This window comes from Streptomyces sp. TP-A0874 (assembly GCF_001748085.1).
Taxonomy (GTDB): Bacteria; Actinomycetota; Actinomycetes; order Streptomycetales; family Streptomycetaceae; genus Streptomyces.
The window spans coordinates 1-47,034 of record NZ_BBZK01000016.1; the positions used below are offsets into that span (position 1 = coordinate 1).

The window sequence follows — 47,034 nt, forward strand, 5'->3', positions numbered from 1 at the left end:
GCGCGCGCTCCGCTCCGCGAAGACGACGCGCCGTCGCTACGCGACGGATACATCGCGATGCTCCGCATCGCTGACACTACGTCACTCCGTGACGTAGGCCGGCCACTTCGTGGCCGGTTGAGATCCCGCTCCGCGGTCTCTCGGCGAAGTTCGCTCCGCGAACTCCTGAGGCTGGCTGCAGCGGTGAGGATGTGTCAGGCTGCTTGAGTTTGCGGGAATCACGCGGATACGGGTCGTGCTCTGCGGCGAGGGACTCTCCCTCCGAACCTGAGTGTCTCCCCTGCTGAAGTCCCCACAGTAGCACTTCCGGGGTGCTTCCTTAGTGGAATTGTGAGCAGAAAAATTACGGGATCTCTGAGAGTCCGGGGCGCTCCTCTCCGGCGGGGGCAGCGCTGGTTTCACGGAGGATGCTCTGGATCAACTGGCTTCTGCCTTCGGAAAGTTGACCGTCCTTCTGGGCGGTGCGGATCTTGCAGAGCCAGGGTCCGATCATCACGTGCTCTCCGTCGACCTCGATCCCCTCCCGGGCGCCGGGGGGACGGCCGTGCCGTTCCACGAAGGCGCGCAGCAGTGTGGCGGTCTGTTCGAAGGAGCGGCGTCTTCTGCTCTTGGGGGTGCTGGATACGGCGGAGGCGGTGGTCTTGTTCGTCGTGAGGGTGATGTGGGTGGGGGTGATGCTCAGGCGGGTCAGCAGGTGGCGTTGGTCGTCGTTGAGGGTGTTCCAGGTGGTGAGTTGGCGGTGCAGCCAGATGCCGATTTTGACGTGGCCGATGACGGTGTCGCGGCGCAGGGTGGCGGGGTCGTGTCCGGTCTGAAGGTGGCGGGCCAGGAGGTGGTACTTGCGGTGCCAGTCGGGTCCGTGCGGCAGAAGCCAGTCGGGGTCGAGGGCCGTAAGACGCGCGTGGCGGGTTTCGAGGAGCCGGCCTTTGCGGGCGAGGCCGCGTTGGTCGACGAGGAACTGGCCGCCGGGATCCTGGGCGGGGATGGCGAGGTGCCCGTGCTCGGCATGGAAGGCCTCGACGAGGGTCATGTTGCCCTCGAAGGCAGCCTCGTTCTCGTCCCAGATCATGCCGAGGGACTCGAGTTCGGCAATCCAGTCCGCGGTCAGGGTGCCTCGGCGGTGGGCAGTGCGCTGGCCGGCGATGAAAGCTCCCAGGCGGTAGCCGTAGGCGTCGGTGTAGTCGACCGGAACCCTCAGGTGGCCGTGTTCGGTGTGGTAGCGGAGGGCGGCGGCCAGGCCCGCGCGGCGGGGTGCAGAGAGGACCGCGCCGGTGGAGGGCCAGGCCAGTAGGTCCATCGCTTGGGCGATCGCCTGGGGGTCGAGGGTGAAGTCGAAACGGAACCGGCGGGTGATCAGGCGGTGGGTGGCACTGTCCAGGCGGTGCGTGGTGATCTTGCGCGGGGCGCGGGCCGCGATGGTCTGGTCGTGGTGGCGCAGCGCTGCGGTGATCAGCCAGAGGGCCTCGTAGGGCGTGTCAAGGAGGTCGGTGGGGTCGGAGTCGGGTGGGGTGTAGGCGGGGATGACCAGGCTCGCGGTCTTCACCTCGACGGTGGGGGGTTTGCGCAGGGCGCGGCCCAGGGCCTGGACGATCCGGCGCACGCTCTCGGTGCGGGAGGCAAACACGATCGCGTCGACGGCCGGCAGGTCGATCCCCTCGGACAGGACCTGGGCGTTGGTGATCACAGCGCGGTCGGCGTTCGCGAACTGGTCGAGGAGTTTCGCGCGCTGATCAGGTGTGTGGTTGCCGTTGATAGACGAGACGGACAGGGTGCCGGCCCAGGAGGGGCGCTGCTCGGGTGGGAGGGTGCGCAGGGTGTGGCCGAACTGGCGGGCGAAGTCCGCGGCGTCCGCGACCTGCTGGAAGTAGACGATCACATGCTTGAGATCGTGCTCGGTCATCGCTTTGAGGACCGCCAGGTGCAGGGCGGTCGTCCGGCGCGTGGTCGGGGCGAATCCGGTGTGCGCGCCATCGGGGTCGGTCAGGACCGTGCGCAGGTCGGTGTCGGTGATGGTGGGGACCAGGAGTTGGTAGTCGGCCAGGACGCCGTCCTCGATCGCAGCCGCGTGGGTGTAGGTGTGCAGACGGGGGCCGAAAACCTTCGGATCGTCCATCGAGGCGATCAGGGACGGGGACTCCCACGCCGGTACGCTCGACGCGGTCCGCTTCGGGCGCGGGCGGGCATCCGGGGCCTCAGCCAGGCGCGGCGCCTCCCACTCATACGGCGTGGCAGTCAGATACAGGCGGCGCTCCGCGCGGATCCGGGAGGAGTCGTGGACCATCGTCCATTCCTTGTCCCAACTGCCCGCGGTGCGGTGCGCCTCATCCACGATCGCGAGATCGAAGACCGGAGCCGGGAAGACGGAGTGCTGGATCTCCTCGATCCGCCGGAGCGAGTCGAGGGTCACGAACACGGTCGCCGGCTCGTTCTTCTTGGCACGCTGGGCCAGCCAGTACGCCAGATACTCCCCCGACCCCGTACTGCTCGCGCCTGCCTCGGCCAACACGGGATGCCTGTCCGCGTTGAGCGACGACACCGCCATCAACGACTCGGTCCTGCCGTCTGTGCGGGCCGTTGCCGCCCACTGCGCGATCAGATCCCTGGAGGGCACTACCACCAGCAGGAACTGGATGCCGAGAGCCTCGGCCGTCCGCAGCGCGATCAATGTCTTGCCCGTTCCGCACGCGGAGACCATGTGCCCGCGGCTCCCGGGCTTCCTCAGACCGCGTACCCCACTGTCCACCGCCGCCTGCTGATCCGCGCGCAGCGTACGGCGGACAGACGCGAAGGTGCCGGCCTCGGGCGTGCAGGTGTCCGGGACGACAGAGCTGGGGTCGATGGCCATCAGGTGGGTCCTCGGGAGCATCTGCGGAAGGTTCGCAGGGGTGGGGCGGGCGGGTGTCACTGGTAGAGGAAGTCGGTCCACCACACCTGGAATCCGTCGACCAGAGCGACAGCATTGTCTGCCACCTGACGGCGCTGAGCGGTTTCATACGTGGCATACACAGCATCGAAGGCCAGCCCGGGATTGTGGTATTCCGCGGCGAGTCGGCAGAAGAGGGGTGAGGGGCGGAAGACGGTTGTCGCCGCCTCGTCTTCGTCCACCAGCTCCGCGGGAAGCCCGCCGTACATCTCAGAGGCGATATGGCAGGCCCAGTTGACCAGCTTGCGCGTCGCGGTCGCATCGGCCGCGACGCGGTCGAGGAGCAGCGGGCGGCAGTTGGGATCAGGGCATTCGTCCACCGTCGCATAGAACAGCTGGTCCAGCAGAGCGGTGTCGGCCTTCGTCGCGAGGTGCGAGTGCAACTCGGACGGCGGCACGAACGTGCGCTGCCGACGGCGGACCGTCGCCGCAGTGTGCACATGGCCAGTGCCGATCACGACTTTCTCCACGGCATCCTCCAACAGGCTCATTTCCCGGCATCACCGTTCATCGTCGCGCGCCCTGGATGCGCGGCGGCCGTAGAACAACGAACACGCCGCACAGCGGTAGATCTTCTAGTACGGAGGGAGCCGCCCGCTCCTCCGCCCTGCGGCACCTCACCGAGGCCACCGCGCCCCTTCTTCGACCGCACGTCCGGCTTCGTTGTATGACATGCGCAGGCGGATGCCTCAGGGCGATGCAGGACCGGGCTGAGGCTGGGCGGGCACTGGTTGGCTGGCCGCGGGCGTGGCGGTCTGTTCGGCGAGTTTGCGATAGCCCGTCGCGGTGAGAGCACGCCAGACACGGTAGAAGCCGAAGGCGGTCGCCAGGCCGAAGACGGTGGTGGCGCAGAGGATGAGCAGGCGGTGCTCGAAGGAGTAGCGCAGCATGGCTAGGACCGCGGTGAGGGTCAGGGCCAGGGTGTTAAGGGCCCATCCGCGGCAGATCCGCATGCGGGAGCGTGCGTAGTCCGCCCGTGCTGCCAAGACCGGGAAGTCGGCCAGGCGCGAGCGTGCTTGGGCGTACGCGGTGTTGGAGGGGAAGAAGCGGGTGCGCAGCCGACGGCGGTGCGGCGTGAGGGCAGTATCGGCCGCCCGGTCGATGAGGATGCCCAGGGCGTAGGCGGCGGCGAGCGCTACGCCTGCCACCGCGGACGAGCCCGCTAGGGGGGCGATTTTGGCCGTGGTAGCTGGGCCGATCAGAGCAACGAGGAGGAGCACGGCTGCGGTGAGCGCGCCGATGCCGACCACGAGGACCTCGATGAACATCGCGGTGGCGGCCGCGAGAGCCGGGGGCTCGGGCTGTGTTGGGCCCGTCATAGGGAGACTCCCCAGATCTGGGCCATGTCGGTGATCATACTGTCCGGTAGCTCGCTGTTCTTCCAGGCGATGTGCAGGTCGAAGCGGGAACGGATCTGGGATAGCCGTTCAAAGATGATCAGGCTTTCTGGTTGGCTGGCCAGCAGGTAGCGGCCGTGCTTGAGGAAGAGGGCGCTGGTGGGTCCGTACTCGGTGTAGGCACGTTCGAGACGCTCGCGGAAGCGTTCGGTGAACTGGGTGAGTTGCTCGCTGTAGGCGGTGGTGTCGTCGATGGTCTGGGAGAGGGTGTCGATGACTTCGTGGGACAGGTCGGTGCTGTAGGGGTGGTCAGTGAAGGTGCGGTAGATCTGTTCGGCCGTGTTGAGGAGGTGGTTGCTGTGTGCAAGGTCAGGGTGCTGTGCCATGGCTTCTACCCCCCGTTCGACCTCGAGGTCGAATAGTTCGACCAGGGCAATCAGACGGTACAGCGAGCGTCTGACATCGGGGGGTGGGGTGACGCCGGGCTTATACAGGAGCTTGTGGGACATGCGTGACCACAAGTCGACTGCCTCGGTGCGTAGTTGGATCTCACAGTCGTACGGGTTGCCGTCGGGGTCTTCTTCCCCGCCGACCATGACGGCTTGCACGTGCAGGCGGGGGTAACGCAGGCGGTCCTCGTCGCCGGGAGTGTCCCGGTCGTCCTCTACCCACCGGACGTCGAGGCAGTCTTTGATCATTTCTAGGGCGGGGTCGAGCAGACCTCTGTGGGGCACGATGACGCGTACGCCGGCCTTGTCGGTGATCTCCTTCCAGGGGTCGGTGTAGCCCTTGCGGTACATCTTCGTGTTGAAGCTGCTGACCTCCTTGGCGCGGGCGGTCACCTCGCAGGCGATCCCGCGGAGGGCGGTGTGATGCTCCAGGTGTGCCTTGGTCGCCTCGGCTGCCTTTTCGATGCGGGGTCGTTCGTGTTGATAGCGCTGGAAGGCCTCATCGGCGCTCAGGGGCACGGCTGACCCAGCCAAGCGTTGGGGAGGGTGCCGCGGAACATCACGCCCGGGCCGGTGGGAGCGCGTGTCCGTTGTGGGCAGGCGTGGCTTGTTTGGGGAGGGCGCGGATTGTCTCGAATCCAGGAAGTGTCTCGGCCTGGGTGGGCAGCTCAGGGCGCTGAGTGGGTGGTTTGGGAGGGCGGCCCGCTGCTGCTCCGCTGCTGGTCTTGGTGATGGTCGAGGTGACTGTCACTGTCGTCCGGCCGTCGCCGAGGTCCTCTACTTGGATAGTTCCGTCCTGCATGGCTTCTACCGGGGCGACGAGGAAGGCACCGTTGGACAGGTCCACCCGCATCTTCTGGAGCCTGTTACTGATGAGTTCGGTGTTCTTCTCGAAGGTGCCGATAGGGACGTCGTTTTCGGCGAGGAATGCGGCAAGGTCGGCCTGGTGCGCGTCGCGCAAGTGGGTGCGGATAAACTCCGTGGGGTCCAGTGTCGGGGTAGGGCTCTGGAGTTCCACCATAGTGGCCAGGACGTAGTTCATACGGGTGTCTGAGTCCGTGCAGCGGCTGTTGACCCAGTTCATCGCGGTGTCATGGAAGCGGCGGGTCAGTTCCCTGGGGTCGTTTTGATGCCGACAGCCCAGGAACTTCTCGAGGAAGAAGCGGGCAACGTCCTTGCCCGATGTCTGGGGGTCTGCAGCCCATCCCTGAAGCCCTGATTCAGCCAGCCCCTCTTCGGAGAAGAGGGCTACTTTGTACACCTTGGATTTCTGGGTGAGCAGGAGGTCATCGAGGTACTGCATGGCGAAGGTGCGCAGGCCGTCGGTGACGATCTCGTTGGTCTGCATGCCGGTCTCGTGCTCGAGTTTGACCATCAGCAGCGCCTGCTGGCTGTCCAGGCGTGCGGAGGCGACCAAGAGAAGCCCGGCCGGATTGTTTCCTCCTTGGCTATCGCGCAGTGCGTGTGCCAGCTCCCCGGAGACTTGGACGAGGTCCTGTTCAGCGCCAAGGAAGGCGCGGACCGCGTCGGGCAGGGGGGACTTGAGTTCCGGGTCCTCAATGACCTCGCGCCCCAGACGGGCGAAGACGTCACGCAGTTTGCCCTGGAGTTCGTAGCGCACGTCTTCGTCTAGGCGGCAGAACGTCTGGCTGAGCTGGAGTGGAAAGAGCTCCTCGCCTTGAGCGCGCCTGGGCACTACGTGGACGATGGCCTGGTCCACGACGAGGTCCCCGAAGTCGGTCCGCACTGCCCACCCCACGCATCCCGCCCGCACCCCCGTAGGCCGGACGCCGTCTCGCCAGACCCAGTCCGGAGCGGAGCCAGCCCCGTCCCGTGGCGTACGTCTGTGCGACATCACCTGGCCCGGGGCAGGGCAGGCCCGTTCTGGGCCTGTCCGTGTCACGTGCCACCAATCGTGCCGCTCATCGTAACGGAGCGTACGAAGGCCATGGCAGGGATACCGGGAGTGGTGGCTGAACTTCGCCGGTGCGATGAAGCGTGCCGACGGCTTGGTACTCGTACGCCGCCCTCCGACGTGTCCACTTGCGGCCGTGCATGATTTCCTTCGGTTCCAGGGGTGGCGTCGCACATGCGCTGGCGCCGGTTGTAGGGGGGTTGGAAGTGACGCATGCACCGCAGGACATCGTCGACCTGCCGCGCAGGATGAAGCATCTGGCGGTCGATCGTCGCGGCTATCCAGTGATCGCAACGGTGGACCGTGGCCCGCAGAAGGTGGACTTCGGATCCATCAGCGAGCGGCGGAAGCTGGCCTTGGCCGCGTTCGACTGGTGTGCGGTGTGCGGGCTGCCCTTTGGTGACGAACTGCGCTGGCAGATGGTCTTCCAGGAGGGACCGCTGCCTGCGACGGTCATCAGCGGCGAGGCACCGGTGCACGAGGTCTGCGCACTGTATGCGGCACAGGTATGCCCGTATCTGTTCTCGCCTCGCTCACGGCTGGGAGACGAGGCCCGCAAAGGCATGATGCGCGATGCCGTGGTGCGGTTCGCGGGATTCGAATCGACCCACGCGGTGTTCGCCCATGAGTCGGGACTGCAGCCCGGCGTCTACACGCTGCACTTCGAGCACCGTGGCCAGGCGGATGAGTTCTCCTACCGCAAGGCCGGCGAGATCCGAGAACGGTTCGCCGAGGCCTTGGCGCGTGAACAGGAGCTGCCCGTCAGCAACTGGGAGAACGTGCTCGTGCGGCTGTTCAACCGGATCGACGACGGGGGCGAGGGAGATGTGGTCACGGGCGCGGCACTCGCTGCGGGGGCGGCCTTCGCCAAGGACATCTTCAAACTGCAGGGGCTGAAGGCCTTCCGGGGCAAGAGCTACCCCACCGTTGCCGGACTGCTGTTGAAGGGGACCGAGCAGGAGATCCGCGAGTTCTCCGCTGCTTCGCAGGACGAGGCTTTCAGCGCGGTCGGCCCCTGGATACTCGAACGTGCCGGGAGCTTTCCCGTTCCGCTGCAACGCTGGCGCAGCCGCGGGCAGGGCATGGTCAGCCACAGCCGGCCTCAGGTGCCGGACGGCCCCGGACGCAGCGTCGCCAGGAACGCGCCCTGCCCGTGCGGGTCAGGGCGCAAGGCCCGCCGATGCCACCCCGCGGGAAGCCCCGCCAACTGACAGTGCCTTCAGGGGGAAGGACGGACACGGTGCCAGTGCGCCAGGTACTCCCCCGTGCGCCTACGCGCACCGCTCCCCATGTCGGCGGGCTGCGGATGTTTGCCAGGGTCGAAGAAGGGAGGGCCGTCAGCGGCTCGCAGCGGCCGTCCGCACGGACTGCCGCTGCCCACTTGCCGATCACCAGGCTCGGTGCCGCCGCCAGCAGGTGGTTGGCTCCGGGGGCTTCGGCTGGACACGGCGTGGTGTGATATCGCGGCGCAACTCGGAACAGAGGGCGGTGTAGCAGAAGCAGGGCTCCTGCTACACCTCGGTAGGCCGCCGACGGCAAAGTGCTGGTGGGTGGTGCTTTGCGTCTCGTGGAGCACGGTTGTTATTCCGGTTCGTGGGAGATCTGTCAGTGGTGTCCTTCAGACTGGGAAGCCCTGTACGCGTGGGGAGCGGACGAGGCGAGGGGCGGTATGGATCAATCGCGACAGTGGTGGCGGAGCGTTCTGTCCAGCGACTGGACTGTGTTCGCTCTGCCCGAGGATCTGGTGCGGGAACGCTATACGGCCCTGTTGGCTGCGTTGGAGGAATTGTCTACCCGCGGCCCGATGTGGACACCGGCTCAGATTCTCGATCAACTGCGCACCGTGGGTTACCACGATGGGCTGGCCGAGGAGCAGTTACTGTCGTCGCTTGAGCAACTGGCCAAGTGGGAGCTCGCCAAGCCGTTCAGGGACTATGCGGCACCGGTGCGCAACTATCGCGGGGTGATCTCGCGGCAGGAGGCCTGGGCGTTGACGCTGCGGGGCCGGGCGCTGGTAGCCGCCGTACGGGCAGCGGTGCTGGACTCCCGTCGTGCACTGCAGCTGCCGAGCCGGCTGCTGGACGGTGTCGAGCAGACGGTCCGCCGGATGCTGGAGCATTTCAAGAGTGATCCTGGGCTGCTGACGGGTGATCTCGATGATGTGCGGACCCGGATCGACGAACTCCAACGCGTGACGGCCGACTTCTACGGTGCACTGGCGCAGATGGTCCAGTCCGATGTCACTGACGACGACGTGTTCGGCAAGAACCGGGACCGGGTGCTCGAGGCGCTGCGGCAGTTCCCGCGGGAGTACGGGCGGGCGCTGCGGCGGGTGGGGGACGCGCTGGCTGCGTTGCGGGAGGTGGGCCACGGTCCGGTCGTGGAAACCGCGGCCGCGCACGCGGGGCTGGTGGATCCGGCCGAGCAGCAGCACTGGGTGGACGAGCGGATGCGTCGCTTGGCCGACTTGGAGGCGTGGTTCACGCCTGACGGGACGGTTTACCGGTTGATCGCTTCGGCGACTGGTGCTGTGCACACGCTCCTGATCGCGATCGACCGGCGGTATGCGGCCAGGAGGCGGGGGGCGGATCTGGGGGCTGACTTCCGCTCTGTGGCGCGTAGCTTGTACCGGCAGGGCGGCGAGGAGCAGGCGCGGCGTGTGTACGGGGCGGCGTTCGGGGACTGGCCGGCGTGGCACGCGCAGGTCGGGCCAGCCGAGGAGGACGTGGCGCATGCGACGGTGGCGGCAGCCGGGCTCACGGTGCACCGCATAGAGGTGACGCTGCGTGAGCATGAGCGGGTGGGAAGGCCTGGGGGCAGGCCCCGGAAACTGGCGGACACTACCGTGGACCGGGAGGACGCGCTGGCGCGGGCACGCGAGGAGGCGCAGCTGCGCCGCCGGTTTGCCCGGGTGCTGGTGACGCCTGGAGAGGTGGGGCTGGAGCATTTCGCGGGGTTGGCCGCGGATGCTTCGGTGATCTTGCTGCGGGCGGTGGAGGCGGCGCTGCAGGAGTTCGACCCTGCGCTGGGGTTCGGGTCTGCGGTGGCCGAAGGAGCCAACGTCGTGGTGCGGGTACGGCCGGGAGTGGCGGACCGGCAGGTCCGGGTGGAGTTGGCCGAAGGGGTGCTGACCGGCCCGGATCTGCGTATCCGTGTCGATGCGAGCGAGCGGGCCGACGAAGCGATCGCGCGGGGGGCGGCATGAGCGGCGAGGTGCTGGAGGCCGATCTGCGGGATGCGGCCCGGATGCTGTTGGATCGAGGACGGCTTCGGGCCGAGGCAGAGCCGGAGCTGTACCGGGCAGCTGTGAAGGGGCAGGCCGCGCTGGCGGGGCTGTTCCGGTCGGAGCTGGGCTGGACGTTCGAGGTGCTGGAGGTGGCGCAGCTGGTCCGGCTACACAAGCGGCGTGTGGATGTCCCTGGTGACCGGGGGCCTTCGGTGGTCCGCGGCGGGGGTCGTCCGGTGCTGCTGTCGCAGGAGGCGCTGGTGCTGGTGTGTCTGGTGTGTGAGCAGTTGTGGCGGCGTCCGCGGTTGAGCGTGCGGGAGTTGATGCAGGCGCTCGCGCAGGTATGCGCGGAGGAGGCCGCCTCGGGTGGGCTGCCGCGGTTGCAGTGGGTGGCCGGGGAGGGGACGTCGAAGCAGGAGGCCCGCTGGCACCGGCAGAATCTGGTGGACGCGTTGCAGGTGCTGGAAGCCGAGGGATCGGTGGAGGCGGACTCCGACCTGGAGCGCGTCGTGGTGGACGAGGACGCTGACCTTGTGGTGACGGCTTCTAGGGACCGGTTGGCGGCGCGGTTCTCGTCGCTGTCCCCCGCGCTGCTCGGCTTGGACGCGCTGCCCCCGCAGGAGCACGCGGCGGCGTTGTCGACCGCTTCGTTGCTCGACCCGGCAGCACCGGAGCCGGACCAGGTGGCGTCGGTGGAGGAACGGCGGCTACAGGCGCTGCGGCGGCTGGTGGACGACCCGGGCGTGGATCCCTTCGACGAGCAGACACCGGGGACGGCGTATCTGCACACGCTGGCCGGCAGGGAGCGGGGGCTGGCGCTACTGGCCGGCTTGGGGCTCGGGGTGACAGTGCGCCGGGACTGGTGGGAGGTCACCGATCCCAGTGGGCTCGGAACCGCGATGGACTTCCCCAACGGGCGGCGGATGGAGCGGCAAGCCGCGCTGGCGCTGCTGGCTCATCTGTCCGAGCGGGACCGGGCCGGTTCGGTGGTAGAGGTGGGCGACGTGGTGGGGCTGCTGGAGGAGGTACGGGCAGTGATGCCGAACTGGGCGGCCGGTTACAAGGCGCAGCTTCCCTCGCTGGCGCGGGCAGCGATCGGTGAGCTGGCGGCCGCGCGGCTGCTGGTGCCGGTGGTGGGTGAGACGGAGCAGTGGCAGGCGACGCCGGGAGTGCACCTGTGGCGGGTGCGGGTGGCGCACGCCGCCCGCGGCGCGGCCGGAGCCCGGTAGGGCGTTTGGAGACGGGTGAGGGGGACATGTGAGGATCGCCGGAAACGGGCCCGTCGGGGCCGGTGACGTCGGGCTGGGGGCGCCGGTCGCGGAGGGCCGGTGGCAGCCCACGCGGGCCGGGGTGGTGAACTCCTGGGCCTGGGCAGAGGAGGAGCTGCTGTTCGGCAACGGGTGGCTGACACTCGCGGGGCCGAACGGGTCGGGGAAGTCCTTGTCGGCGTCGATGCTGGTCACGGTGCTGCTGGACGCGGATGTGTCGCAGACCGCCTTGTCGGTGTCAGGGAAGGCGGCGGGGACGTTGCTGAGCCGACACACCGACCGGGACGAGCAGCAGGACCGCACTGGGGTGTGGTGGCTGGAGTACGGTCGGCGCGCCGATGGCGGGGCTGTGGAGTATGTGACGACCGGGTTGTGGCTGAGGGCAGTGGGCAAGGCGGTGCACCGGGTGTTCTTCCTGGCGCGGGGGCGGGTCGGGGAGCAGCTGCGGCTGCAGGTGGACCGGGAGCCGGTGCGGATCGGTGACCTTGCAGCGCAGTTGGCTGCCTGTCAGGGGCAGGCCTTCACCTCCAGCGCTTCGTCTGCGGCGTCGAACCGGGCTCGGTTGTCGGAGCATCTGCGGGTGGTCGGGGACGAGCACGACTACCGGCGGGTGGTGCGCGAGGAGTTGTTCGCGCCGCTGGACGAGGTGCAGTTCGACGCGCTGGTGGGGGTGCTGCGCAGCCTGCGCAGTGTGCGTACGGCGGAGGCGATCTCCGCGGCGGAGATGGGCCGGTTGCTGTCCAGCGCGTTGCCTGCGCTGGACGGTGAGCGGCTGACGGTGATCGCTCAGGCGATGGAGCGGATCTCTGAGCTCGAGGACCAGTTGGAGCGTGCCCGGGCGGAAGAGAAGCTGCTGCAGGGCGCGGAACGGGCGTATCGCCGGTATGTGGAGGCAGTGGCGGTGGTCGAGGCCGCCTCGCTGATCGCGGCGAACACCGGGTTCGACGCTCAGACCAGGCGGGAGCGCCAGGCGAGTGAGGAGGCGCAGCAGGCCGGGGTGCGGGAAGCCGAGGCCGTGGAGCTGCTGGCCGGGACGCGGGCCGAGATCGGGGAGTTGGAGGGGCGGAAGAACGCGGCGGAGGAGGAGCTGCGTGGGCACGCGGGCGCGGTCCTTCCGCAGCGTGAACAGCGAGCGGTCGAACTGGCCGTTGCCGCCCGCACGGCGGCCAAACGGTCGGATGAGGTCGGTGGCGAGGCTTCCCGGGCTGAGGCCGCCGCCCGGGAGTCGGCGGATGGCGTCCGGTCGGCGCAGGGCGCCGTGTCGGCGGTGTCCGGGCCCTTGCGGGTGGTGGGGGGCCGGCTGGGCGCGGATGCGGCCTTGGAGGGACTGCTCACCCTCGACGAGCGGCTGGTGACGGCCGAGGGCGCGGCAGTGGCCGCAGGCGTGGTCGACGAGGCGTGCGCGGCACCGCTGGCGTGGGTGGACACCCGGATCTCTCAGATGCGGAAGGTAGAAGCCGCGCTCGGAGACCATGCGACGGCGCAGGGAATGGAAGTCGCGGCGGCGGCCGATCTACGCGAGGCCGAAGCGGTCGAGGAAACGGACCGGGCCACGGCCGACCAGACGAGCAGGACGCGGGCGCGGGCCGAGGACACGCTGCTGGAAGAGATGCGCCAGTGGGCAGACACGGCAGTGGAGTTGCGCGGTCCCGCCCTCGAGTTGCTCGTGCGGGACAGTCGCGGCGACGGGGAGCGGTTGCCCGTCGGGAAGCTGACAGCAGGGCTCGCTCAGGTCGCGCGCGAGGCGCGGGCGAGGGTCGACGCGGCAGGGCACCACCGGCAGGCAGCTGCGGACCGTGCGGTGGCCGAGCAGGCGGCCGAGGCATGCGAGCAGGCACGCACGCTGTGGGAGCAGGAACGCGGCGCGGCCGAGCACGCCTCGCAGGCGTTGCACGGGGCACAGGAGGAGGCCCGGGAGCAGAACGCGGCCGGGAAGGAGGCCCGGGAGCAGCACCAGGAGACGCACCTGCGGCAGGTCGCACAGGCGGAGGCCGCCGTCGCGCAGGCTCAGGAGGCAGCGGACGGGGCCGGATCGGCGGCCGTGGCGGCCTGGGAACAGTGGCAGGGCCTGGTCGGCGTGTGGCGGCGTGACGCGGTACTGATTGACGTCGGCATGGTGCCGGAGCCGGCCGGGGACGGGGCCACGGTCGACGCCACGCGGACAGTCGCGCAGATCCAGGTGTCCCTGGAGCGGGCGCACGCAGCGGCCGCCGGGCGGCTCCAGCGCGTGGTGGACGCCGCCGATCAGGCGGCGGGATTCGCGCAGGAAACGGTCCGTGACCTGGAGCAGCAGCTGGAGCGGGCCCAGCAGGCGGCGCCGGTGCCACCTGCACCGCTGTGGCGCAGCCGGCAGCCCGTTGACGGCACCCCGTTGTGGGCGCTGGTGGACTTCGCCGGACACCTGACGGACGAGGCCAGAGATCGCCTCGAGGGTGCTCTGCTGGTCAGTGGCCTGCTGGACGCCCTGGTGCGTGCCGACGGGCAGGCGGTGGCAGGGGATGTGACCCTGCGACCTGGAGCTGCGGCGGCGTCGGGGGCGAGTCTGGCGGACGTACTCCGGCCCGACGCGCAGGGCCGGATCGCCCACGAGCGGGTCCACGAGCTGCTGCGGTCGATTCCCCTGGATCCGTCGGCGGGCGATCAGGTCACCATCGCGGTGGCGACCGCGGTCGCACCGGCCGGCTACCAGGCGCGGTTCATCGGGCGAAGTGCCCGCGAACGCGCCCGGCTCCGGCACGTAGCCGACCTGGAGCAGCAACTCGACCAAGCGCAGGGGGCATTGCACCGGGCACGCGAGGAGACTGCGCGTGCTCGCGCCCGGGTGAACGCCGCCGCGATGGAGCGGGACCGGTTCCCCTCCCCCGCCGGGTGGGAGCAGGCCAGCGAGAGGTGGCAGGGCCTTCTCCGGGCGCTGCAGGAGACCCGCAACCGGTCCGCTCAGGACATCCGCCTGGCCGAACGCGGGCTGGCGCAGGCACTGCGCGCCCTGGACGCGGCTGCCGCGCGGCGCCGCAGCGCGCTGGAGATGCTGGCCCAGGAGGCACGGCACACCGAACAGGTGGCGGCCGCGGCACTGGCCGCAGCCCGGACGGCTGAAGGTGTTGCACGGGAGACGGCCGGGACCGCAGCCGCCAGCCACGCCCGGTGGGAGCAGGCGAAGGAAGCCCAGACGCAGGCAGATGCCGAGCAGGCCGGTTTCCCGTCGCCGGATCAGGTCCTCTCGGCCCAGCAGCAGGAGGACGACGCGACCGAGCAGCTGCAGCACTCCATCAGGCGCACGGCCGACGCACGCGAGCGGCACCGCCGGGCCGGCGAGGCCGTGCGCCAAGCGCTGCGGGCGCTGAACCGGGCAGCCGACGCGGGCGGCGGCACCGTGCTGCCCACGGATCCGAAGGCGGCCGACGCCCACCGCGAGGACACCACCTTGATGTTCCGGCAGGTCGAGGCCTGGCGGGGCGCCGCAGCGCGGGTGATCGACCTCGCGGGACGGGCACGCCAGGACGCGGCAACCGCCGAACGCTGGCGGACCCTGGCGGACGACGCCGCCCGGGAGGCAGAGCAAACCGCCGTGGATGCGGGGCGCGAGAAGGCGGCTGTCGAGGAGATGCGGCGCCTGCACGGCGCCGAGTACGAGGAGCTGCGCGCCTCGCTGCAGGAGGTCACCGGTGCGCTCGACCGCGCCCGGGCGCGGGTGGAGGAGCTGCAGCGCGCCAAGGAAGAGGCTGCTGCTGACGCGGCGTCGGCCCGGGCACGGCTGGATGAGGTCGCACCGCTGCGCCAGGCGGCCGAGGAGCACCGCGATACCTGCCTTATCCAGTTGGGCCGGCTCGTCGACGAGGGCCTGGCCCTGGTCGACGAGGACATCTCCACCGGGCCGGAGGGCCGGCCCGCGAACCTGACCGCGGGACTGGCCTGGGCCAGGCACCTGCTGGCCGACCGCCCCACCGGGCCAGGCGCGGGAGTGGGGGCGGACCGGCTCGCCGCAGCGTCCCGAGCCCGGGACGCTGCGCTGAAGACCCTCGAGGGCGCCGCCCGCACCGCCAACAGCGCACTGGCCCGGTTCAACCGCCAGGTCATCCTCACCAACATATCGGGCACCGGTTGGCAGCGTGCCGAGGTCGCCGACCCGGCCGCCGCTCGCGGCCAGGACCTGCGCGCAGCGGTGGAGGCACTGCGCGCGGCAGTCGCCCAGCTGGAGCAAGACCTGCGCGCCGACATCAAGAAGGCCATCAAGACCAGCATGTTCGCCCAGCTGCAGCGCGACGTTCAGGTCCGCCAGGATCTCGCACAGCAACTGGTGCAGCAGATCGGCCAGACCCTGGCGGACGTGCGTACTGGGGTGGCCCGGGTGGGCGTGAAGGTCGAGTGGTCGGTACGCAAGGACGCGGACGCGAAGGCCATGGTGGAGCTGGTGAAAAGTCCCCCCTCGGACGAGATGTTCGAGCGGATGTATGACGTGCTGCGGCAGCGGATGGACGAGTCCGTCGGGGACACGTGGGCGGACCGGGTCGCGCACACCTTCGACTACCGGGCCTGGCACGAGTGGACGATCTCGGTGACACACTCCTCGTTCAGCGACGGGGACGGTGACCGCTTCAAGGAGGTCAAGCCGCGCGGCATGAACCCGCTGGAGACGCTGTCGACCGGGGAACGGCGCCTGGCCACGATGCTGCCCCTGCTGGCGGCCGCGTGGTCGATGTACAGCGGGGAGTACCGCGGGCCGCGGCTGCTGTCGATCGACGAACTGGACGCGGCGTTCGACGACGCGAACCTTCGGCAGATGCTGGGACTGCTGCGCCGGTGGGAGTTCGACGTGCTGGCGACCGCGCCCTCGATGACCCCGGTGATCAAGAAAGAGGCCGGGCAGGTCGTCATCCACCAGGTCATCACCAGCGGGAAGCACCGTGTGACGGTGCCGTGGCTGTGGCAGGGCCACGGGGAGGCGCAGCCGCTGACGCTGGACCTCGGCCTGGGCTTCGACGGCGGGATGGCCAACTGATGGGCACGACATGGGAATGGGTCGCGGGCGATGAGGCGCTGGCCCCACTGTGGGCCGCCGTGCACGACCGGCTGTGCGCCGGGACGGATCCTGCAGCAATGGCAAGTGTGCGGGTGACCGGGCTGCCGCCGGCAGGGGTAGCGGCGTTGCGGGCGTGGCTGGACGACGCGGGCCGGCTGCGGCGCGGCATGTCTGCGGTGGTCGTGGACGCCCGCGGGGCGCGAGTGCCGGTGCGAGCGCTGTGCCAGGTGCTGCGGCTGGAACCGCAGGACTTGGTGGCGCTGGTGGAGCAGGCTGTGGGACGGCCGGTGGTCAACCGTGCGCGGAAGCGCGTGAGCGAGGCGGCGCTGCGCCAGGATGTGTGGCAGTACGCGGCCGCACAGCTGCCGGCGTGTCCGGGGCTGGTCTCACGGATGCGCGCCGCCGGGATCGGCGTCGACGAAGGCACAGAGGTGCGCAAGCTGGTCGACGCCCTCGCCGCCGTGGCAAAACGGCTGCCGATCGACCCGCCGGTCTCACTGCCCAAGCTCGCCCACGACACTGCTGGCGACCCCCACTTCTTCGACCTCGACACCCTCGCCGGCAGCCGGCTTGTCACGCTGGTCGCCGAACTGACCGGACAGGTGGAGCCGACACGGCCGGACCGGATCCGCGCTCTGCTCGAGCAGAGCGGAGTCGTCCCTGACCGGCTCACCGCCACCGTGCTGCTCCACCGTGTGCAGGCAGTCGGCGACGGACCGGTCGACCGGCGCCTACGCGACGCCGTCGCCCCGGTCGCGCTGCACCTGTTCGACCTGACCCGCACTCCCCCGCGTCTGAACCAGACCCAGATACTCACCGTCGTGGAGAACCCCTCCGTCCTCGAAGCCGCTCTCGCCTGCGGCCACACTGCGCCGATGGCCTGCACCAGCGGACAGTTGCGTGCCGTCGACCACGCCCTGCTGCAACTCGCCGTCGACCAGGGCGTGGCGCTGCGGTACGCAGGCGACCTGGACGGGCCAGGGCTCGGCATCGCGCACACCGTCGCCCGTCTGTACGGCGCCAGACTCGTCGCCATGGACCTGGCCACACTCCACGACGCGGGAACTCACCCATCCAGAGTGCTGCTGGGCCCGCTCACCGACGAAGACATCGACCTGCAGCTCGCTCGCGAACTGCGCGACATGGGACGGGTGGTGTTCCAGGAACATGACGCCGTTCTGGACCGTCTCCTCCCGCCCTCCTCCACCTAGGTGGCCAGTCCGGATCGAGATCGTTGTCCGGCGCACGGGTGTGCACGTGCTTCGGCACATGAGACCGTGCAGCGAATCTAAGACTCTACAGCAGTTCAGGCGGCGAAGCCGATGTTGGTGACGTACTCGTACTGGCCCCACTGCGAGCCGAGGTCGACGATCTTCTCGATCCAGGCGTCGTCCAGGGCACGGTCGTCGCCGGTGGACCAGGCGTCGATGATGGCCTCCCAGTGGCGGATGTTGAGGGTGCGGAATTCCACGACCCGCTGGTAGGAAGGTCGCACGCCGGACTGGTTGAGCGGGTGGATCTCGACGCGGGTACCGCGGCCTGTGCGGTTGAGGCGGGCCAGGAGGTAGCGGGCGACGTTGTGGCGGCGGACCGTGCGGTAGGCGGCTTCGACCCGGGCGAGGTTCTGCCTGGTGGGGTTGCGGGTGCCGGCCAGCCATGCCTTCAGGGTGCGGCCGGTGACGGTCAGGCCCGCGTCGTAGGCAGCGGTGCGGGCGTGAGGGGTGCGGGTGAGGTAGTGCAGACGGGCCATAAGGCCGCGCCGGGTGGTGACAGGAGAAGTGATGAAGTCGGCGAGGGCGTCGAGCTGGCGGGCGACGGCCTCGTGGCCCTTGATGCCTTGGGCGCCGTACTTGCCGAAATCGATGGTGCGCTCGGGCACGTGAACTCCTCCCCTGTCAGTTCTCGTCGGTGTGTCCGGCGGCGGCCGGGTCGGTGGGTACGGTGCCGACGGCGTACACGTCCTTGACCTTCACCTCGGAAACCCCGCGGCCTTCCGGGAAGACACGGCGCCAGTTGCCGACGACGTGGAGTTCGTCGGTGCCCATCACGCGGACGACCGTCAGGCCGGCGTCGTGTGCCTTGAGGGCTTTGGCCCAGAGGTTGGCGAAGGCCTGCGAGCGGATCAGGTGCATCCAGTCGGGGCGGTACAGCTCACGGTTGTAGTTCGATTCCCCCATCGTGGAGACGAACTTCGAGTACATCGCCTTCACGTACTCCAGCGTGACCTCGTCCCCGCCGGCGATCGCGGTGTCGCGGGCGTCCTTGAGCGTGATGCGGAACTTCTCCAACAGGCTCTCCGTCGCCCCCGAGGTGAACGACTCGTGGATCTCGGGGGGTTCGCACAGGGCGTACTTCGGGCCGGACAGGCGCAGCAACAGGCGCAGGGTGGGTTCGGTGACCCACAGGGGGCCGGGTTCGTCGCGGTTGCCGATCGGGTTGGGCAGGTGGGCGCCGTGCTCCCATGCGGGCGGGGTGATCAGGTGGACGCCGGCGCGGCGGCGGTCGTGCATGTTGCCGACTGTGTGCTCCAGCTGGCCGAGCGGCAGGTGCGTCTTGAGCGCGCTGAGATAGGCGCCGTTGATGTCCAGGGCCGTCACCTCGTGCCGGTCTGCGGGCAGTTCGGGGCGGGTCCACTTGGGGCGGGCCTCCCAGATCTGGTCGGCGCCGCGCGCGGACTGCTTGCGCAGGATGTCCGGGATCCAGGGGTGGGCGACGATGGCGTAGCGGCCGCCCCTGCGGCAGTCGTCCAGCAGGGCCATCGCATCCGGGATCGCCCGCTTGACCAGGGATGCGGTCGCCGCTTCCACATCGCCCTCGTGCGCCTCGAGCGCCTCGGCCACGGCCGCCGCGATCGGGCCGGACGGGTCGGCGTCGGACACGGCCCGCGCACAGCGGCCCGCGGGCACGGCCTTTACCGGCTTCGCGGTGCGGCCCTCCATCCGCCTGGCGGGGGTGTCGGGTGCGGGGGCTGTGGTGGCGCACTGGGCGGGGTCGAGGTGCTGGGGAAAACCGGCGACCTGGTGGCGGGCCAGCTGCCCGCACAGGACACACGGCTCAGGCGCGGCCAGAGCTTCGACGTCGTCCATGTCGTCGTCTGCGGCCAGGCCGCCGCCGGCTGCCGGGGCTGGTGTGCTCTCGTCCAGTGCGGGCCGGGGCGCGGAGGCTTCGTCTGCGGGCTGTGGGGCGGGGGGTGCGAGTTTCACGGCCAGGCCGTCCAGGAGGTAGGCGTACTTCGTCCTGAGCTCCCCGGAGGGGTCCCGGCCGGTCTCCCACCCCGTGACCGTGGAGGGGCTCACTCCGAGAGTCCGGGCCACCTGGGCCTTCGACAGGCCGGCCCGCTCACGCAGGTCACGGCGTACCTGAGCTTCGGGGAGCGCGGGCTGGGGGGTGAGGGAGGCGAGCAGCGAGTCGATCGCGTCGAAGTCGCTCATCGTTCTGCGGCTCTCAGATGTAGGTGACGGGGTTGCGGGACATGTGCGGGCTGGGCGTGGGCTGGCCCACGCGCGGGTCACCGCGTAGCAGGTCGCCCTCGAGGGCGTAGCGGGCGCCGTGCTTGGAGATCCCGGTGATCCTCGCGACGGCGAGCACCGTGCCGTCGGTGTTGATGATCTGTACCTCGTCCTGGGACAGAGCCCGGTCGGCGTTGAACTTCCAGATGCCGCGCCCTGCCTGCCAGGCTTCATCTTCAGACATCCCAGGGCGCCATCCGATCGTGGCGCGTCCCAGACCGTCGCCGGTGTCGGCGGGCCGCTCGGCTCCCAGCTGGATCTGCAGCACCCCGTCCACCCTCCCGCCATTCAACTCTTTAACTTGTTGTGAAGTTACCAGCCGGGGGTAACTTCACAACAAGTTAAAGAGTAATCCACTCACTCGGCGGACGGACCCGTCCGCCACCACCGAGCCAACCAGGGAAAGCGCATGGCCAAGACCTACAGCGAAGTACTACGCGGCGTCCGCGAGGGCACCTGCACCGCGTGCGGCACACCCCGCGCCGAGCTGGTCCACGTGCGGTTCACCCCCGACGCGGACATCCGGCGCTGCGGCGAATGCGGCGGCGACACCCCGCTGGAGATCCTTGTCTCCGCCCCGCCGAGCGAGGCCACCCACCCCGGCGCCGACTAACCGGCCTGGTGGGGCGGCCCCGCCGCGCCCGGCGCCATCTTCCCCACAGCCGTCGTTCACGCCGCCCGGCACACGGCCTGCCGGGCACCCCACCGACGGGGCCAGGGAGATCACGAAAGGTCAACAGTACGGCCAGGACATCCCCTGTCCGCCACCCGTGATCGCACGCCACTCAACGACGGGAACACGGCCCGCGGCGGCATCGATCACCCACCTGCTCGCCGAGGCCGGCCGCGACGCCGACGACAGAACGCCAGCCCCGCCAGTGCGGACAGTATCGGTTGAAGCGCCGGAGGCCGCTGCGCCGAAAGAACCTTCCTCGATCACCTGGGGCTCTCAAGCCAGCCCGGTCTTCAGGAGCCTGGAGCTGATCCACTCGGCGGTGGATGCCCGAACGAACCCTCTCTACCAACGCCACGGCATCCACCGCGCCGACTATCCCGTTCTCGACGCCCTCACCCCACACACGTCTTGGCGCCCACGCAACTGGCCCAGCAGCTGGCGATCACCACTGGCGCCCTCACCCCCGGCTCGACCGGCTCGAAGCATCGGGGCTGATACAGGGCCTCTCCGTACCCGGCGACCGCCGCAGACTCCACATCCAGCTGACCCTCGCCGGACAGCGCTGCGCCGGGGCCATCAGACTCGACCTGAGCAGCCACCTGCAAGAGGCCGTCCAAAGCATGGGGAAGACCCGGCTCGACGAACTCTCCTCGCTTCTGGCAGGGGGTGAACTGTGTCAAGCCGCCGCGTGCCTGTGTCTTCGGGCGGGTGCGCGAGGGCCGCCAAGCGGATCAGCCCACTGCCGCGGGGGCGTCGGGGTGCTCGTCGAGCCAGGCCAGGCCGGCCGGGTCGAGGTGGTGGCGGGCGCGGGTGACGGCGACGTAGGCCAGGCGGGCTTCGTCCGGGTCGATGGGGCCGGGTACGGGGCGGCCTGCGGCGTCGAGTTCACCGGTGTCGGGGGGTGGGGTGAAGTCGGGGGCGATGCGTACCCGGGGCCATTCGCGGCCCTTGGCCTTGTGGGCGGTGGAGACGGTGATCTGGGCGTGGGTTTCGGGCACGAGCCGGTCGACCGCGTGGAGGATGGCGTCGGGGCCGTGGCCGTCGACGAGGCCGACGAAGGGCTGGAGGTCGGCGCCGGCAGGGTCGAGTTCGGCGTAGTCGCGCAGTTCGTTCCAGGTGGTGAACAGCACCAGTTCGGGGTGGTGAGTGCGCCGGCCCTGGATGAGGTCGCGGGCGGCGTGGGCCAGGGCACGCAGCGCGTCTCCCCCGCCAGCCAGTGCGGTGGGGGTGCCGGTCTGCTGGAGGGCGAGGATTTCGGTGACGGCGCCGATGTTGGTGCGGCACAGCACCGCGCCGGTCCGGCCGGTGGACGGCCCGATGGTGGTGGGCAGGCCGGTGCTTCCGCTCAGGCGGATGGGGGCGCCGGCGAGGGTGAGCCAGCGGTTGGCTTCGGCGGCGAGCGCGGGGCCGAAGCGGAAGGAGCGGGTGAGGGTGAGGTGTTTGCCGGTGAAGCCGGTCATGACGTCGCGGGCGCCGCGCCAGCCGTAGATGGCCTGGGCGGAGTCGCCGACCATGACGATCTGGGTGCGCTCTCTTTGGGCCAGGACGATCTGCTCGAGGACGGGGTTGGTGTCCTGGGCCTCGTCCAGGAGCAGGTAGTCGGCGTCGAGGACGGGTTCGGTCAGGGCCCACATCTTGAGGTAGTGGTCGTGTTCGAAGCGGACGGTGCCTGCTGCGGGGTCCTGCAGGTCGTCCCAGGCTTTGGCGGCGTACGGCAGGAGCAGGTCGGCGAGTTCGGCGTGTGCGGCTTCGGTCTCCAGGCCGCGCAGGTGCGGGATGTGGTGGCGGGCGAGTTCGGTGTCGGCGGACTGGCAGTAGCGGGTCACGGTGCGCAGCACCGTGTTGGACAAGGTGGCCGGCAGCAGGTCGCGGCCCTGGATGCGGTGCGGGGTGTTCAGGCCGAGGTCCGCGCCGGTTTTCCAGCCGGGCCGGCGGGGGCTGTTGAGGCGGTCGCGGTAGCGGTGGCCGAGGGCGGCGTAGGCCAGGGAGTGCGCGGTCTTGCATTGCACGCTTACGGGGAAGCGGGTGGTGGCGTCCTGGGCGATGGCGCGGTTGAAGGCGAGGTAGCGGCCGCGGCGCTTGGGGGTTTGCTGCGCGAGGAAAGCGAGGGTGGAGGTCTTGCCGGTGCCGGCTCCGGCCTGGATGGCGAGGTGTCCTCCGCTGGTGAACGCCTCGAGGGCGGCGGCCTGTTCTGCGGTGGGGGTGAAGGTCATGGCAGAGGGTCTCCGGGAAGCCGTGGCAGTCCGCGGGGCGCGGGCATGCGGAAGGGCCCTGCACCGGGCGGTGCGGGTGCCGGAGTTGAAGGTGTCAGCCGGTGTGCCTGTTTCCGGTGCGTGTCACGCCCGGCCCCCTCCCAGGGGTGATGGAAGGGGAACACCTCAGCGGTATTCGAGCGGGTGGGCGACCTGGATGTCCCGTTCGGGTGGTGGATTCGGAGAGGTTCAGTCCGCGGGGTGCGGGGGCTCGTGGTCGGCACACAGGGGCGCCAGGAGCTCTCCCAGGGGGATGTTGAAGGCGTGGGCGAGGGCGTGCCAGGTGGCGAGGGTGCCGATGGTGCGGCCCTGTTCGATCTCGATGAGGGTACGCCTCGAGAGGCCGCTGCGAGCGGCGAGTTGGTCGTAGCTCCAGCCATGCCGCGCCCGCAGCCGGGCCAGGGACTGGCGCAGTGCCGTCGGGTCCGGCTCCGGCGGCGGGAAGATCGTCACCCGTCCATCCGACGGGGCAGACCCCTGCCCTGACAGTGCAGATCTCTGCCCTATTTGTGTGCGTCCGGGCGGCCTCCAGCAGGGCAGGAGTCTGCACTACGGTGTCCGCTCGCCGCACACGCTCCCCCGGCGGGCCCGATCCCGCCCCGACAACCTGGCCGAAGGGACCTCATGGCCGCTGTGCCCGCACGCGCCTGGAGCGTGACAATCACTGCGCACGCCGGGCGCCCGGCCCTCATCTGCAGCGCGTGCCGCTCCGTCGTCGCGCAACCCGGCATCCCGGTGTTGCGCCAGGCGCGCCGTCACCTCGCCGGGCACCTCGCCGACACTCCCCTGCCCCCTCACCTGCGGATCTGCCAGTGCCGTGACCACGGGTGCATCTGGCACCGGCAGCCCGCCCCCTGCTCCGGTCCGCTGCGGCTGCTGCTGATCTGCAGCGCCAACGGCCGCACCTGGCACCTGGCCGACACCTGCCGCGGCTGCGCCCGCGCCATCCCCCACGCCGCCACTGTCCCCGAACCCCCTCATGCCACCGACCTTCCGCCCTCGCCCCGGCCCGCTGCGCCAGATGCCGACCACGATGAGTGGGTGGAGGCCCTGTGAGACGACCGGCACCACGCCACCACCCGCATCCGCGGTCACATCGCCCTCTTCCGCTCTTCCGCCCATCTGCGGGACGGCGTGCGGCCCGCCTGCCGGAAGCAGAGCCTGTCGGGGAGCGCATACGGATTCCCGGCCCGGCAACCGGACACGGCACGGGACCGTCGGTGCAACGCCGCGCTCACGCTGTGGCCTGCGCCGGATCGGGTGGGCAAGCCGCGCGCGTTGCCCACCCGATCCGGTGGACGCGCGCCCGGCCCCGCTTCCCGTACCGGGACTGGCCGTTGGAGCACCCGGCAGACAGTCGGTCAACCCGAAGGAACCGCGGTGGCAAGGGACTTCTTCTGTGAGCGGCTCGTGCTCACGTCGGACGGCGGAGTGCGGGATATCGATCTGGCGTACCCGGTGGTGTGTGTCTTCGGGCCGATCGACACCGGCAAGACCACGCTCGTCGACTGCATCAAGTACGCGCTCGGGCTACCCGTCGCCTGGCGTGAGGTGCCCGGTGAGCGCCTGCAGACGGTGACGCTGTTCGTGCGGGTCGAGGGGATGCGCATCGGGCTGCGCCGCTCCGTGGTCCGGGACGCGTCCAGCGTCGAACTCCTGGACAGCAGCACAGGCGGCGTCGAGGAGATCCTCGACGTGGAGCCGGACAGCGATCGGCGGGTGGTGGGCGAGGTTTTGCTGGACCTGCTCGGCCTGGGTGAGATGTTCGCGCCGCCCTCGGCCGTGGCCCTGCTGGGAGCCGGGGCACGGCTGACGTTCGAGCAGTTGTATGCGATGTGCTACCTCGCTCAGGACGTGGTGGACGGCACCGAGTCGGTGAGGGGCAAAGCCAATACCGCCCAGTCCTACCGAACCGTGGTCGAGCTGCTGCTGGGGCTGACCGACGGCCCGATGCGGGTCCTGACCGCCCGCAGGGACGGGCTGTCGCGCACCCTGAGTGATCTGAGGCGGCGGGCGGAGACCATCAGCACGTTCTTGACCGGCAGCGCCGCCGACCTCGAGGCGGAACTGGCCCGCTCACGCGACGAGGAGCACGCAGCGCTGCAGCGTCTGGAGGAGTTCAAGGGCCGAATGCGGGCGGCCACCGCCCACGCCGACCCGCTGCGCCGCCGCGTCCAGGAGGCGGAGCAGTTCCTCGAGCGGTGCCGGCGCGCGGTCGCCGACGGCGAGCATGCGCTGGTGCGCCTGCAGCAGAAGGTCAGGGAGCTGATCCGCGAGCATGACAACGGTCCTGCGCGGCGCTCTCCCTGCCCGGTGTGCTGCGCCGATCTCACACTGCGGCCCGTCCCCGAAGGGGACTGCCCGTGGTGCCTGAGCGAGCTCGATCCTGCCGTCCTGGCGCGGGCCCTGCAGGCGGCGCAGGACGCGCTGGCGGCGGCGGAGCGGCAGCTGACCGAGCAGGTCAAGGCCCACAGCGAGGCGCAGGCTACCTGGGAGCAGGCACGCATCGAGCTGGATGCTCGCACCCGGGAGGAGATCAGCCCGTTGGCCGCGCAGATCGAAAGGCTGGCCGCGGCGCACGCGACGGCCCGCACCCGGACCATGATGCTGGAGCGGGAGCTGGAGCCGCATCGCCGGCTGGCCGAGCTGCACCGCTCCGTCCAGACGTGCGAGGACGAGCTGAAGGGGGTGCGGGAGGAGATCCGCACCCGCAAGAACCTGCTGGCCGGGCGGCAGACCACGCTCGGCGAGTTCGAGGAGCACTTCACCGGCCTGGCCGGTTCCGTCGGCCTGCCCGGCGATCCGGGCGCCCGGCTCAACCACAGCTCGCTGCTGCCCCAGGTCCGCGCCGGCAGCCTCACCAAGGTCGGGCACGGGGTGCGCTGCGCCATCAACGTCGTGTACCGGATGGCGTTCCTCAGCTACGCCCTGGTGACCGGGGCAACGGACCTGCCGTCCTTCCTCGTCATCGACTCGCCCCGCAAGAACGTCGGATACGGCCACGACGACCAGGAGCTCGTCGGCCGGCTCTACACCCACTTCCTCGACCACATCGCCGGGGTACGCAGCGGCGGTGCGCTCCGCACCCGGCCCCACCAGATCATCATCGTGGACAACGACCTGCCCCAGCTGCCCAAGCGCCTACTCGATCAGATGCGCATGATCGAGCTGACCCGCGACAACCCGCTCGTCCCCTGAACGCCGCGAGCAGACCCAACGGCTCGCGAGCCGCAGCGCTGACACCGGAACCCGCTGGTGCCCCAGCGGGTTCCGGTGTCACCCACCAAAGACCGCTTGGCAGGCCGCTTTGCCCTGTGCAGCAAGTGTCGTCAGCCCGGCGGTGACAGTGGTGATGCCGTCCAGGCGTGCCCGCACCCGCTCGTAGGCGGCACGGCCGCTGCACCTTCACCACTGGCGGGGTCGATGTAGGCGGCGGGGGTGATGGGGACGACAGGTGTCACGGCCTTGCTCAGCGCGGTGGGGCGATGGGCTCGGTGGGGTCGTGTGCCCAGAAGGCGGCGGTGACGCGCTGAACGAGGAGGGACTGGTCGCTCGGCGGGTCATCATCGCTGTCCACGGCGTGCGGCACGAGGACCCTGGTGCGGGCCACGCGCCGTCCGTCTTGTGCCATGAGCGGACGCAGGACGTTGACGAGTTGTGTGGCGGTGCAGTTGGGGTCCGGCAGCACGATGGCGTCGAGGTCGCGGGGCAACGGGTTGTAGCTCCTGCGTACGCAGCGGATGACCGGCTGGTCGTGTGCGTACCGCCCTGCCGGCGGGTCGTCTTCCAGGAGAATCGCCGCGTCGAGCATGTCCACCGCCAGTTGCATGCCGAACTTATGGGCCTCGCCCTTCGTGGCCAGTACGACCGCGACACGGCGCAGCCGGAGCCGTTCGATAATCTGCGCGGTTGCGCTGGCTTCGGTGGACCATTGCCGCGGACGCCGCGAGGCGAGGTTTCTGCGGACGCGGACCACCGCCAGCTGGCAGGGCGCCAGCAGTTCTTCGTCCTCCAGCGCCTGCCGGCTCGTCGGGACGACGTGGCTACCGAAGATCTTTTGTGCAGGCATGTGAACCGCCCAGTCCACGTCGCGCGCCTTGAGGCCGGGTGCCATCTGGCGGGGGATGCGTGGAGTGGCCGTCAGATAAATGCGCCGCCGGGCCAGGATGCGGTCGTCGTAGTGGATGCCGGCATAGGGGTGTTCCGGCGTGATGATGCCCTCTGCCGTGCGGTGCGCTTCTTCGACGACGAGGTGTCCCCAGGCAGGCAGGTCGTGGCGACGGTGGCTGTCGGCGACCAGTCGGGCATCTGCGTAGCGGGCGAACACCAGCGCTCCGGGCGGCTGCTGTCTGATCCAGTCGGCCAGATCGGCAGCGCTGGTCAGACGGGCACCACCGTGCGGGCCGAAGCCCAGGCCCGCCTGCGGCCTGTCGCCCACTTTCCGCCAGGTGGCGGCGGCTTTGCGGAGGTAGAGCACATCCGGGCCGAGGATCAGGCAGGTTTCCGGGGCAAGTTCAAGCACGGCGGACGCGATGGTGGTGGTCTTGCCTGCTCCGGCAGGCATGCTGATCAGCGTCCGGCGGCCGCCCCCGCCGAAGATCATCGGGGCCAGGCCCGGTGGCGGCTCGCTCTCGGCCGTCCAAAACACCGGGCCGTGCGCACCCACCAACGCGGCAATGTCCTGGAGAGCCGGTTCCTCCCCAGCCGCGGAATTGCTCGTGACGGCAGCGGGGGTCTGTGTTGATGGAAGCGGTGCCGGCGGCGTCTGTGCGCGCTGGGAAGCCGGTGTCCACTCCATGGCCAGTGCGTCCAAGGATGCGATCTCCTCGCTGCTGAGGGCACCTTGGCGGGCCTGGGCACGCAGGTCGGTGATCCATGGGCCGAGCGGGAAGCGTCGGTCGCCTTCGCCGGCGTGGAAGTCGGGCGGGACCTGCAAGTGGTGGTGCTGGCGGTAGAAGTGCCGGGCGGCGCGCAGGCCGCCTGCGAAGTGGTTGGTGGGGGTGCGACGGAGCGCCAGGGCCAGCGGGCTGTCCTTGAACGGCAGTGCCGCCAGTTGCTGGCGCTGCTCCTTGGCCAGGGTGGGGAACATGTCGAACTGCCGGTCGAGCCATCGGGTTACGTGGTCTGCGTCACCGGGCAGAGGGCCGGGGGTGATGACGGGAGGCGACGTGCTGTCGCGGACCCGTGCCAGGGTGCGCTGCCATGCGTCGGACCAGTGAGGGTTCCACCAGCGGTCGATGTCACGCAGGGCGCGTCGGTAGGGGTCGGGCAGGGTGCCTGCGTCGTCCTGGCCGCGCTGCTGCAGGAGCCACTGCGCGAGAGGGCGGCGCAGGTAGGTCTCCTGCGGGTCGTGGGGAAGGAGGTGGCCGTGCTCGCGTGCGTAGGCCTGGGCGGTTTCGAGGAAGGCCTCGGTGCTGTCCGGGTCGTGGCGCCAGGTGATGTTGAAGGTGGCCAGTGCGGCGACGCGGGCGGCGGGCAGGTGTCCGGCGGCTTTGAGGGCGCGCTGATAGCCGAGCCAGCAGCCGAGATGAAATCCGTCGTCGGTGATGTGGTTGCTGGGGACGTTGAGGTGTCCGTGTTCGGTCTGGAAGGTCCGGGCAGCGGCCATCCCGGCGTCCCAGATGTCTGGTTCGGGTTCCATGATGCGCAGCATCAGGTGGGGGGCGATCTCCAGGGCACGGGCGGGGCGGACGGCGTAGTCGGGGGTGGAGATGAGCAGGCGGCGGCCGCTGATCGGCAGGCGGTAGAAGTAGTGCTCGTCGTAGGCCCGCAGCGCGATCATGACTTGGTGGAGCAGGTGGTAGGGCGTGCCGAAGGTTGCTTCTTCGGGGCGCTGCCCGGGGCCGAACAGAACGGGGATGATCAAGGTGGAGACCTTGTTCATGCCGGGGCCGATGCGCAGGGCCCGTCCGATGGCCTGGATGATGTCGATGGTGGACTGCTTGGGGTCGGCGAACAGGACAGAGTCGGCCAGTGGGAAGTCGACGCCTTCGACGCACAGGCGGACATTGCACAGGACGCGGAGTTCGGCGAGCGAGCCTTCGGGCCGGGCTGTCGGGGCTTGCCCGAAGTGGCTCATGCGTTCGCGCCGCACCGGCCGGGAGTGCTTGTGGTGGATGCTGGACACCCACAGGCCGTCGGCGTGTTGGCCGGGGATGGCGGCGGCGGTCTGCGGGAGGGTTTCGGCGAGGGCTTCGCACTGCGCGATGCTGCGGCTGAAGGAGACCGTCCGCTGAATGTGGTGGTCCTCGCGGGCTTTGAGCAGGGCCAGTTGGGCTGCGGCGACCCGCGCGGCATCGGCCTGCGGGGTGCGGCCCCGCTTGGTGCGGCTGGTCAGGAAGGCGCGCAGCTGCGGGTGGTGGATCTCGGGGGCCGCGATGCGGTAGTCGGCGAGTCTGCCTTCGTGGATGGCCTCGGCCAGGGAGTAGCGGTAGGCGACGGTGCCGTAGAGCGATACATCGTCCATGGAGGCGATCGGTTCGGTGACGACGCCCCGGTTGACGTCCCAGATGCGGGGTGTGGCGGTGAGGTAAAGGCGGTGGCGGGCGGGGATGGCGGCGTCGTCGTGGATGACGCCCCAGGCCTTGCTGCGGGCTCCGGCGGTGCGGTGGGCTTCATCGACGATGGCGATGTCCCAGCGGGGCAGTTGATGGTCGCGGTGGGCCAGGCGGAGCTTCTTGAGGGCGGCGTAGGTGGCGAAGACGTTGACCGGGCCGTCGGCGTCTCGTACGGCTTGGGCCAGGTGTGCCGGGTCGCTTGTCATGGTGAGGATGCCGTCGAGGACGGGCTCGCTGGTTTGCGGATCGGAGCAGACACCGAGGTAGCGGCCCGGGCGGCCAGCGGTGTACCAGACGCGGGCGGTCTGGTTCAGCAGGTCCAGGGTGGGCAGCAGGGTCAGGCTGCGGCTGTTGGCGGTGATCTCGTGGGCGATGTGGACGGCGAGGTGGGTCTTGCCGGTACCGCACGGCATGATCACCTGTTGTCGTGTGCGTCCCATCGCGAACGCGTTGAGCACACAGTCCGCGGCATCACGCTGGCGGGTCCATAGCTTGCTGGACAGGCGTCCGCCGGGAAGATCAAGCTGCACGGGTGTCAACTCCGCGGTTCTGGCAGGTCAGTGGGTCTGCCCGAAGATTGCGCAGGGCAACGACCGCGTACTGCCCGCCCGCGGTGTTGCCACACGATCAGGTGAACCGCCGTACGAAACCGACCTGTTCGGTGTTCGCGCGCGATCTAACTGTTCAGATACAGCACAGGTGGCGGCTGCGCGAGGCCGATCTGTCGGCAGGACGGAGGGCCGCATGGTGTGGGGCCGGAGTCTGGCACGCGTGTCGGTACGGCTGGCCGGCCATGAGTCGAACTGCTCGCTGCTGTGGCGTGTGGCGGCGGCTCAGGGCGTGGACATCGCCTTCCTGCTGGACGAGTTGGGCGAGGGAGAGCCGGGGCAGCAAGCGGTGCAGCCGCATCTGGCCGAGGTTTTCTTGAGCGCTCCGGCCGCAGAGCGGCTCGCCGCGATGCTGAATGTGGAACTGCCGAGGCTGCAATGGGCGCTGCCTCATCTGCGCGCGACCCACCTGTTGCCCGGGCAGCAGGCCCGGTGGGAATGGCCGTGGTATCCGATGGAGCACTATCTGATCCCGGCCTGCAGCCGGTGTGTGGCGCTGCGCGGCGGCGGGTGGGGCCCAATCTGGCTGGTCTGGCCCGAGTCCTGGAAGATCTGCGACCGGCATGGCCAGTTCACCCATGTGCGCCAGTCCGGCTCCGGCGTGGAGTTGGCCCCTCTGGCGCAGGTGGCGCGGGCCCACCGGCAGCACCAGCGGTTCGCACGCCGACACGGACCCGTCGGGGCGTACCTGACCGCGGACGGGTTCGCAATCACCGGCTGGTGGTGGCGCACGACGGTCGTGGAGTGCTGGGCACGGCGGGCACATCGCGCCGGGCGGCCGGAGGGCGACCTGGAGTCGGCGTGGCTGTGGATGTACCCGGAGGCCGTCGCAGTGGCCCGCGCACTGCTGGACTACGAGCGGCAGCGCGCGATGCGGCCCGGCGGGCCGTGGGCAGCGGCCGAGGCGCAACTGCTGGAGCGCCTGGGGCAGCTGGCCGCTGCGCTTGAGCTGCCGTCCGGGACGTGGCAGATCCCGGTGGCACAGTGGCTGCACCAACATCACCGATGCAGGCCGCCGATGGCCGGGCCGGGCCGGCCGGTGACGGCACTCATCCACGCCGACGACGAACAGCAGCAGTCCCTGGTCGAGCGGTGCTGTCTTCCCTGGGACTGGAACGACCCGTCCGTGCCCGTGTGAGGCGGCGCGGCAGCGCCTGTTTGCCGCCCGCGGACCACAACTGCTCAGGTTTCGAGCTGGCGTTCACTGGGCCCTTCATCCGGGTGATCGGCTGCTGCGGTGGCTGCGGGCGCCACCCTGCTCGGCGGATCATGGAACGGGTCTGTCTGAGGCGGGCCTGCCTGGCAGCGAGCGGATGGAGGGGGCGCGCGTGCCGGATGCTCCCCTTAACCAGCAGGTGATCACCGTCTGCTATCTCGACCGGTTCGGGCGTCGGCGTGAACTGCCGGTGGAGCAGGTCGCTCAGGTGCCGTTCGAGCAACTGGCACCCCTGCAGATGCCGGTGCCGTATCCGGGCCGGCGGTCCTTCGTCACCAAGGCCTGGGCCTCGGCCACCGGCCAGTCGCTGGCGTGCGGTTCGCTGCGCCAGCAGCGCTGCGCAATGCTGCTGGACCGGGATCCGGAGGTAGCCGCGCGCAGCGCCGGGCCGATGGAGCTGCACTGGACGCGGGACGGCTGCGTACAGAGTCTGCAGCCGGGCTTCGTCGCCTTGCGGGCGGGACGGCGGGAGGTCATCTGCGTGGCTCCTGAGGAGCTCACCGACGCCTGGCACGCCGGGCAGGAACTGCTGGCCCGGGCCGCCGCCGTGGCCGACTGGCGGGTGCACGTCATGCGGCCGCCGGACGGTGTGGAGCTGGACAACCTGAAGCTGCTGTACGCCGCCCGCAGCCCACAGCAGCTCTCCCCGGACGATGTCGAGGCGCTGGCCCGGCACTTCACCTCGGCGCGCACCATCCGCTCCGGAGTGCGCGCGGCGGGCCTGCCCACATTCGCGGGCATCGACCTGGCCTATCACCTGATCTGGAAACGGCGGCTGCACACCGACATGACCAGACTCCTGACGCCGTCGTCGACGGCATGGCTCGGGGAGGACGGATGACCGCACCGCACGACGCGGCACCGCCCGTCCCGGTATCAGACGGCGCCGACACCCTGGCCCTCGGCGACACCATCACCTTCAGCCGAGCGCACTGGCTGGTGACCGCCTTTCACGGTCCGCGGGTCTTCCTCACCGCAGTCGGGGACACCACGGCCGAGCCTTTGATCATCCTCCAGCCGGTGCTGACGTCCGCGAAGGACTTCGCGGTCCTGAGCCGTGAAGCCCCTCGTACCGTGGTCGCCCACCGCGGACACGAGCTGAAGGCCCTACCCGCCGCCCTGCGCCGCGAGGTCACCCGGTGGGAACGCATCGTGAAGGAGGTACTGCACCAGCAGGCCCCGAACGTGCCGGCGACCACCCGGCCCAAACCCGCCTTCGACCCGGAGCTCCACACCCTCAAACAGCGCTACCGCACCAAGGCCAACCAGCTGACCGCGGCTGGCTGGCCGACCTCACCCGCCACCGTCGAGCGCAAGTGCCTCGCCTGGCGCAGGGAGGGCTTGCTGGGGCTGGTCGACCGGCGTGGCCAGCGCGCCGCCTCCGCGCACGGACGCGTCGATGAGCGGGTGATCGACCTGGTGTGGGAGATCCTGGACGGCGAACGCGAAGCGGGGCTGTCGCCGGGCACCTTGTCGCGGCTGATCGGCCGTGTACAGCAGACAGTTCAGGCCCGCTATGCCAAGGAGCTCGCCGACGCCGATGCCGCCACCACGGCTGCTCTGCTGCCCAGCCAAGCCACGTACTACCGGCTGCTGCAGCGCCTGGGGATCACCGCACACAATGCGCATGTGGTCTCGGCCCGGCGTGCGGCCGACCCGCCGCTGTCGGTGGCCCGGCCCGGCAGCCGGCGGGCGACCACGGCACGCTGGCCCGGGGAGCTGGTGCAGATCGACACCACCGGGCTGGATGTCCTGGCCATCGGTGACGACGGGCAGGTCATCTCGGTGGAACTGACCATTGCGATCGATGTGGCCACCCGCAGCATCGTCGGTGCGCTGATCGTGCCCAAGCGGTTCCGCCGCACTGCCGGTACAGGCCGGTGGCTGGGCGGGCGGGCCACCCGCAGCTTCGACACGGTACAGGTCGTGGCGCAGAGCACCGCACCGCTGCCGGTACGGCCGGGGTGGGCCCCGGAAACCTTCATGGACGGCTCGGATCTTCCCTTCGCTGAACTCCTGGCCGCCGACGAGCGGTTCGCCGGTGCGGCCGCCCGGCCGGTCATCAAACCCGAGACACTCGTCGTCGACCACGGCTCCCCGTTCGTCTCCGCAGACTTCACCCGCTCCTGCAACTCCCTGGGCATTGAGGTGCGCGAGGCCCGGCTGCGCACCCCCGTCGACAAGGCGATCGTCGAACGCGCCATGCTGGCGATCAAGACCGGCTTCAGCCAGCACCTGGCCTCCTACACCCACCACCGTCTGGACCTGCGCGGCAAACACGTCCGCAAGCAGCCGCTGTGGACGATCGCCCGGCTGCAGGAACTGTTCGACCAATGGGTGGCGCTGCACTGGCAGCAGACCCCGCACGGCGCGCTGCGCAGCCCGTTCACCCCGGGACTGAAGCTCACCCCGAACCAGATGTACGCGGCGCTGATCTCGCTGCGCGGCTATCGGGCCACGGCGCTGACCGAGGGCGAGAACCGCAAGCTGCTACCGACCGTGTGGGTGCGCATCAACCGCAAGGGCTTCCAGATCAACAACCGCACCTACAACCTGGACAAGGGGACCCTGGATCCCTTCCGCGGCTCGTCCGGGCTCGCGGCCTTCCAGGGACGCTGGGAGGTGCACTACTCCCCCAACCAGCCCGAGGTCGCCTGGCTGTTCGACCACCGGGCCGACCCAGACGGCGACCCGTGGGTGGAGGTGCCCTTCATCCACCGGCGCCTCCTACGCGACCGGTGGACCGAAGAGAGTTGGGAGCAAGGGCTGCAGGTCCATCTCGCCGCCGGCGGCCGCCGCCACGACGAGGCCGCCATCGCCCGGGCCACGCAGCGTCTGCTGTCCACAGCCACCGACGGGCCCGGGCCCGATGACATGCCCGCTGTCTCCGCCCGTTCCCTGCCCGCGCCCCGCCTCCGGCCAGTGGCGCCCAAAGAGCCCTATGCCGCCGGGATGCCGCCGCTGGATCCACAATCGGTACGGCCTTTCCGCCGCCTCGATCGCCCCGCTGCACAACTGTTCACCGCCGGCGAGTCCGCCCAGGACAGCGCACAGAGCGTCGATGCCTTCCTCGCCTCACTGCCCGAACTCAATCCGCCCGCCGACGGTGAGAACGGCCCAAGTGGCCAGCAAGGACAGGACATTGAAAGCACCGGTACGTGATCCGCAGTCCCCGCCCGCTCCCCCAGCCCCGCCGGCCCCCGACCTCGCCGGTCCGCCGACTACCCTGCTGGGGTGGCGCACCCGCCTGCGGCAACCGCCCTTCCAGCCCCCGCCCCTGGTTCCACTGCCGCCGCAAGACCCCTCCTGCGCCGACAGCGAGGAGGCACGGGAGAACGATCCCCGCGTCCGCTACCACGCCGACCTCGGCCTGATCGAAACCACTGACATCGAGCGCGGACTGCACCTGGCACGGCGGATGCTCCGGCGAAACGGCGAGCGCCGCCAGATCGGCCCGCACGTCGCCATCGACAGCGACTACCGCGGCACCGGCAAACGCACCCTGCTGCACCACATCGGCATGGGCCACCAAGGCCGCCACGAGAAACTGCACGGCATCGACGACACCCGCATCCCGGTCGTCTGCATCAACGCCCCGCCCACCCCGGGCACCCCGGCCGACTGGTCCGCCGCCCTGGCCACGTTCCTGGGCTGGGACCTCTACCGCGCAGACACCGACAGCCGACCCGTGCAGCGCGTGAAGGACTTCACCGGGCCCGCCGTGCACGTGATGCGCACCCACCACGTGGAGGTATGCCTGGTCGACGGCGTCGACCGGCTGCGCACCGAGGACCTGCAGCCTACCTTCGACTTCTTCGACTACCTCGCAGACGAACTGAGCCTGACCATCTTCTGGAGCGGCATTGGCTCCAGCGACATCCTCCGCGAAGCCCGCACCGCCCGCATCCCCGCCCTGCGCCGGACCAGCGACGCCGCCCCGCTGCGCCAGCGGCCCGTACCCACCTTGTGGGTCAACCGGCTGCCGCCCCGCTGCCCCGAACACCCCGACGAATGGCCCCGAGCCCTCGCCAGCTTCGACGGAAGACTCCAACTGTGCCACCACCGGCCCGGCAGCCTCCTGGAACTCGACGAAGAACTCTACGAGATCACCGACGGGCTCATGGAGAACCTCACCCCACTGCTCAGCATGGCCGCGCAGATCGCCATCCTCGATGGCACCGAAGCGGTCACACCCGAGGTCCTGCACGACGCCGCCCGCTACCTCGATCTGCCGGGCAAGGATGACACCAACGGCGCATGGTGACGCACAGCGCGCGGGCGTGGGGGTCCTGGTCCCCTCCCAGGGCCGCGAGGTATCAACTCCCCCGGGGCCCAGGCGCAGTACCCGTTCTGCTGATCGGCGGTCGTCTCAGGCGACCCCGAAAACGGCTAGGAATAGAGCCTTCTGCCGAAAGGCACAGACCATGCCGAGGCCTGGGTGGGCGGACCTGGTGACGGGCCCAAGCCTGCGCGGTGAGTTCACTGTTATCGCGGGTGCGTACCGGCCGGGTTGAGGGCTGCGGGCGGCGATGGCGGGTTCGTCGTGCGGTGACTCGGGTGCCAGCCGGTGCGGAGGCCGGAAGCGCCATGGCCGGGGAGGCGGGTCTTCTCACCTCGGCCCGTCCACGGGGCTGATGGTGAGTTCCACGGGGGCGACACGCCGGCCGTGGCAGGTCCAGGCGGCACCCGTCCAACGGCCTTGCCGGGGAGCGAAGACCACTGCGATGACGCTGTGGAAGCCCAGCTCGGGATCGTCCAAGAGATCTCGGTAGGTGGCCGTGTCGCGCGCGCTGGGGACCGGACGCCCGGTGGGGTGGGTGTGCCATTCGCCGACCCAGACGCTGCTGTCGGCCGCGAAGGCCGCGTCGGCGAGCGCCTGAGCGTGCGCGAGATCGCGCAGGAAGTACGTGGGGGTGCGTACAGCGGCGGGTCCGGGAGTTCCGGCGTGGTGGACCGTGACGGTGTCACGGGTGTGGTGTCCGAGCAGGATTCCTCCGGTCTCGGTGGTGTGGTCGGCCGTGCGCAGTTCGGTGGTGATCACGCGGGCGGCCGGGGCAGTGAGGTGCACGACGGCCACGGGCTGTTGGGTCATGGCTCTTCGCAGGTGGGGCAGCCGGGTCTGGGTGGGGTAGCGGGAAGCCAGCGCAGTTCGGCGGTGCGGTGGAGGTCGAAGGGCGGGGCCCAGCCGGGTTGGCGGCGCAGTCCGAGCAGGGCGTGCTCTCCGGGCAGGCGCTGGTCGGGGTGTCCGGCGCGTTCGAGGAGAGTGGCGACGGCGCTCTTCGCCGCGAGGTGGGCGACGAGGTGGAGGTCAGGTCCGACAGCGGTCATCGGCCGGTGCCGCGTGCCGGTGCCGTATCCGGCGTCCAGAGCGGGCTCGGGGTCGACGCTGCCGGCTTCGGCGAGGGTTTGCCGCCGACAGGTCAGGCAGCCGTGCTGGGGCCAGGGGCGCAGTCGGAGGATCTCGCCGAGGGCTCCGTCCTGCAGGACGCAGGCGAGGACGGCGGTGAGGCCCGCTCGGCGGGCCAGGTGGCCGGTGACGCGGCGTGCGGCCACGCCGTCGGCCGCGCACACGACGAGGTCGGTGTCTGTGAGGAGGGCTCGGATCCGGTCGGCGTGCTCGATGACGTCCAGGGCCAGGGGCGCCACGCGCGTGTCGGGGCGCAGCTGGGTGAGTTCCTCGGACAGCGCGGTGACCTTGGTGCGGCCGATGTGTTTGCGGGAGCTGGTGTGTCGGACGAGATTGTGCCATTGGAGGCGGTCGGGATCGACGAGGGTGAGGTGGCCGACGCCGTAGCCGGCCAGCGCGTGCGCGGTGGCCGAGCCGATACTCCCCGCTCCGATCAACATGACGCGGGTGCTACGGAGTTCTTCGACGGGCCAGTGGCCCTCGAGCTGCAGAACCCCGGTGACTTCGGGCTCGACCGACACCTCAAGCGGCTGGATGCCCGCACGGGTGACGTGCCAGGCGAGGAGGTCGGGCAAACCGCTTTCGGGAAACGCGTCCTTCACGCCGGGGGCGTGGGTGATGGCCACATAGCCGCCGTCGCCCGGCGTCTTGAAACCACTGGATACGGCGTCCTTGAACGCATCGAGCTTCAAGGACGTGCCGCGCCGTACTCGCAGGAGGTACCAGAGCGCGTGCAGTTCGCCGGTGGCCCGGTACCAGTAGCCGGTGGGAAGGGAGTCGCAGCCCGCCAGCAGCCGGTTTCCGGGTGCGGGATCCACCGAGATGATGGATCCGTCCGCTCCGTCGGAGATGCCGCTCACGACGGCAAGGTCGTCGGGCCGGCTGATGCGCAACGACAGCCGGCCCGATGGGCCCGCGGTGCGGAGTCTGGTCACGGCGCCCTGTGGGATGAGGATCAGCACGCGGGACCGTCCTGCCCGGCGGTGTCCGGCTCACCGTGCCCGGTGGTGTCCGCGGGTGTCGGGGGCTGGGCCAGGAAGTGGTCGAGGCGACTGTCGGTGACGATTCCACTGCCGGTCATCTCCTCGATCGTCTGGTGCTTCATCAGCGCGTACTCGATCCGCCAGCCGGCGGCCTTCAGCAGCAGGTCGCCAACGGACTCGCGGCCCGTCCATACGTCGTCGCGCAGGAGGCACAGGCTGGAGTCGCCGTTGACATGCCAGCGGTGCTGGGTCCACTCGAACGGTTCGGGCAGCGGGTCCAGAGGGAAGACCCGGGGGGCCACCATGGGGTAGGCCTGGCCGTATTCCAGGCGCAGCCGGAGGCCGCGCTCGCCGATCCAGTCGGTGAGGTGGGCGGGCTCGGGCCGGTCGAACGGCCAGCGGGGCAGCATGCCCTCCCATCCTCCCGCTCCCTCGTCGCTGAAGACGAGGTGGGGAAAGTGGGCGGGGATCTCCTCCTGGTCTCGTCGCAGTCGGCGTGGTTCGCACTCCCACCAGGTGATGGAAGTGCGGGTGCTGCGAGCAGGTGCGGTCGTCATCCCTGGGGTGCGTCCTTGATGGGGCGGGGAGTGATGAGCGCGGGCGCGCCGATCAGCGAGGTGGTCTTGGAGGCAGGGGCGGGCGCCGGGAAGTCCTCGCCGAAGATCTCCTGCCACAGTCGCAACGCCTCGTCGGTGTCGCCTTCGACCGCCGCCGCGCAGGCCTGGTCCGCCAGGTCCGCGGCATTGGCGAACGCAGCCGACAGGCCCTGGCGGTCCAGGTCGGGCTGGACCTCGCCGCACAGACCGGCCGGGTCCCACACGCCCTCGTTGACCCGGGTCGCGGCGGCGGTGAAGAACGTCTTCAACCCCTGGGAGCGGTTGCCGGACATGGGCAGGCACTGCAGGGCGAGGACCTCCATGACGAGGGACTTGACGCGTCCCTCGACCGGTGCGTCGAGCCGCCACTGCTTGAGCAGCCTGACCAGCGGCCGGAAGTATGACCAGGAACGCTGGTGTTCGGCGACCAGTTCGATCAGGTATTCGGGGTTGGCCGGCACCCACCTGGCGCTGAGCTTCTCGGGTATGAGCAGCGAGTTGTCGGGCTGCCGCAGCGCGGTCATCACGTCGACGGTGAAGGCCTCCGGGTCGTCGGGGTCGTCGAGGAAGCACTTGACAGCGTGGTTGCGCAGCAGGGTGTGTCGGACCACGGTGGCGTGGGTGCCTTTGCTCTGGCTCAGCAGCCGGTTGACCTGGGAGCGGATGTGCTCGAGGGCCTCCTCCGCGCTCGGCCCGCTGCTCCCCCACTCAGGGTGCTCGTCCGGGTCGTAGACGACCACGATGTCGACGTCGTGGATGGGCTTGAGCTGCGTGCTGCGGCTCAAGGAGCCCGATCCGAACGTCTCGAGGACGTCGGGCTCTTTCAGCAGCGCCTCCTTGAACAGGTCCCGGCGCCCGCGGGCCAGCCTCGTTTTCTCAATGTCCTCGTCGACGGTCTTCTGCAGCGCGTCGAATGCCTCGTCGATCCTCATGCGGTGTGCCTCCTCGGGCTCGCCGTTCAGCCCGATGCACGCCCCGGACGCGGCACCTCTGTGGTGCGCGGCCGAAAAAGGACGTTCGATGGCTGCTCGTTGCCACGGTACGGGCCCCCACTGACAACGCCCTTCGGATCAAACCGCATTGATCTTCAGGGTGAGGTGCTGTCCCGTGCCTGTCGCCGATCCGGCTGCCGGGGGCAGCGCGTCGGAGCGGTCAGGAATCTGCCCCGGCAGGCATGGAACGCTCGCCCCGCAGAGCGGGATCGCACGCAGCGCGCTCCCAGAAGAGCGCATTCCGACCGAAGAGTTGGGGGGGGTGGGCATGAGATGGCTCGGGCACTTGAGGCGGCTTGCACTGTCCCGGGAAGGCGGCGGCACGATGGTGATGACAGCAAGCACGGCCGTCGCGCTTGGTGTCGTGCCGAACATCCTGGAGCAGTTGACCAGCCGGCCGTGGGTGTTCGCCGTGGTCTTCGCCGGTGCGCTGGCCTTGGTCGTCGTGGGATGGGGACTGCAGCGCCCGCGCGGCCTCGGCGTGGTGATCAGCCTGTATCCGGCACGCCGCACGCGGGCCTCGCGGGTCGTGGCCTTCAAGGCAGGCCTCCCGCCAAGCGCACAGCACGACGCTGGTCGTCGACCGCGCGGTCCTGTGGCCAGGCGAGCCCTCCGCCCCACACTGATCGTCCGTCTGGCATCGGCCGCTTCCATGGTCGACGACGCCCGCCACGTGGCAACCACCGGTCAGGTCGCCCACGGGCCGGGACACCACACCGGCTACCACCTCCCGCCCGAGGGCACCACCGGTGCGAACAGCCCGTGCGGCGCCTACCTCGTCATCGACACCGGCAACGCCTACCTGCCCGACGACTCCGCGCTCCATGCCGCCTTCACCACCCACATATGGGAGTGCTGGCAGACGGCACGCCGGCAGTGGGCAGCGCAACTCGGCGACGCCACCCCGGTGGAGGAGCTGCTGTTCTTCCATGGCCCGCTGCCGATCGCTGTCGCGTTGGGCTGGCTGACGGCCCGTGACCGCCTCATCCTGGTCCCCCACGACCTGCACGAGGCGCGCTGAGCAACGGCTTCACCCGGGCAGCGTGATGGTGGAGAGGCGGGGGGTTTTATGCGTCGACGACGAACGCCTTTTCATACACCTGCTGCGCGTTGACGTCCTCGTACACGGTGGTGGGGCGCAGGCGGTTCCACCGGTTACCCAGCAGCAGAGCCAAGCCCATCGGGCCAGCCTGGAAGAGGTGGATCGCAGGATGCGCGCGGCAGGCACGACGCAGCAGATCCCGGATGCCGACGGCAAGGGCGCTGGCCGTCGCCGCATCCGGGACGGAGTTGTCCTTGGCGCCACCGGGCGGGCGCAGCACCAGCAGCCGGGAGACGGGTACACGCTGCTCCCGCAGGAAGTCCAGCACATCCTCGGTGGGGTCGATGGCGACCGCGATGGCCACGGCGAGCTCCGGCCCTAGACCGAGAGCGTGCTCGTCGACCTCCGGGGCCAGCACAGCGTCGTACCCGGCAGCGGACGACCACACCTGTCCGCGCTGGGCCACGGCCAAGTCGACTCCAGTCACCATGCGGAAAGCCGCGCCGACCACGAACGCGGGCGCCAGACGCAGACTGCCGGTGACGGCGATGGAGGTCGTGCCCGGCGGCATCCGAAACGGTGCCGCTTCAATGTCCGCCTGCAACTGCGCCCAGGTCGCCGGGGCAAGCGGACGCCGCTTCACGTAGGGCGAGGCGCCCTCGAAGCGGTCCGCCCAGTCCACCGTGTAGTCGGCGTCCTCCGCCATCGGGTCCGGTTTCAAAGTGGCGACGGAAAGCACCGCCCGTGACGTGCCGGCCTCCAGACGCAGAGACCGGATCGCCTCCCTGACGTCCGCCAGGGACAGCCTGCGCTGCCCATCGGCGACTCGGCGGGCCACCCAGTCCGCGCCGGCGTGCATGGCCTCCTCATCGAACCGCAGCCCGGCAGCGAACATCAGCATCTGCAAGTGCTCATGCAGGTGCATCACGTCCCGTGCCAGGTCGAAGCGCAGCACCTTCAACAGATCCAGCAGCCTGTCCTCGCTCAGCCCGATACCGGCGGCCCAACGGCTGCGCGCCTGCCCCTTCTTCGATCGCGGTCCCTGCTGCGCCGCCTTCGGTACGAGCAACTGGGTGCGGGAATCCCTCAGTGAGATCAGCGGATCCCCGGCATCCGGGGACCGGTTGCTCAACAGGGCAAGATCGACCGGAGTGCCGTCCCCGGCGAGTTGCTGCCAGGCCTGCGCCACCTTGCGCAGGATCGACGGGCCGCCCTGGTCGCTTGGCTTGAGCAAGTACTCCTCGTTGACGGGTGAGGAACTGTCTGCGGCGTACTTAACCTGCATGTAGGTGTGCGGCGGCTCCTCGCGGTACAAGACGACGTCATCCACGTTTCCCACGCCGTCCACCTCAACACCGACCGCCACCACCGGGTTCGGCACGCGCAGCGCCGCGTCACGCACCGCCGTGACACAACCCTGCCACGCGACCAGCCACTGGTACCGGTCACCGGCGATACGAACACCCGTCGAACTCGGGGCAGGCAAGTCAGGCACGAAACACGGTCTCCCACTCGAGCGGCCGCCATACCGCAGCCAACGAGCAGATCATCACCCGCGAACCCTCCCCGCGCCCAGCCCATCAACGCTGGAAGCCCGTCGGGCTGAACGACGGCGTTCTCGGGCCCGCCCGACGCTGACCAGCTTGCAAAGATCAACGAAAGGGCGCAGAGCGGGCATCTGCGCTCCCCCAGCCACTGCTCTATACGCGTCGGGAGCACTTGATGCCCAGTCCATGACAGACGCCCACCGGCAAGGGTTCGTCAGCCGAAGGCATGCAGACACCCCTGGCCGCTACCGGAATTCTCAATACATCTGCGGGATTCTCATCAAGCCTGCGGTACTGCAGCTCAAGGTCCTGATCCGCACGGAGAAAGCATAGCGAGGCATCTCTCAGCCATCTGCATCCTCGCAGGTCAGAGCGATCTCTCTACCGCAAGAGAAATGAGAACTCACATGCAAGATCGCTTGTGCCCGAACGGGGGCTTCGAACGCAGGTGATCATGGCGACCGGGTCTGGGAAGACCCGGGTGGCGGTCCGCAGCGCGGAGGAGCTCCACGCGGGCCGTGTGCTGGTGCTGGTGCCCTCGCTGGACCTGCTGGCGCAGACCGAGGCCGCGTGGCGCGAGGGGGGCCGCCGGGGGCCGATGATCGGGGTGTCCTCACTGAGGGGCGAGGAGGTGTCCTTCCCCAACACCACGGACGTGGACGAGCTGGTGGAGTGGACGCGGGGCCTGGACAAGGTGACCGTCTACGCCACGTACGCCAGCCTCGGTCTGGGCACGCTGGAGCGGGCGCACGCCGGGGGCCTCGCGGCTTGGGACTTGATCGTCGTGGACGAAGCCCACCGCGTTTCGGGCCGGATCGGGAAGCCGTGGGCGGTCGTCCACGACAACCAGAAGATCCCGTCCCTGCGCCGCCTCTACATGACGGCCACGCCCCGGCTGTGGCAGCTCGGGGACGAGGACGAGGCCGGCGCACCGGGCGAGCTGGTCGCGAGCATGGAAGACGACCCCGAGGGCCCCTTCGGCAGCCGCTGCTTCACCTTGACGCTCTCGGAGGCCATCGACCGGGGAATCTGTGCCCCCTACCAGGTTGTATGCGTGGACGTCACCGACACCGCGCTCCAGGCCGCGCAGCTCCTGGGCGCCGAAAGCCGCTCGGCAGAGGTCCGCGGGGCGCGGCTCGCCGCTCTGCAGACCGCTCTGGTGAAGGCGTCCGCGGAGGAGAACTTCCGGCGCACGCTCGTCTTCCACCACGTCCTCAAGGAAGCCGAAGCCTTCGCGGCCGGCCTTCCGGACGTCGCCGCGCAGCTGCACGCATCCGACCCCGAGCTGTACCCCAAGACGATCTGGGCGGACTGGCTGTGCGGCGACCACAAGCTGCTCCACCGCCGCCGGCTCCTCGGGGAGTTCGCGGCTGGGATCGCCACGGACGGCACCGTGGTGGAGAAGTGCTTCCTGTGCTCGGTGAAGGTCCTGGGCGAGGGCGTCGACACCAAGAACTGCGACTCCGTGTACTGGGCCGACGTACGCGGCTCAATGCCCGACCTCGTCCAGGCCGTGGGCCGCGCTCTGCGGATGCAACCCGGCGAGGGCAAGACGGCCTCGCTCGTGGTGCCGGTCCTGCTCGGGCCGGGCGAGACCGCGGACAACATGCTCACCTCCCGGGCGTTCGGCGGGCTGGCCAAGCTGCTGGAGGCGCTGCGGGCGCACGACGCCCGGATCGTGGAGAGGCTCGCGGAGCAGCAGGCCCCGAGCCGCTACAAGCCTGTCAGCAAGGACGACAGCGGCAAGAGCACGGGCGGGAGCGGCGAAGGCTCCGGAGACGTCAGCGCCCCCGCCAAGGCCCTGCTCAAGTTCTCCACGCCCCGCGACCCGGCCGCCCTCGCCGCGTTCATCAACCTGCGTGTCCTCAACCCCGAGCACGAGCACTGGCGGCGCGGCGTGGAAGCCGCCGTCATCTACGCACGCGAGCACGGCGACCTGAAGGTGCCGTTCACGTTCCGCGTGCCCGCCGTCGACGGCCAGGAGGCGGAAGGCGCGGGGTGGCCGGCCTCGCTCGCCGGGTTCCCGCTCGGGCAGTGGACCGCCGACTGCCGGCGGTTCTACGCCCGCGGCCGTCTGGACGAGGACCGCATCGCGCAGCTGGAGAAGCTCGGCATGATCTGGTCGCACTACGACGTCGCGTGGGAGGAAGGTCTCGCGGCGGCGCGCGGGTGGGCAGCCGAGGCGGGGCACCTCCTGGCCCCGCTGGACGCCACCTTCCAGGGCGCGAAGGTGGGCATCTTCCTGAAGAACGCGCGGGCCGCCGCCCGGAAGGCGGCTGAGAACGAGCAGCGGCGGGCCGAGGGCCTGCCGGTCCAGTCGTCGGCCGGGGCCCTGTCGGACGAGCGGCGCGAGCAGCTGGAGGAGATCGACGCCTCTTGGTGCCCGTCGTGGCCGGTGGAGTGGCAGCGGTGCTTCCACCTCGTGCGAATGCACCTGGACGCCGGTGAGGCGCTACCCACCGAGGCGGGCGAGATCCTGCGCCAGGGCGAGGACCTCGGACGGTGGGTGCAGTCGGTACGGCTCGGCTGGGACCAGCTCACGACCGTGCAGCAGTGGATGTGCGAGCAGGTCCTCGGAATCGAGCCCGCGGCCGAGGACGAGAAGCCGCCCCCGCGCCGTACGCAGGCCGACAAGTGGGCGCTGAACTACGCGGCCGCCAAGCAGTTCTACGAGCGCGAGGGACACCTGCGAGTGCCGAGGAAGCACGTCGAACGGATCGTCGGCGAAGACCAGGAGGAGCGGGAACACAAGCTGGGGTCCTGGATCGGGAACCAGCGCAGCCGGGCCGCGACCCTGACGCCGGAGCGGATGGAGCAGCTGTCCGCCATCGGGATGCGGTGGTCGTAATGGGCGTCGTCCTCACCACCGCCACCGCGCTCGCAGCCGGCTACCCGCTCGGGCGGCTACGCCCGTGGCAGCGGCTGAGCGACTGAGCGACCGACCAGGTCCGCTTCACCGGGACGTGGTCCGGGGCGGCGCCGCCCGTCAGGCCGTCGTCGTCTTGGTCCACGCCGTCACCGCGCCCCGCACCAGCTGGCGCGTCATGCGCGCCCCGGCCACCGAGACCCGAGCGCAAACGCCCGTACGCGATCCGGACTGGATCGCCAACCGCACCCGGACAGGCAAGGGAGGCACCCCGTGAGCACCGAGCAGCACCACGCCGACGCGTACGGCCAGGAGCTGGCCCGCATCAGCCACCACCAGCACGAGGCCACGGCGGCGCGCTTCACCGTCTTCCAGGCCCCGGCCGCCGCCGGGATCGGACACGAGCAGGCCGACGACATCGTGGCGAAGCAGGAGGCCGGGGCGGTGGCCGGCGCCCACACCTGGATCTCCGAGAGCAGCCCTCCGCACAAGTCCGAGCCGCAGTTCGAGGACGGCTGGTTCGCCGGGGTCCGCGACGTCGCCAGCTACCTGCTGCGCATCGCCGACACCACCGCCCACGCGGGGCGCGGGCGCGCCGCCCCAGCGCCATGCTGGTCGCCCACCTCCAGCAGCCAGCCTCCCGCACCCCGGAGGAGACGACGGCGGACGAACCCGCCCCGGCCTCGGTGCCGCCGCTGGAGGCGAAGGACGTCCTGGCGGCGGCGGAACGCTTCCCGTGGGCCGTGGCCGCGCCGGGGACGCGCCACTGGCCGGACGGGTCGGACTTCCTGGACGTCGCGCTGAGCGCGGTGGGCACCGAGGAACGCCCGGGGTTACATCGAGCGCCTGGAGGCGTTCGTGGAGGGGCACCGCGACCGCCTGGAAGAGCTGCTGCGCGCGTACGGGCCGGGCAGCAGGCCCGCCTCGCACGGCCGGTACGCCCTGGTCGGGCAGCCCGAGACCCTGGTCATCCTGGAGCGGATGGAGGCCGTGCCGTTCCTCCTGCACGGCCGGTGGGAGGAGGAGCTGGTGGCTTTGTTCACGAGTCGTGAAGCCAGTTGTTCATGGGTTTGGGAGACGCCCAGATCCACGGATGGGTGATGTTCACGAGTTTTGAAGGCGTTGGAAGGCTTGCCGGCACAGCATCAGGACGTTCCCGGGTGAAAGGTCCTGGTCATGCCGCAGATGTCCAAGGTGGAGCTGTACGCGGCGATCCGGCGTGACCAGCGGGGCGGCATGTCGGTCCGTGCCTTGGAACGCAAGTACTGCGTGACGTGGCGGACGGTGCGGAAGGCGGTCGACTCCGCTTGGCCGGAGCCGCCGAAGAAGCTGCCGCCCCGGCCTTCGGCTGAGTCCTTCGGCGGCTGGACCAAGACCTTCACTGCCCCCGCCTCTGCGCGGCCATCGTCAACCGCTTCACCTTCAACGGCACCATCATCGAAACCGGTACCGACTCCTACCGCCTCGCCAGCACTCGTGCACGAGCCGAAGAGCCCATCAAAGTCGGCTGAACCTCTCCAGGGCGGTAGCACGATGACTTGACCAGTGCGCGAGAATCATCTGACATGACCTACTTAATCACCGCTGCTCACCCCGACGACGCTGTGGCGTTGGGGCCCTTGCACCTGCGGAACTGGCTCCAGAACTACCCCAACGCAGAAGCCGGCATCGATGAGTCCTGGATCCGTGAGCACCGCGCTTCGTCTGCTACTGCGGAAGGAATCGAGCAGTGGGAGACTTCATTGAAGTAGCAAACCAGCACCCTGCCCCGCACTTCTGTCGTGTCGTGCGGTCTGAGACGGAGATCGTCGGCTATCTCTGTGGCCACTGGGACGAGTCGGTCACCCTCGGACCGATGTATCTGCTGAGCCATGCCCAAGGCCACGGACTCGGTGGCCGCCTGATGGCCGAGTTTTTCATCTGGGCAGGACCTGCACGCATCCGCTTGGGGGTCGCCGACTACAACAAACGGGCGATCCGGTTCTACCTACGCCACGGTTTCGAAATCACAGGTGAGCGTCACCTCTGGCGAGGAAGAATGCCCACCCTGCTTATGACCCGCGAGGCCCCAGCAACCGTTGACGTCAGCTGAGCCCAGCCACCGGGCCGGACACACGGTCATGGCCCGCCGTCATTTCCCGTGAAAATCTCGAGCTGGGCTGGTCAACAACCGCCGTCGAAACTCTTCGAGAAACGCTGTCACTTGGAGTGAACGAAGCCAGTTAGCCTTGTTCACTTTCAGCAGCAGCGTTTATCGGCCTGTTTGGGAGGCGGCGGGTAATCTAATACTCTGCAGATGTGGACGAGAAATAACGTGCGCTCAGGACGTTCGGGGCATGATCGGAGGACGACCGCGGATCTGTAAGGCGAGGAGGCACTGCGATGGTGATCAGAGGGCTGCATCCGGAGAGGACTGCCCGGCTTGAGGCGCTCGTGGATGAGTGCCGACCGCTGCTGACGAATGCTGGTGGAATGGCTGTCGTGCAGAGGCTGCTGACTGAGCGCCGGGTCGAGGTGCTCGACGCGGTCGTGATCACGCGCGAGCTACTGGGGGCTGGCCCCACGGCACTCGGGGAAGCGAAGACCATCGTTCTGACGAGTCCGGGCAGAGGCCGCGAGCTTCGAGTGCACGAGCAGTTCATGGA

General features: G+C 69.8%; 35 protein-coding genes and 1 pseudogene. 19 read left to right on the top strand and 17 right to left on the bottom strand.

Translation table 11 applies throughout. The annotated features are described in order from the left end of the window. Positions 1 to 343: 343 nt before the first annotated feature. The 5 genes from BGP73_RS21375 to BGP73_RS21395 all read right to left on the bottom strand — a co-directional run bounded on the left by BGP73_RS21375 (position 344) and on the right by BGP73_RS21395 (position 6,429). Positions 344 to 2,866 (bottom strand): DEAD/DEAH box helicase, encoded by a 2,523-nt coding sequence (locus tag BGP73_RS21375; protein ID WP_244501309.1) that lies wholly within the window; start codon positions 2,864 to 2,866, stop codon positions 344 to 346. 35 nt (positions 2,867 to 2,901) lie between these two features. After that, on the bottom strand, positions 2,902 to 3,414 hold the full coding sequence (locus tag BGP73_RS21380) for a hypothetical protein (RefSeq protein ID WP_069817456.1): 513 nt from the start codon (positions 3,412 to 3,414) through the stop codon (positions 2,902 to 2,904). A 198-nt stretch (positions 3,415 to 3,612) separates the two neighbouring features. Beyond that, entirely contained in the window at positions 3,613 to 4,242 is a 630-nt protein-coding gene (locus BGP73_RS21385) for a hypothetical protein (RefSeq protein WP_107474106.1), read from the bottom strand. Further along, positions 4,239 to 5,228, bottom strand: a complete 990-nt coding sequence (locus tag BGP73_RS21390; protein WP_069817458.1) for a hypothetical protein — start codon at positions 5,226 to 5,228, stop codon at positions 4,239 to 4,241. The genes BGP73_RS21385 and BGP73_RS21390 overlap by 4 nt, the downstream gene beginning before the upstream one ends. Positions 5,229 to 5,268: 40 nt before the next feature. Beyond that, complete coding sequence (locus BGP73_RS21395; protein WP_244501310.1) at positions 5,269 to 6,429, bottom strand: nucleoid-associated protein; 1,161 nt, start codon at positions 6,427 to 6,429, stop codon at positions 5,269 to 5,271. 401 nt (positions 6,430 to 6,830) lie between these two features. Here BGP73_RS21395 and BGP73_RS21400 point away from each other — a divergent pair, with 401 nt between their 5' ends. The 5 genes from BGP73_RS21400 to BGP73_RS21420 all read left to right on the top strand — a co-directional run bounded on the left by BGP73_RS21400 (position 6,831) and on the right by BGP73_RS21420 (position 17,349). After that, positions 6,831 to 7,835 (top strand): YecA/YgfB family protein, encoded by a 1,005-nt coding sequence (locus tag BGP73_RS21400; protein WP_170837911.1) that lies wholly within the window; start codon positions 6,831 to 6,833, stop codon positions 7,833 to 7,835. A 509-nt stretch (positions 7,836 to 8,344) separates the two neighbouring features. Next, positions 8,345 to 9,829 carry a DUF2397 family protein gene (locus tag BGP73_RS21405; protein WP_212732830.1) on the top strand — a complete coding sequence of 495 codons (1,485 nt, stop codon included), beginning with the start codon at positions 8,345 to 8,347 and terminating at the stop codon, positions 9,827 to 9,829. Next, the gene (locus BGP73_RS21410; protein ID WP_069817466.1) at positions 9,826 to 11,079 is read left to right on the top strand and encodes a DUF2398 family protein; all 1,254 of its coding nucleotides are present in this window, start codon (positions 9,826 to 9,828) and stop codon (positions 11,077 to 11,079) included. The genes BGP73_RS21405 and BGP73_RS21410 overlap by 4 nt, the downstream gene beginning before the upstream one ends. 28 nt (positions 11,080 to 11,107) lie before the next feature. After that, positions 11,108 to 16,117: an SbcC/MukB-like Walker B domain-containing protein gene (locus BGP73_RS21415; RefSeq protein WP_069817468.1), complete on the top strand. Its 5,010-nt coding sequence runs from the start codon at positions 11,108 to 11,110 to the stop codon at positions 16,115 to 16,117. Between the two features lie 98 nt (positions 16,118 to 16,215). Next, entirely contained in the window at positions 16,216 to 17,349 is a 1,134-nt protein-coding gene (locus BGP73_RS21420; RefSeq protein ID WP_212732831.1) for a TIGR02679 domain-containing protein, read from the top strand. A gap of 95 nt (positions 17,350 to 17,444) precedes the next feature. Here BGP73_RS21420 and BGP73_RS21425 read toward each other — a convergent pair whose 3' ends face one another. The 3 genes from BGP73_RS21425 to BGP73_RS21435 are packed head-to-tail and all read right to left on the bottom strand — an operon-like array spanning position 17,445 to position 19,831. Next, positions 17,445 to 18,017, bottom strand: coding sequence for a hypothetical protein (locus BGP73_RS21425; RefSeq protein ID WP_069817472.1), 573 nt, complete (start codon positions 18,015 to 18,017; stop codon positions 17,445 to 17,447). Positions 18,018 to 18,033: 16 nt separating this feature from the next. After that, a complete protein-coding gene (locus tag BGP73_RS21430) occupies positions 18,034 to 19,569 on the bottom strand; it encodes a helix-turn-helix transcriptional regulator (RefSeq protein ID WP_069817474.1) in 1,536 nt (511 codons plus the stop codon). A gap of 13 nt (positions 19,570 to 19,582) precedes the next feature. Next, positions 19,583 to 19,831 (bottom strand): hypothetical protein, encoded by a 249-nt coding sequence (locus BGP73_RS21435; protein ID WP_244501311.1) that lies wholly within the window; start codon positions 19,829 to 19,831, stop codon positions 19,583 to 19,585. Positions 19,832 to 20,056: 225 nt separating this feature from the next. Between BGP73_RS21435 and BGP73_RS21440 the strand changes: the two genes are divergently transcribed. Beyond that, a complete protein-coding gene (locus BGP73_RS21440; RefSeq protein WP_069817476.1) occupies positions 20,057 to 20,260 on the top strand; it encodes a hypothetical protein in 204 nt (67 codons plus the stop codon). Positions 20,261 to 21,054: 794 nt separating this feature from the next. On the opposite strand, the gene BGP73_RS21450 is transcribed toward BGP73_RS21440, so the two are convergent. After that, positions 21,055 to 22,536: a UvrD-helicase domain-containing protein gene (locus BGP73_RS21450; RefSeq protein WP_069817480.1), complete on the bottom strand. Its 1,482-nt coding sequence runs from the start codon at positions 22,534 to 22,536 to the stop codon at positions 21,055 to 21,057. A 228-nt stretch (positions 22,537 to 22,764) separates the two neighbouring features. Next, complete coding sequence (locus tag BGP73_RS21455) at positions 22,765 to 23,028, bottom strand: helix-turn-helix transcriptional regulator (protein ID WP_069817482.1); 264 nt, start codon at positions 23,026 to 23,028, stop codon at positions 22,765 to 22,767. A gap of 201 nt (positions 23,029 to 23,229) precedes the next feature. Between BGP73_RS21455 and BGP73_RS21460 the strand changes: the two genes are divergently transcribed. Together BGP73_RS21460 and BGP73_RS21465 are read left to right on the top strand one after the other, a co-directional pair. Then, complete coding sequence (locus tag BGP73_RS21460) at positions 23,230 to 23,631, top strand: hypothetical protein (RefSeq protein WP_139134592.1); 402 nt, start codon at positions 23,230 to 23,232, stop codon at positions 23,629 to 23,631. A 324-nt stretch (positions 23,632 to 23,955) separates the two neighbouring features. After that, entirely contained in the window at positions 23,956 to 25,773 is a 1,818-nt protein-coding gene (locus BGP73_RS21465; protein ID WP_069817485.1) for an AAA family ATPase, read from the top strand. Between the two features lie 271 nt (positions 25,774 to 26,044). Here the strand turns inward: BGP73_RS21465 and BGP73_RS21470 are convergent, their stop codons facing one another. Further along, entirely contained in the window at positions 26,045 to 29,662 is a 3,618-nt protein-coding gene (locus tag BGP73_RS21470; RefSeq protein ID WP_170837912.1) for a Helicase associated domain protein, read from the bottom strand. A gap of 214 nt (positions 29,663 to 29,876) precedes the next feature. On the opposite strand from BGP73_RS21470, the gene BGP73_RS22805 reads away from it, so the two are divergent. The 4 genes from BGP73_RS22805 to BGP73_RS21490 all read left to right on the top strand — a co-directional run bounded on the left by BGP73_RS22805 (position 29,877) and on the right by BGP73_RS21490 (position 35,220). Further along, on the top strand, positions 29,877 to 30,878 hold the full coding sequence (locus BGP73_RS22805) for a hypothetical protein (RefSeq protein ID WP_069817489.1): 1,002 nt from the start codon (positions 29,877 to 29,879) through the stop codon (positions 30,876 to 30,878). Positions 30,879 to 31,068: 190 nt separating this feature from the next. Then, complete coding sequence (locus tag BGP73_RS21480) at positions 31,069 to 31,797, top strand: hypothetical protein (protein WP_139134595.1); 729 nt, start codon at positions 31,069 to 31,071, stop codon at positions 31,795 to 31,797. Continuing rightward, entirely contained in the window at positions 31,794 to 34,118 is a 2,325-nt protein-coding gene (locus BGP73_RS21485; protein ID WP_069817493.1) for a DDE-type integrase/transposase/recombinase, read from the top strand. Before BGP73_RS21480 ends, BGP73_RS21485 begins: the two co-directional genes overlap by 4 nt. Further along, the gene (locus tag BGP73_RS21490; protein WP_069817495.1) at positions 34,099 to 35,220 is read left to right on the top strand and encodes a hypothetical protein; all 1,122 of its coding nucleotides are present in this window, start codon (positions 34,099 to 34,101) and stop codon (positions 35,218 to 35,220) included. The genes BGP73_RS21485 and BGP73_RS21490 overlap by 20 nt, the downstream gene beginning before the upstream one ends. Positions 35,221 to 35,565: 345 nt before the next feature. On the opposite strand, the gene BGP73_RS21495 is transcribed toward BGP73_RS21490, so the two are convergent. The 4 genes from BGP73_RS21495 to BGP73_RS21510 form a co-directional block, all read right to left on the bottom strand. After that, a complete protein-coding gene (locus BGP73_RS21495) occupies positions 35,566 to 36,048 on the bottom strand; it encodes a Mov34/MPN/PAD-1 family protein (RefSeq protein ID WP_069817497.1) in 483 nt (160 codons plus the stop codon). Next, positions 36,045 to 37,223, bottom strand: coding sequence for a ThiF family adenylyltransferase (locus tag BGP73_RS21500; protein WP_244501312.1), 1,179 nt, complete (start codon positions 37,221 to 37,223; stop codon positions 36,045 to 36,047). The genes BGP73_RS21495 and BGP73_RS21500 overlap by 4 nt, the downstream gene beginning before the upstream one ends. Positions 37,224 to 37,318: 95 nt before the next feature. Then, entirely contained in the window at positions 37,319 to 37,903 is a 585-nt protein-coding gene (locus tag BGP73_RS23245) for a hypothetical protein (protein WP_069817501.1), read from the bottom strand. Continuing rightward, a complete protein-coding gene (locus BGP73_RS21510; RefSeq protein ID WP_069817502.1) occupies positions 37,900 to 38,874 on the bottom strand; it encodes a hypothetical protein in 975 nt (324 codons plus the stop codon). The genes BGP73_RS23245 and BGP73_RS21510 overlap by 4 nt, the downstream gene beginning before the upstream one ends. Positions 38,875 to 39,265: 391 nt before the next feature. On the opposite strand from BGP73_RS21510, the gene BGP73_RS21515 reads away from it, so the two are divergent. Next, a complete protein-coding gene (locus tag BGP73_RS21515) occupies positions 39,266 to 39,955 on the top strand; it encodes a hypothetical protein (protein WP_139134596.1) in 690 nt (229 codons plus the stop codon). A 46-nt stretch (positions 39,956 to 40,001) separates the two neighbouring features. On the opposite strand, the gene BGP73_RS21520 is transcribed toward BGP73_RS21515, so the two are convergent. Beyond that, positions 40,002 to 41,471 carry an SAVED domain-containing protein gene (locus BGP73_RS21520; RefSeq protein WP_069817506.1) on the bottom strand — a complete coding sequence of 490 codons (1,470 nt, stop codon included), beginning with the start codon at positions 41,469 to 41,471 and terminating at the stop codon, positions 40,002 to 40,004. A 473-nt stretch (positions 41,472 to 41,944) separates the two neighbouring features. Between BGP73_RS21520 and BGP73_RS21525 the strand changes: the two genes are divergently transcribed. From BGP73_RS21525 to BGP73_RS21540, 3 genes are all read left to right on the top strand, one after another. Then, positions 41,945 to 44,371, top strand: coding sequence for a DEAD/DEAH box helicase (locus BGP73_RS21525; RefSeq protein ID WP_079127753.1), 2,427 nt, complete (start codon positions 41,945 to 41,947; stop codon positions 44,369 to 44,371). A gap of 291 nt (positions 44,372 to 44,662) precedes the next feature. Then, entirely contained in the window at positions 44,663 to 45,193 is a 531-nt protein-coding gene (locus BGP73_RS22815; RefSeq protein ID WP_069817510.1) for a hypothetical protein, read from the top strand. A 54-nt stretch (positions 45,194 to 45,247) separates the two neighbouring features. After that, the gene (locus BGP73_RS21540; RefSeq protein ID WP_069817511.1) at positions 45,248 to 45,490 is read left to right on the top strand and encodes a hypothetical protein; all 243 of its coding nucleotides are present in this window, start codon (positions 45,248 to 45,250) and stop codon (positions 45,488 to 45,490) included. A gap of 44 nt (positions 45,491 to 45,534) precedes the next feature. Here the strand turns inward: BGP73_RS21540 and BGP73_RS23250 are convergent, their stop codons facing one another. Further along, positions 45,535 to 45,771: a hypothetical protein gene (locus BGP73_RS23250; RefSeq protein ID WP_069817512.1), complete on the bottom strand. Its 237-nt coding sequence runs from the start codon at positions 45,769 to 45,771 to the stop codon at positions 45,535 to 45,537. On the opposite strand from BGP73_RS23250, the pseudogene BGP73_RS23365 reads away from it, so the two are divergent. The 3 genes and pseudogenes from BGP73_RS23365 to BGP73_RS21555 all read left to right on the top strand — a co-directional run. Further along, positions 45,734 to 45,900: pseudogene (locus BGP73_RS23365) on the top strand (ATP-binding protein); the annotation flags it as partial. The gene BGP73_RS23250 and the pseudogene BGP73_RS23365 overlap by 38 nt on opposite strands. Before the next feature lie 218 nt (positions 45,901 to 46,118). Beyond that, the gene (locus tag BGP73_RS21550; protein WP_069817513.1) at positions 46,119 to 46,481 is read left to right on the top strand and encodes a GNAT family N-acetyltransferase; all 363 of its coding nucleotides are present in this window, start codon (positions 46,119 to 46,121) and stop codon (positions 46,479 to 46,481) included. Between the two features lie 290 nt (positions 46,482 to 46,771). Beyond that, positions 46,772 to 47,034 (top strand): hypothetical protein (locus BGP73_RS21555; RefSeq protein WP_069817515.1); only part of this gene is annotated, 263 nt, incomplete at its 3' end.

Excerpts from the sequence above, each read along its gene's own strand:
- BGP73_RS21430 (WP_069817474.1), bottom strand. The coding sequence starts at position 19,569 with ATGAGCGACTTCGACGCGATCGACTCGCTGCTCGCCTCCCTCACCCCC.
- BGP73_RS21375 (WP_244501309.1), bottom strand. The coding sequence starts at position 2,866 with ATGCTCCCGAGGACCCACCTGATGGCCATCGACCCCAGCTCTGTCGTC.
- BGP73_RS21485 (WP_069817493.1), top strand. The coding sequence starts at position 31,794 with ATGACCGCACCGCACGACGCGGCACCGCCCGTCCCGGTATCAGACGGC.
- BGP73_RS21435 (WP_244501311.1), bottom strand. The coding sequence starts at position 19,831 with ATGTCTGAAGATGAAGCCTGGCAGGCAGGGCGCGGCATCTGGAAGTTC.
- BGP73_RS23245 (WP_069817501.1), bottom strand. The coding sequence starts at position 37,903 with ATGACGACCGCACCTGCTCGCAGCACCCGCACTTCCATCACCTGGTGG.
- BGP73_RS21410 (WP_069817466.1), top strand. The coding sequence starts at position 9,826 with ATGAGCGGCGAGGTGCTGGAGGCCGATCTGCGGGATGCGGCCCGGATG.
- BGP73_RS21450 (WP_069817480.1), bottom strand. The coding sequence starts at position 22,536 with ATGACCTTCACCCCCACCGCAGAACAGGCCGCCGCCCTCGAGGCGTTC.
- BGP73_RS21515 (WP_139134596.1), top strand. The coding sequence starts at position 39,266 with ATGACAGCAAGCACGGCCGTCGCGCTTGGTGTCGTGCCGAACATCCTG.
- BGP73_RS21510 (WP_069817502.1), bottom strand. The coding sequence starts at position 38,874 with ATGAGGATCGACGAGGCATTCGACGCGCTGCAGAAGACCGTCGACGAG.
- BGP73_RS22805 (WP_069817489.1), top strand. The coding sequence starts at position 29,877 with ATGGTGTGGGGCCGGAGTCTGGCACGCGTGTCGGTACGGCTGGCCGGC.
- BGP73_RS21440 (WP_069817476.1), top strand. The coding sequence starts at position 20,057 with ATGGCCAAGACCTACAGCGAAGTACTACGCGGCGTCCGCGAGGGCACC.
- BGP73_RS21385 (WP_107474106.1), bottom strand. The coding sequence starts at position 4,242 with ATGACGGGCCCAACACAGCCCGAGCCCCCGGCTCTCGCGGCCGCCACC.
- BGP73_RS21495 (WP_069817497.1), bottom strand. The coding sequence starts at position 36,048 with ATGACCCAACAGCCCGTGGCCGTCGTGCACCTCACTGCCCCGGCCGCC.
- BGP73_RS21380 (WP_069817456.1), bottom strand. The coding sequence starts at position 3,414 with ATGAGCCTGTTGGAGGATGCCGTGGAGAAAGTCGTGATCGGCACTGGC.
- BGP73_RS21420 (WP_212732831.1), top strand. The coding sequence starts at position 16,216 with ATGGCAAGTGTGCGGGTGACCGGGCTGCCGCCGGCAGGGGTAGCGGCG.